At 36.9% G+C, this 57,671-nt stretch carries 46 protein-coding genes and 1 pseudogene (2 of these 47 cut by a window edge); 13 read left to right on the top strand and 34 right to left on the bottom strand.

Annotated elements, in window-relative coordinates:
• From H4J75_RS06735 to H4J75_RS06710, 6 genes are all read right to left on the bottom strand, one after another.
• A protein-coding gene (locus tag H4J75_RS06735) for a diguanylate cyclase domain-containing protein (protein ID WP_182221698.1) crosses the window boundary here: on the bottom strand, positions 1-94 show its 5' end (the start). 1,508 nt of this gene lie to the left of the window's left edge; only the first 94 of its 1,602 coding nucleotides appear in the window; its start codon is at positions 92-94; the stop codon falls past the left edge of the window.
• Positions 84-515 carry a hypothetical protein gene (locus H4J75_RS06730; protein WP_259364614.1) on the bottom strand — a complete coding sequence of 144 codons (432 nt, stop codon included), beginning with the start codon at positions 513-515 and terminating at the stop codon, positions 84-86. The genes H4J75_RS06735 and H4J75_RS06730 overlap by 11 nt, the downstream gene beginning before the upstream one ends.
• Positions 515-1,774, bottom strand: coding sequence for a hypothetical protein (locus H4J75_RS06725; protein ID WP_220465255.1), 1,260 nt, complete (start codon positions 1,772-1,774; stop codon positions 515-517). Before H4J75_RS06725 ends, H4J75_RS06730 begins: the two co-directional genes overlap by 1 nt.
• Before the next feature lie 356 nt (positions 1,775-2,130).
• Complete coding sequence (gene fghA, locus H4J75_RS06720; protein ID WP_220465254.1) at positions 2,131-2,982, bottom strand: S-formylglutathione hydrolase; 852 nt, start codon at positions 2,980-2,982, stop codon at positions 2,131-2,133.
• A gap of 110 nt (positions 2,983-3,092) precedes the next feature.
• Complete coding sequence (locus H4J75_RS06715; protein WP_220465253.1) at positions 3,093-4,223, bottom strand: S-(hydroxymethyl)glutathione dehydrogenase/class III alcohol dehydrogenase; 1,131 nt, start codon at positions 4,221-4,223, stop codon at positions 3,093-3,095.
• Positions 4,224-4,431: 208 nt separating this feature from the next.
• The gene (locus H4J75_RS06710; RefSeq protein ID WP_146797193.1) at positions 4,432-4,758 is read right to left on the bottom strand and encodes a multidrug efflux SMR transporter; all 327 of its coding nucleotides are present in this window, start codon (positions 4,756-4,758) and stop codon (positions 4,432-4,434) included.
• A 171-nt stretch (positions 4,759-4,929) separates the two neighbouring features.
• Between H4J75_RS06710 and H4J75_RS06705 the strand changes: the two genes are divergently transcribed.
• Complete coding sequence (locus H4J75_RS06705) at positions 4,930-5,796, top strand: LysR family transcriptional regulator (RefSeq protein ID WP_182214163.1); 867 nt, start codon at positions 4,930-4,932, stop codon at positions 5,794-5,796.
• A gap of 183 nt (positions 5,797-5,979) precedes the next feature.
• Here the strand turns inward: H4J75_RS06705 and H4J75_RS06700 are convergent, their stop codons facing one another.
• Together H4J75_RS06700 and H4J75_RS06695 are read right to left on the bottom strand one after the other, a co-directional pair.
• Positions 5,980-7,032 (bottom strand): NAD(P)/FAD-dependent oxidoreductase, encoded by a 1,053-nt coding sequence (locus tag H4J75_RS06700; RefSeq protein ID WP_182221697.1) that lies wholly within the window; start codon positions 7,030-7,032, stop codon positions 5,980-5,982.
• Positions 7,033-7,253: 221 nt separating this feature from the next.
• The gene (locus H4J75_RS06695; RefSeq protein WP_182221696.1) at positions 7,254-9,209 is read right to left on the bottom strand and encodes an FTR1 family protein; all 1,956 of its coding nucleotides are present in this window, start codon (positions 9,207-9,209) and stop codon (positions 7,254-7,256) included.
• A gap of 391 nt (positions 9,210-9,600) precedes the next feature.
• Here H4J75_RS06695 and H4J75_RS06690 point away from each other — a divergent pair, with 391 nt between their 5' ends.
• Positions 9,601-10,110, top strand: a complete 510-nt coding sequence (locus H4J75_RS06690) for a regulatory protein RecX (RefSeq protein WP_182214158.1) — start codon at positions 9,601-9,603, stop codon at positions 10,108-10,110.
• 121 nt (positions 10,111-10,231) lie between these two features.
• On the opposite strand, the gene H4J75_RS06685 is transcribed toward H4J75_RS06690, so the two are convergent.
• The 3 genes from H4J75_RS06685 to H4J75_RS06675 all read right to left on the bottom strand — a co-directional run bounded on the left by H4J75_RS06685 (position 10,232) and on the right by H4J75_RS06675 (position 13,204).
• The gene (locus tag H4J75_RS06685; RefSeq protein ID WP_182221695.1) at positions 10,232-10,972 is read right to left on the bottom strand and encodes an ABC transporter substrate-binding protein; all 741 of its coding nucleotides are present in this window, start codon (positions 10,970-10,972) and stop codon (positions 10,232-10,234) included.
• A gap of 354 nt (positions 10,973-11,326) precedes the next feature.
• A complete protein-coding gene (locus tag H4J75_RS06680) occupies positions 11,327-12,088 on the bottom strand; it encodes a transporter substrate-binding domain-containing protein (RefSeq protein ID WP_182221694.1) in 762 nt (253 codons plus the stop codon).
• A 222-nt stretch (positions 12,089-12,310) separates the two neighbouring features.
• Entirely contained in the window at positions 12,311-13,204 is an 894-nt protein-coding gene (locus H4J75_RS06675; protein WP_310733759.1) for a LysR substrate-binding domain-containing protein, read from the bottom strand.
• Between the two features lie 236 nt (positions 13,205-13,440).
• Between H4J75_RS06675 and H4J75_RS06670 the strand changes: the two genes are divergently transcribed.
• Together H4J75_RS06670 and H4J75_RS06665 are read left to right on the top strand one after the other, a co-directional pair.
• Complete coding sequence (locus tag H4J75_RS06670; RefSeq protein WP_182214154.1) at positions 13,441-14,136, top strand: SDR family oxidoreductase; 696 nt, start codon at positions 13,441-13,443, stop codon at positions 14,134-14,136.
• 160 nt (positions 14,137-14,296) lie between these two features.
• A complete protein-coding gene (locus H4J75_RS06665) occupies positions 14,297-15,280 on the top strand; it encodes a Gfo/Idh/MocA family protein (protein WP_182221693.1) in 984 nt (327 codons plus the stop codon).
• 170 nt (positions 15,281-15,450) lie between these two features.
• On the opposite strand, the gene H4J75_RS06660 is transcribed toward H4J75_RS06665, so the two are convergent.
• Positions 15,451-16,119, bottom strand: coding sequence for an OmpA family protein (locus H4J75_RS06660; protein ID WP_070376549.1), 669 nt, complete (start codon positions 16,117-16,119; stop codon positions 15,451-15,453).
• 297 nt (positions 16,120-16,416) lie between these two features.
• On the opposite strand from H4J75_RS06660, the gene H4J75_RS06655 reads away from it, so the two are divergent.
• Complete coding sequence (locus H4J75_RS06655; RefSeq protein ID WP_259366384.1) at positions 16,417-16,746, top strand: hypothetical protein; 330 nt, start codon at positions 16,417-16,419, stop codon at positions 16,744-16,746.
• Between the two features lie 127 nt (positions 16,747-16,873).
• Here the strand turns inward: H4J75_RS06655 and H4J75_RS06650 are convergent, their stop codons facing one another.
• The 3 genes from H4J75_RS06650 to H4J75_RS06640 all read right to left on the bottom strand — a co-directional run bounded on the left by H4J75_RS06650 (position 16,874) and on the right by H4J75_RS06640 (position 19,126).
• The gene (locus H4J75_RS06650) at positions 16,874-17,581 is read right to left on the bottom strand and encodes a pirin-like bicupin family protein (protein WP_182221691.1); all 708 of its coding nucleotides are present in this window, start codon (positions 17,579-17,581) and stop codon (positions 16,874-16,876) included.
• A gap of 64 nt (positions 17,582-17,645) precedes the next feature.
• On the bottom strand, positions 17,646-18,596 hold the full coding sequence (locus tag H4J75_RS06645; RefSeq protein ID WP_182221690.1) for a glutathione S-transferase family protein: 951 nt from the start codon (positions 18,594-18,596) through the stop codon (positions 17,646-17,648).
• A 71-nt stretch (positions 18,597-18,667) separates the two neighbouring features.
• Positions 18,668-19,126 carry a DoxX family protein gene (locus H4J75_RS06640; RefSeq protein ID WP_182221689.1) on the bottom strand — a complete coding sequence of 153 codons (459 nt, stop codon included), beginning with the start codon at positions 19,124-19,126 and terminating at the stop codon, positions 18,668-18,670.
• 129 nt (positions 19,127-19,255) lie between these two features.
• On the opposite strand from H4J75_RS06640, the gene H4J75_RS06635 reads away from it, so the two are divergent.
• Positions 19,256-20,143: a LysR substrate-binding domain-containing protein gene (locus H4J75_RS06635; protein WP_182221688.1), complete on the top strand. Its 888-nt coding sequence runs from the start codon at positions 19,256-19,258 to the stop codon at positions 20,141-20,143.
• 158 nt (positions 20,144-20,301) lie between these two features.
• Complete coding sequence (locus H4J75_RS06630; RefSeq protein ID WP_220465252.1) at positions 20,302-20,523, top strand: hypothetical protein; 222 nt, start codon at positions 20,302-20,304, stop codon at positions 20,521-20,523.
• 177 nt (positions 20,524-20,700) lie between these two features.
• Here the strand turns inward: H4J75_RS06630 and H4J75_RS06625 are convergent, their stop codons facing one another.
• The 4 genes from H4J75_RS06625 to H4J75_RS06610 form a co-directional block, all read right to left on the bottom strand.
• Positions 20,701-23,988, bottom strand: a complete 3,288-nt coding sequence (locus tag H4J75_RS06625; protein ID WP_182221687.1) for a DUF4062 domain-containing protein — start codon at positions 23,986-23,988, stop codon at positions 20,701-20,703.
• 164 nt (positions 23,989-24,152) lie between these two features.
• The gene (locus tag H4J75_RS06620; protein WP_182221686.1) at positions 24,153-25,022 is read right to left on the bottom strand and encodes a toll/interleukin-1 receptor domain-containing protein; all 870 of its coding nucleotides are present in this window, start codon (positions 25,020-25,022) and stop codon (positions 24,153-24,155) included.
• 66 nt (positions 25,023-25,088) lie between these two features.
• Complete coding sequence (locus H4J75_RS06615) at positions 25,089-27,461, bottom strand: hypothetical protein (protein WP_182221685.1); 2,373 nt, start codon at positions 27,459-27,461, stop codon at positions 25,089-25,091.
• Between the two features lie 39 nt (positions 27,462-27,500).
• Positions 27,501-29,414: a hypothetical protein gene (locus H4J75_RS06610; RefSeq protein WP_182221684.1), complete on the bottom strand. Its 1,914-nt coding sequence runs from the start codon at positions 29,412-29,414 to the stop codon at positions 27,501-27,503.
• Positions 29,415-29,916: 502 nt separating this feature from the next.
• On the opposite strand from H4J75_RS06610, the gene radA reads away from it, so the two are divergent.
• Positions 29,917-31,293 carry a DNA repair protein RadA gene (radA, locus tag H4J75_RS06605; RefSeq protein WP_070376542.1) on the top strand — a complete coding sequence of 459 codons (1,377 nt, stop codon included), beginning with the start codon at positions 29,917-29,919 and terminating at the stop codon, positions 31,291-31,293.
• 346 nt (positions 31,294-31,639) lie between these two features.
• Here radA and H4J75_RS06600 read toward each other — a convergent pair whose 3' ends face one another.
• Positions 31,640-34,555, bottom strand: a complete 2,916-nt coding sequence (locus H4J75_RS06600; protein WP_182221683.1) for a UvrD-helicase domain-containing protein — start codon at positions 34,553-34,555, stop codon at positions 31,640-31,642.
• Positions 34,556-35,354: 799 nt separating this feature from the next.
• Here H4J75_RS06600 and H4J75_RS06595 point away from each other — a divergent pair.
• From H4J75_RS06595 to H4J75_RS06580, 4 genes are all read left to right on the top strand, one after another.
• Positions 35,355-35,915 (top strand): RNA polymerase sigma factor, encoded by a 561-nt coding sequence (locus tag H4J75_RS06595; protein WP_182216409.1) that lies wholly within the window; start codon positions 35,355-35,357, stop codon positions 35,913-35,915.
• Between the two features lie 25 nt (positions 35,916-35,940).
• Entirely contained in the window at positions 35,941-37,002 is a 1,062-nt protein-coding gene (locus H4J75_RS06590; RefSeq protein WP_182216407.1) for a FecR family protein, read from the top strand.
• 453 nt (positions 37,003-37,455) lie between these two features.
• On the top strand, positions 37,456-40,014 hold the full coding sequence (locus tag H4J75_RS06585; protein ID WP_259366385.1) for a TonB-dependent siderophore receptor: 2,559 nt from the start codon (positions 37,456-37,458) through the stop codon (positions 40,012-40,014).
• A gap of 263 nt (positions 40,015-40,277) precedes the next feature.
• Positions 40,278-41,252, top strand: coding sequence for a transposase (locus tag H4J75_RS06580; RefSeq protein WP_182221682.1), 975 nt, complete (start codon positions 40,278-40,280; stop codon positions 41,250-41,252).
• A 663-nt stretch (positions 41,253-41,915) separates the two neighbouring features.
• Here H4J75_RS06580 and H4J75_RS06575 read toward each other — a convergent pair.
• The 12 genes from H4J75_RS06575 to H4J75_RS06520 form a co-directional block, all read right to left on the bottom strand.
• Positions 41,916-43,229 carry an OprO/OprP family phosphate-selective porin gene (locus tag H4J75_RS06575; RefSeq protein WP_182221681.1) on the bottom strand — a complete coding sequence of 438 codons (1,314 nt, stop codon included), beginning with the start codon at positions 43,227-43,229 and terminating at the stop codon, positions 41,916-41,918.
• A 62-nt stretch (positions 43,230-43,291) separates the two neighbouring features.
• On the bottom strand, positions 43,292-45,895 hold the full coding sequence (locus H4J75_RS06570) for a response regulator (protein ID WP_182221680.1): 2,604 nt from the start codon (positions 45,893-45,895) through the stop codon (positions 43,292-43,294).
• Positions 45,896-45,925: 30 nt separating this feature from the next.
• A complete protein-coding gene (locus tag H4J75_RS06565) occupies positions 45,926-46,768 on the bottom strand; it encodes a phosphate/phosphite/phosphonate ABC transporter substrate-binding protein (RefSeq protein ID WP_182221679.1) in 843 nt (280 codons plus the stop codon).
• Positions 46,769-47,224: 456 nt separating this feature from the next.
• Positions 47,225-48,631, bottom strand: a complete 1,407-nt coding sequence (locus H4J75_RS06560) for a sigma-54 dependent transcriptional regulator (RefSeq protein WP_182221678.1) — start codon at positions 48,629-48,631, stop codon at positions 47,225-47,227.
• A 12-nt stretch (positions 48,632-48,643) separates the two neighbouring features.
• Positions 48,644-48,979: an Hpt domain-containing protein gene (locus H4J75_RS06555; RefSeq protein ID WP_182221677.1), complete on the bottom strand. Its 336-nt coding sequence runs from the start codon at positions 48,977-48,979 to the stop codon at positions 48,644-48,646.
• Between the two features lie 129 nt (positions 48,980-49,108).
• Complete coding sequence (locus H4J75_RS06550; protein ID WP_259364963.1) at positions 49,109-49,930, bottom strand: EAL domain-containing protein; 822 nt, start codon at positions 49,928-49,930, stop codon at positions 49,109-49,111.
• Positions 49,931-50,195: 265 nt separating this feature from the next.
• Entirely contained in the window at positions 50,196-51,263 is a 1,068-nt protein-coding gene (locus H4J75_RS06545) for a hypothetical protein (RefSeq protein ID WP_182221676.1), read from the bottom strand.
• Positions 51,264-51,311: 48 nt separating this feature from the next.
• The gene (locus H4J75_RS06540) at positions 51,312-52,127 is read right to left on the bottom strand and encodes a type II secretion system F family protein (protein ID WP_182221675.1); all 816 of its coding nucleotides are present in this window, start codon (positions 52,125-52,127) and stop codon (positions 51,312-51,314) included.
• Positions 52,124-52,993, bottom strand: coding sequence for a type II secretion system F family protein (locus H4J75_RS06535; RefSeq protein ID WP_259366415.1), 870 nt, complete (start codon positions 52,991-52,993; stop codon positions 52,124-52,126). The genes H4J75_RS06540 and H4J75_RS06535 overlap by 4 nt, the downstream gene beginning before the upstream one ends.
• A gap of 2 nt (positions 52,994-52,995) precedes the next feature.
• A complete protein-coding gene (locus H4J75_RS06530) occupies positions 52,996-54,318 on the bottom strand; it encodes a CpaF family protein (RefSeq protein ID WP_182216391.1) in 1,323 nt (440 codons plus the stop codon).
• Between the two features lie 37 nt (positions 54,319-54,355).
• Complete coding sequence (locus tag H4J75_RS06525; RefSeq protein WP_182221673.1) at positions 54,356-55,117, bottom strand: SAF domain-containing protein; 762 nt, start codon at positions 55,115-55,117, stop codon at positions 54,356-54,358.
• 73 nt (positions 55,118-55,190) lie between these two features.
• Positions 55,191-55,577, bottom strand: a complete 387-nt coding sequence (locus H4J75_RS06520) for a hypothetical protein (protein ID WP_182221672.1) — start codon at positions 55,575-55,577, stop codon at positions 55,191-55,193.
• Between the two features lie 687 nt (positions 55,578-56,264).
• Between H4J75_RS06520 and H4J75_RS06515 the strand changes: the two are divergent.
• Positions 56,265-57,200 (top strand): annotated as a pseudogene (locus tag H4J75_RS06515) (transposase).
• Here the strand turns inward: H4J75_RS06515 and H4J75_RS06510 are convergent.
• Together H4J75_RS06510 and H4J75_RS06505 are read right to left on the bottom strand one after the other, a co-directional pair.
• Entirely contained in the window at positions 57,193-57,522 is a 330-nt protein-coding gene (locus H4J75_RS06510) for an SAF domain-containing protein (RefSeq protein WP_182216386.1), read from the bottom strand. The pseudogene H4J75_RS06515 and the gene H4J75_RS06510 sit on opposite strands and share 8 nt — an antisense overlap.
• A 69-nt stretch (positions 57,523-57,591) precedes the next feature.
• A protein-coding gene (locus H4J75_RS06505; protein ID WP_182216384.1) for a hypothetical protein crosses the window boundary here: on the bottom strand, positions 57,592-57,671 show its end. It continues 310 nt past the right edge of the window; 80 of the gene's 390 nt are visible here — the last part of the coding sequence; its start codon lies beyond the right edge, outside the window; the stop codon is at positions 57,592-57,594.

Raw genomic sequence — 57,671 nt, 5'->3', positions numbered from 1 at the left:
AATAGGACAACGTTGAAGAAACCAACGCAACTAGCACGGCAACAATAGCGATCGCCAATGGAACTCTGACATAAAGATTTTGACTAATTTTCATTAAATCGATAAACCACTTTTACAGCATCAGTGAGCTGGTCTTTAGGTATATAACCAATTGAATATGGTGAACTGTATAACTTGTTCAAAGCATCTTCAATTGAAATAGCCGCGATCGGCGGTTTAGCTCGCCCAGAGAACAGTAACCTTGCCCAGTAAGCGTTTATTTTTTGCTCATTTTTATTAACTAATTGCAGATAAAAGTCATTCTTCAATAGTGATTCAGAGGGCAAATCTAGTGGCTGTGCCATTTCACCGTCAGGAAAAGTTAAATAACGCCCCATATAAATGTCAATCACTTCGCGCTTAGATAATGAGTTAATCGCATTGTCTTTATTGACCACAACAACAAACTCGGTACTCACAGCATCAAAGTTGAAAATAGCCAATCCAATCATTAATAACAGGGGGTTTTTCATCATTAAAACACCATGTTCGCACTAACAGTAAACACATTAATTCTATGCTCTTTTTCAACATTTTCCGGATCACTTATCCCCCATAACCCACCACCAAAAGGTTGAACATCAAAGTGATCAATTTGCGCTTTAACGATCAAATTTTCTGACGCCTGCCATTTTACGCCAACATTAATTGAATGTTGGTGCACCACTAATCGGTCTACAGCCTCTTTTGAAGCAAGTGCTAACTGTTGTAATGGAAAGGTTACTTGTATTGGCGTACCAGGAAGAAATTGGGGCGCAGTAACTGTGGTTATCTTATGGCGGTTCTCTGAAATAGAAACACTGGAAAAAAGCGTCACTTTATCTAAACGATAACCGACACTCACATAGCCATTAATATTTGATGAAGCGACCAACCAAGGAGACTCTGAAATACCTATTTCAGATTGAATTAACCAATTATCACTATCGTAGGTTAATCCTAAAGCAGCATATTCAATACTATGGTTTTTTGTGTCAAAACTTGCTGATAGCGACGCTGCTTGTGGCCACACAGGAGCTGGCACAGAGTTTAATAAATCAATAAACTCATTTAATGCCTCGAACTTATAGTCTCCGACATCAGCTTGTGATACAGAAAATCGCATGGTCCAAGCATCAAGTACGTAGGTTGCGCTAAAAGTCATTAAATGGTCAAAATCAATAAGAAAGTCTTGGCCACTCGCTTTTAATTTTGCAGTCGTGTTACCCGCAGCTAATTTTAACCGTAAAAAACCATCATTAATTGATTGGCTGTATTCAATATCTACACCATCAAATTTCCCCGCTGTACTTGCAAAAGAGTAATACTCATGTGGCGGACGTACCCACAAATAAGCGTATCCCACGTGCGGGTATTCTGAAAGTAAATAAAGGTCACTGTTTAATCTGCCCGCACGAATAGCCCAATTACGAGAAGGACGGTAGCGCAAAAAAGCTAATTCGAGGTAGTTTTCAAAGTCTGTATTCGCGTGATCTTCTAGGACAAATTGCACAACAGAATCCCAGTTATTAGCCAAGGATATATTGGCTTGCCCCCCTAAAATTGAGTCACGGGTAGCTGACCAGCCTGTATCGTCAATATTCAAATAATTGGGACTAAAAGCAATATCAGGATCGTCACTATAACTAAGGGCTAAAGAGGCAAAACCACTAAATTCAACTTTTATGTCATCGGCATAGGCATTATAAGTAACGCCTGTGAAAATTAAAGCTGTGGCGAAAATAAATCGATACAAGGTAGCAGCCTTTTTTCGTTTGATAATATTGAAGATATTAATGATAACAGATAGCTCATTTATTTGCCTATTGTTCGACCATAAAATACCACGACTTCTTTAACGAGTGCTAGACTAACGTCTGTGTTTTGAATTAATAGACTTTTGAGGTTCGTCTCAGGAGGATAACGCATAAACCTATGCTTAATCAGCAAAATAAATGGCGAATCTTGGACTGCGAAATAATGGCTTGGATATTGGCTTGGCTAATGTTGGATAATATATTTAACAAACACTTGTCCTAGCAAGAACAACATTATTTTGGTCTGGTTAAGTGTAATCAACCGCTTGCCCCTTAGGGCATTTTCCCTTAATACTTATCTTTCTAAGTGCTCGGCATGAAAACGCAAATGCGCTTCAATAAATGAAGAGATGAAATAGTAACTGTGATCATAGCCTTCATGAATGGTTAACTCTAATGGGTAACCACTCATTTTTGCTGCAGCCTCTAGCGTTTCTGGTTTTAATTGCTCTTTCAAAAAGTCATCTGCACCACCTTGATCAACTTTGGCAGGAATAAACTGTTTTGCTATACGCATTAATTCACTGGCATCATGCTGGTACCAACTTGCTTGGTCTTTCCCCAAGTAAGCGCTGAAAGCTTTTTTGCCCCAAGGCACCTTAATCGGGTTACAGATCGGACTAAAGGCTGACATTGAACGATAACGTTCAGCGTTTAACAAACCAATAGTCAGTGCCCCGTGTCCGCCCATGGAATGTCCACTAATAGCGCGCTTATCTGACACTGGAAATGTGGCTTCAATAATTGCTGGCAGTTCTTTAACCACGTAATCATACATCTGATAGTGACGGCTCCAAGGTGCTTGGCTAGCATTAAGATAAAATCCTGCGCCCTGACCCAAATCATAACTATCGTCATCAGCTACCTCTTCACCTCTTGGACTAGTATCAGGAGAAACAATAGCAATGCCTAACTCAGCAGCTACTCGCAGTGCGCCGGCTTTTTGCATAAAGTTTTCATCGGTACAGGTTAGACCTGAAAGCCAGTAAAGCACAGGCACTTTTTTGCCATTATTAGCCTGTGGAGGCAAGAAAATGGCAAAGCGCATGTTAGCGTTTACGGTTTTAGAATGGTGGCTATATTGCTTGTGCCAGCCACCAAAAATTTTATTTACACTGATACTTTCAATTAAAGGATCAATTGTCATAGGGTAACCTCAAGACGCTCCCCTGCTAATTACTGCAATAAAAGGGCAACGCCATACTATTAATGTGAGTGACTATCTTTCTAAAGACAGATGCGGGTTATTTATATCGCCTATTTATCAAAATGAATAACACTGCGAATACTTTCTCCTTTGTGCATTAACTCAAACGCTTCATTAATGTCTTCAAGACTCATGGTATGAGTAATAAAATCGCTCAAGTTGAATTCTCCGGCTAAATAACGTTCAACATAATCTGGCAACTCAGTACGACCTTTAACACCGCCAAATGCAGAACCACGCCATACACGACCCGTTACCAGTTGAAATGGACGGGTTGATATTTCTTGTCCGGCACCGGCAACACCAATGATCACTGATTCTCCCCATCCTTTATGACAACATTCTAAGGCAGAGCGCATTAGGTTAACGTTACCAATACATTCAAAAGAGTAGTCAACACCGCCATCGGTCATTTCGACAATCACATCTTGAATAGGCTTGTCGTAGTCTTTGGGGTTAATAAAATCGGTAGCACCCAATTTTTTCGCAAGTTCGAATTTACTTTCGTTAATATCGATAGCAATAATTCGACTAGCTTTCGCCATGGTCGCGCCAATCACTGCAGACAATCCAATACCGCCAAGGCCAAAGATAGCAACAGTTGCGCCCTCTTCAACTTTTGCTGTATTCATGACTGCGCCCATGCCGGTGGTAACACCACACCCTAGTAGACAAACCTCTTCTAATGGTGCTTCTTTATTAACTTTCGCTAATGAAATTTCTGGCAAGACGGTGTATTCAGAAAAAGTTGAACAGCCCATATAGTGAAAAATAGGCTGACCATCTTTGTAAAAGCGGGTCGTGCCATCTGGCATCAAACCTTTGCCTTGTGTCTCACGAATTTTTTGGCAAAGGTTGGTTTTACCCGATAAACAGAATTTACATTCACCACACTCTGGTGTGTATAATGGAATAACGTGATCGCCTACCTTAACACTGGTTACACCTTCACCTATTTGTTCAACAATACCACCGCCTTCGTGACCTAAAATAACGGGGAAAATTCCTTCTGGATCCTCTCCAGATAAGGTAAAGGCATCGGTATGACAAACACCAGAGGCAATAACCTTAACTAACACCTCTCCTTTTCGAGGTAGCATGACATCGACTTCTTCGATAGATAGGGGCTGATTAGGGCCCCAAGCAATAGCCGCTTTCGATTTTATAAATTTATCTGACATCGTTATTCTCACTTTTCAATTAATAGATATTTTGATGGGATTAGCATCTAGTCGAATTTGTTACAGTAACATTAGTTTACTCAACTTATTTAAAGATGATAATACGCCTAATACGTAATTAACTTTTACCCCTTGGTAACAATCTAAAGGACATAGTTACCAAAAAGTGAAAGCATTTTGTTAAAAATTTTGATCTACATTGTTCATCTTAATGACTGTGTCCTTGGGCAAGATTTATCATAGCAATACCAACAGCAACTAACCCCATGCCTAGCCATGTTGTTAAATCAAGATGCTGACGGTAAATCAAAGCAGACAATAAAGTCACGGTTATAATGGCAAGCCCGGCCCATAGCGCATGGACGATACCAACTGGCATGCCTTTCATTGCTTGACCTAAAAAAATGAATGCTGCTAAATGTCCAAGTAAAACTAAAGCACTTGGCAGTGGTTTACTAAAACCATCAGTCTCTTTTAATGCTACATGAGACATCGCCTCAGCAGCGACACCTAAAAAAAGGAATAACCAACTCATCTTTATTTCCTATAATGTTATACGAACGGTCACTGTTAAAGGTCTAAAGTAATTTTAAATAAGCTACTTTTGTGGCCACTAACAATGTCTTGTTGGTGGCTAGTATAGTTATTTCTATATAAATGATAATATGCTAATTTGTAAATTCACTTGTACATATAGGTAATAATCATGCAGTGGGATGGCATCAGCGAATTTGTTTACGTTGCGGAAAATGAAAGTTTTACCCTCGCCTCAAAGAAAATGGCGATATCTACCGCACAGGTGAGTCGACAGATAAGTGCATTAGAAAAACGCCTTAATATTAAGTTATTTTATCGAACAACTCGCAAAGTATCATTAACAGAAGAAGGCCGTGTTTTTTATCAGCATTGTCGCAGTGTTCTCGATGGTCTCGATGCTGCTGAGCGGGCTATCACAAATTTGCAGTCAAAACCCCAAGGCAAAATTAAATTAACAGCGCCTGTTGCCTATGGTGAAAAACAAATATTACCGCTAGTGAATAATTTCATAAAACAATATAGCGATGTTGAAGTATCGGCTTATTTAAGCAACCGCCAAATAGACATTGTTGAAGAAGGCTATGACCTAGCAATTCGCCTTGGTAAGTTAAGTGACTCGACCATGATGGCAAAAAAACTTGGCAAAAGAACAAACTACCTTTGTGCATCACCACAATACTTAGAAAAACAGGGAGTACCCCATTCTATATCAGAGCTTAATAAACATAGTTGTTTGTTGGGTACATTAGACTACTGGCATTTTAGAGAGTCTGACCGAGAAAAAAGTATCCGCGTAACCGGTAGATTAAGATACAACAATGGCTACAGTCTGATGGACGCCGCACTAAAGGGCTTAGGGATAGTTCAGTTACCCGATTATTATGTTCAACAACGCATAGAAAGTGGTGAACTGGTGACCCTATTAGATAATTACCGTGCGCCTGATGAAGGAATATGGGCAATTTACCCTCAGAATCGCCATTTATCGCCTAAAATAAGACTGCTGGTTGATTACTTAGCTGAACAGTTACTTTAATCTTCAGCTTTATTAAATTACCGAACAAGGCTGTAAAGCTTAAGTCATAACATAAAATAGTAGCGGTTAGGTTTGCCGCTATTATCTTACATACAGTCCACCTAAGCCTCCAAAGTCATGCCGCGCAGATAAAGAGACAGCAATAAAAGGAAAGTAGTAATGATCAATCGCCTGTTTTATCCGTTAATCATCCAACAGGCTTTCGAGTGAATGTGTAACGCCCATTCGTTGATGTACTACTGGACTTGTTGTGGTGTATAACGTTGGAATACGGTCTTTTTCTAAAACAGTTTCCGCAATCGAAAAGGCCGCTAAGGCAGTTTCGTGGAAGCCACTTAAAATCAACTTTCGTTTACCCGGGTAATAATTAATATCACCAACGGCATAGATACCCGGCACTGAGGTTTGAAAAGATTGTGTATCTACTTTTATCTGGTGTTGGTGCATGGCAAGTTGCCAATTTGCTATCGGACCAATCTTGGGTGACATACCAAAGAATATAACAAGTTCATCAAGTTCCACTCTACGTTTGATGCCATCTTTTGAATTTACTGTTAGGCCAGTTAGCTTATTATCTTTTTGCTGAAAGTCGCTCACTTGACCACATAAAAATTGCATTTTTAGTTCTTCACACAAGGCGAACATTTCATTCACGCTACTTGTAGCGGCTTTAAATTTTGTACTACGATGAATAAGCAAAACACTATTAGCCGTTTTCTGTAGGCTCAAACTCCAATCAAGTGCGGCATCTCCGCCACCTAGCACAACGACGTTTTTATCTTTAAAGTGTTCTATATTATTGATTCGGTAGAACAGTTGTTTATCTTCAAACTGATCAATTAAGGGTATTTTTAATTTAACGGGTGAGAAGGCACCATTACCAGCAGCAATAATCACCGCGCGACAGTGAATAAGCGTATTCTTGTGCGTGGTAACTGAAAAAGAAACATCCGACAATTTATTAATGTCTTCGACCCGCTCGCCCAATAAAAAAGTTGGCTTAAAGGGAGCCGCTTGCTCATAGAGATTTTCTATAACTTGGCTTGCCTTAGCATTAGGCAAAGCAGGAATATCATAAATAGGCTTATCTGGATAGAGTTCAGTGCATTGGCCACCAACTTCTGGCAAGCTGTCAATAACAACCGATTTTAATCCTTGTAAACCAAGCTCAAATACTTGAAACAAACCAACAGGGCCTGCACCAATAATTACAACGTCTGTCGTTAAGGTTTTCATAAGTACCTCCTCAGTACCATTAGCTTATATTTATGGCAGATCTAGCGCCTTGAAATATCAGTCTATTGTCATTTTTATAATCAATATAAATCACTACGGTGCTTTATTGATTTACCCTTAGCAGGGTTAGCATTTAACGAGTTAAAAAATCACCTATCATCCATACTCAAAATGGTTCGCTACTGCTATTCTATAAATTTTTTTTCAAGTCGATGCTCAATTTATTCATCTACCCTGCTCGTCTTTTTTAACCAAGGTTTAAAGAATAACGCACTGGAAAAAAACAAGATAAAAGCTTGCGTCGTGATGCCTTGCCACGTTGAATTAATACCTAGCCACGCGAAATGAAAGTCAATAGGAAAGCGCGTAATACTAATAATAGCGGCTTCTTGCAGCGCTGTTATCGCTTTACCCGCGAGAATAAATGACAAGGCTAATAGTAAATACGTTGTTATTGAAAAGAATCGCGCTATTGGTAATTTAATAGAATATTTAATCATTAACCAGGCCACGACAACTAGCATAGCCGCTGCTGCCCCAAAGCCACTAAAAAGAACAAATTGCTGTGAGGGGTTTGTCTGGGTTAACAATGATTGATAAAACAGTACTGTCTCAAAAACCTCACGATAAACCGCAATAAACGCTAAGCCAGATATTCCCCATAAAGCACCTGATTTTAAACTTTTATTAATATTTTGTTGAACATAACGTTGCCATTGATCGGCTTGCGTTTTGCTGTGCATCCAAAAACCAACATAAAAGAGCACAATTGCAGCTAACAGCGCGGCAACCCCCTCCATAGTTTCACGGCTAGCACCGCTAATCGTCACTAATTTTTGTGCCACTAACCAAGTTAACCCACCCGCAATTAAGGCTGCTATCCATCCAAAATGAAGATATTTAATGGCTTCTTTTTTATTGGACCGTACCAGTATGGTAAAAAGCACCAGCACAACCAATAGCGCCTCTAAGCCCTCTCGTAACAAAATAATAAAACTGGCACTAAATAAAGCTGTGTCTGATATAACTGAGTCATTGAGTAAAAATTCAGCTTGTTCTATTTGCAGCAAAATTGCAGAAACAGATACAGCAAAGTCACCCGAGCCTTCCTCGTTGTTAATTTCATTGCGCAAGCCTAACAAGTTAAATTCAATCATTTTACGTAACGAACTATCATAAGCGTCGAGGTTATTTTCAACAAGCTCGAACCCATCTAAGTAGGCACTCACCGCAAATTGTTGGGCAAGTATAACGTCATTATTTTTGTAAGCGGCAAGTGCTTTTTTAAGTTGATCACGCGCGATTGTTAATGGCGCCTTAGTTGCAGAAAACAGTTCCTCAGGGTTAGATCTAAGCTGCTCAACAAAACCTTTTTCCAAGTCAGTTTTCGCCCTATACAATTCGTTAGGGCTATACTGAACAAGTTCGGCGAGTGAGAGTTCAAGTGCATTATTTTCTTGTCGTTTTTCATCAAAAACAAAAGCTAAACTACCCGTATAAAATGCTAACGACCAACGTTGTTTTGCCGTTAAGCTCTTAAATGAAGGCATAGCAGTGCCGTCAAGACCGCCGGTTACCACATCATATAATCCTAGAATAGAACGGTCTAAAGCACGTGTTCTTTCGTTAAAATTAGTAGGCTGTGGACTTAGTTGCCTTGCAAGCTTCCCGTCTCCTTTACCCGTTACACCATGACAACTGGCACAATTATTTTGAAATAATTGCTTTACCCTAGATGCTGAAAGTAAAGATGTTGGTAACGATAACTGCGGAGAGTTATTTATCAACAGGTTTTTTAATTCACTGGTCAGCATTTGTATTTCGACAAGTGTTTTTTTCGCTTGTACCGCAGAGAGAAGTGATTTCGATAACTTAATCATGGCTTGTTCACCCGGCTCTCTCACCGATCTTTCAGCAATAATGTTAGAAAAATCAAGCATTTCTTGATACTCACCTTGATCAATAACTTTGCCATTACTGATGGCAGAAGCATAATCAACACTAATATATTCAGTGAGTTGTAAAAGTTGACGTAATCCTTCTGTATCGCTGCTCGCCGATGTTTGCGTTGAGATAAGATAACCAATAACAAAAAAAACATGAATAAATTTGCGCTTTAATGAGCGCATTGAAAAAGTCATTAATTTTTGAAAATAACGAGAAAGATAATAAGTCATAAATAACCCTGTAACGCAATTGAGAATGATTCTCATTATACTACATAGAATAAGGATAATGTTAAATATTTATAAAAATAAAGTACTATAGTATCGGTTTAAGTTCTAACGGTTAACGTATGTCCCCTTAAATTAAATGTTCGCTTTTAATAAAGCACAATAATAGTTTATCGACTAATGAACCTCCCCCTTTATAGCCAATAATCTCCTCAAAGAGATAACAGTAAAGTTTGACCCTAAAGCAGGTCAGGCGTTACTATGATGAAGTTCTAGTAGGCTTTAGCTAAAATAGCTTTGCCAATTTACTCACCTAGTCGTAACATAAACATCCATATTTGAAATATTTACACCAACGCTGAACGGTTATACGTTCCTTAACAAAAGTGGCCGTATGTACAAAACTAAAAAAAGCACCAAACCCCAAGAAATTTCTTACAAACGTGTTCAATCATACATGATGTGGATGATCGAGAGATACGGTGATTACTCAGCAAAATCTTTATTGCAAAAAGCCAATTTATTATTCAAAGATGATACTCAATATAATCAAACTGCCTTAGATTATTTAATTGAACACGAAATTATAGATGATGCTCGTTATGCTAAAAGACTAACGCTTAGTCTGGCCGAAAGTAAAATAGGCCCAAATAAAATAAAAGAGAAACTTTATGCTAAGGGTTTTCAATCAACAACCATTAATGAGTGTGTCAATGAACTTGAAACGTCAGAAGATGACTATTTTGATAAAGCGTTGGCGTTAAAAATAAGAAAATTTGGTGAAGAGCCTATTACCGATATAAAGTTGAAGCAAAAAGCTTTACGCCATTTAACGGCAACCAAAGGATTTTCATATGCCATTGCCAATAAAGCGATTACTTATAACCCTGAACAAGAAGAATAGGTAGTTTGTCATTAAGGCTTTATTTTATAACAAACAATAAAATTAAGACCCTGTGCTTTATACAGCTTCACCACAAGAATAGTGCGCTAATATAAGATCAATATCTTCGCCAGCTTTATTGTTAGTAATCATCAAATACTTTTTTAAACTGACCATTTTTTTTCAATACAGAGATGGCTTGGTTGATTCGAGGAAGTAAATTTTCGTGTTCTTTTCTTAATCTAATAACGATATCACCTTTAGTATGTAAAGAAGCGAGTGCTATTGACGTTTGATGTTTTTCAGCCCAATATTGAGCCGCTCTTTCTTCTATAATGGCAACCTTAAAGCGCCCTTTTACCAGCCCTTTGACTAATTCACTTTCTGATAAAAAATCAGCGCGAGTAAACTTGTCATCATCAAAATAAGCATAGCCTGCTACGGTGCCGACTAACTGCCCATAAGCCATTTCTGCTTGATTGAACTCTACTGCAACATTGGGCAATGTAACAAAGTATTCTGTTACTTCAAATAAAGGAACACTGCTAACATAATCAACACCAATAATTTTATCTTTAAACCAATTTGGGCTAACAACATCGAAGTCAATTTGTCCTAATTCCAATGCGGTCACCGCTCTTTTTACCGGGAGATAGCTGGTTTCAGTAGGAATGGCTGCTTGCATCATAATAAGCTCAATTAACGCGATAATAATACCGGGTTTTTGTTGATTGCCACTATAACCAAACGGCACCCAAGCCTTGGTGCTGCCAAGATCATATTTTAAAGTACTAGTAACAGTTTCAGTCGCACTACAGACAAAAGATCCGAGCGTCATTGAAGTAGCGATTAAAAATATCACTACATTAACTATACGTTTCATCTTTGGTATTATCACTTGAAAAGTCACTATGTATACCCCCGAGAATACTTATTTTTTACTAAACAGAGTGTAAAAAAACTCAGCTACATTTTTAAAATTAACAGTTAAATAATCCATTAGGCTAGTCACTATAATCTTAGTTGCTTTGACAGGAATAATGGAGTTACCTATAACATAGCGCGATTCACAGTCTAATTCGACTGCCTATTTACCTAATTAAGCTATAACGATTATTCACAGAAACGCTTATCCTAAACGCGTAAATAAATGTTAATAATAAAGAGTTGAAATAGGGTTAATAAGATGAGCTTATTAACATTAGTTTTAATAATTTTATCTCTTTATTAAATAGTGCTAATTATCTAAATAAGTTAATAATATTTCAGACCATACTTTATTATTATCAATATTTTTAATAATGGGTTCAATATCTTCAAAAATAGCCTTATCTTTAAGTAAAACCATCACTTTTCTGGCGTACCTATCATGGGGAATAAGAGATACATGAAATAAATCTCGATTTTTACTTCGCCTAGTAATATAGCCAAAAGTAGACTGGCTAATTATCGTACTGTCTATTCTTTTACTGATCAGCATATTAAGCAATGCCTGTTCACTAATTGTATCAATACGATTTATTCTTTTTTTAGTCACTAGCTCATTAATACCATAGTAATAAAAGCCTCGCACGCCACCAAAAACATATTTTTCTAAAGAGGATGGTTCACTATATTCAATCGGTTTATCTTTTAAAGAGATAACTTCATCTTGGTCGGTGAAAACCGTTGAAGTCCACAAATATTTAGTCTCTGCTTTGTCTTTAAACCAGATAGGATTAACGCCTAATAATACCCCGTTTAACTTTTTTTGCTTGATCATATGATCAATACGTTTGCGAGGAATAAAGACTGTTTTAAAGCTATATTTATGACTTTCACTGTTTAATAAAGTAGAAAAATCATAATAAAGCCCTTTTTCGTTTTTCAAGTCAGTGATAAACGGTGGCTTAAGATGATAAACATAGACATTAACAGCAATTTTTTCGACAGCTTGAGAACTAAAAGAAAAGCAAAAATAAAAAAATATAACAAGAATAAGTTCTTTGGTTACCATCATATAGTGAAAGCCTTTTGCTTTTGATAACGTTTGGTTTTATTAATAGTAGCACTTGATTTAAGTTAGCTAATAAATATTAAAAATCACAGTCAAAAGTGACCATAACTTTAGTTATTTTTAAACCTTAATATAATGCTAGGATATAAAAATAAGGCGCAAAGGTAAACTCTTGTATAATTTAGATTATTCCCCATATAAATAAATGTTCTTAAAGCTAATAATTTAGTTTATTAAAGCTATTTTATTAAAATACTCTTTAGTAAATTCAATAAAAGCGTTCAATTTATTCGACTGGTGAATTAATTGAGGATAAATCATAAAAATGGTCTTCCCTGCTGGCATTTCACTTTCAAGTATAGCCACTAACGTTCCCTCCTTAATCTCTTGGTCGACTAAATAGTCAGGTACCCTAATAATACCTTCGCCCTTTAATGCTAATGTTTTCAGCATATGGTTATCGTTTATTTTTAACCAACCATCTACGGGCACCTCAGCGTTTAAGAATGACCAGGTTAATTGCTCTTGTCCCCTTAAACATTGGTGCGTTTTTAAATCGCTAGGCTCCTTTGGTTTACTGTATTTATCTAAATACTCAGCAGAAGCACAACAGCAATGTTTATAGGGCAAGATAGCTTTTGCAACCATATTTAAAGGCGGGGAGTTAGTGGCACGAAAAGCCAAGTCAAAATCACTGCGATTTAGATCAAAACGGGTGTAACTGGTATCGATAGAAAACTCAATAGCAGGATGTAAGGCGCTAAACTTAGAAAAAATGTCGAGTAAAAACCTTTTGGTAAAGAGGCTTGGTGCTGTAATTTTTATAACACCTTCAATAGCATTGCCTTTATGACCAGCATTTCGTTCTAATTCTAAAACAGAATGACGAATTTTATTTACACCTGTTAAAACACTCTCACCTTCTGCGGTTAAGCGAACACTCCGTGTCGAGCGGATCAACAAAGCAAAACCCATCTCCTTTTCTAATCGACGAATTTGAGCAGATAAATGCCCTCTTGATATTTGTAAATGTTGTGCCGCGACCGTAAAGCTTAAATGGCGGGCAACTTCACTAAATAACATTAATCGCTCAAGTTTTTTATGCTCTTTATTCATCATCTTTTGCGCTTATTGTGTGTTATATAAAACAATGAATTTTATTTTGTTATATATTCATTTGCAAATTTTTAGTGAAAAATACCTAGTCTTGTTATTACCTGCTTTATGCACGGCTGTAATTAATTTCACCAGCAGACGCTAATGCAGTCACTAAAGTATTACGGCATAAAATAGTAAAACAAAAAACGACAAATCAATAACTTGATTAACAAATTTGAATAAAAATAGGCATAAGAATGTTAAATATAGAAAATAAATGGGCGCTAGTAACGGGAGCTAGTCGAGGGGTCGGTCTTCGTGTTGCGAAAGAGCTTGCTAAACAAGGCTGTAAACTCATCATTCATTCTCGACAATTAGCTGGTACTAGAGATTTGCTTAATGAATTAACCACAGCGGGTCATGAAGTTTATGCTGTAGCGGCTGAACTTAATTCAATCTCTCAAGTAGAGCATTTAATTACCGAGGTGAAAGCCTTGAGTAATAATCACCTAGACATACTGTATAATAATGCAGCAATCATGACCAAGTATCAGCCGCTCTTTGCCCCGACGGCAGAGGAATACCTACACAGTTTTATGGTTAATAGTATTACTCCGGCTAAATTATGTGATGCTTTTCTTCCAGGCATGCTAACGCGTAATTGGGGACGTATTGTTAATGTTTCTTCAGGCATTAGTAATCAACCTGAATTGATGGCATATAGTTGTTCAAAAGCCGCTCTTGAAAGGTATGTGCGCGACATGATGCCAACGCTATTAGGCACTAACGTCTTAATGAACTTACTCGACCCTGGTTGGTTAAAAACAGACCTTGGCGGCACATTTGCCCCTAACGATGTCGATTCAGTAATGCCCGGCGCACTTATTCCCATACTATTGGAAAAAGAGCAAGGGAGTGGTATTTTATTTTGCGCCCAAGATTATGTTGGTTAACATTATACTTAGTATCAGGCTTAAGTATCGAGCTTAACTATCGAGCTTAAGCATCGATGGGCTAATGACGCTTTATTAAAGATAGCTAGTCTGTGGAACAAAGAGCATTAGATCGATGAAAAAATAATTTTATTTGTACTTTTATCTTGAGTAATAGTTAATGAAATCACTAAAAAATAGAAACATACGTTGGGGAATTATCGGTTTAGGTAACATAGCCAATAAATTTGCAACCGACTTATTAACGCTGAAAGATGCTGAGCTATATGCCGTTGCTTCAAGAACACAGCAAAAAGCCAATGATTTTGCCGATAAATATCACGCTACTAAAGCTTACAGCAGTTATAAGGCGCTCGTAAATGATGAAAATGTTGACGCTATTTACATAGCAACACCACATTCAATGCATAAAGAAAATGCGCTGCTGTGCTTAGAGCAGGGTATCGCGGTGCTATGTGAAAAACCTTTTGCCATGAATACAGATGAAGTGCAATGCATGATTGATGCTGCAACGGCAAATAATACTCTGCTAATGGAGGGGCTCTGGACCTATTTTCTTCCCCATTATAATTTTGTTTTAAATAAACTGACTGATAAAACTTACGGCAATCTACGTAAAGTTGAAGCAGATTTCGGTTTCGCAAGAGAATTTAACCAAGAAGCTAGGCTGTTTAATAAATCATTAGGCGGAGGCAGTCTTTTAGATATTGGCATTTATCCTATTTTTGCAGCACTAACTACCCTTGGCGTGCCCGAGACCATGACCGCTGATGCAACATTTTTTGCTAATGGCGCAGATTCTTCCTGTTCCATGGTCTTTAACTATAAAAATAACGTGGTAGCCTTATTAAAATCGACACTCTTGGAGTCGGCGCCGAGTGAAGCTGTGTTTTATTGTGAACAAGGCAATATTAAAATTAACAGTGGCTTTAACAGTCCTTCAACCGTCACTTTAATAACTGATACAAAAGAAGAAGTTATCTCTTTTAATAGCAAAACATTTGGCTATGATCATCAAATCAACCATTTCAATGAACTGTTACGTCAAGGGAGAAAGGAAAGCCATATCATGACCTTTAATTTTAGTCGCCAGCTTATCGAGACTTTAGATAGCGTTAGAAAACTTATTGATTTGAAATATTAATTGTAGATATTAATTGTAGATATTGATTGTAGATATTGATTTGAAATCTTGATGGTTAGCACGATTAAAGTCATGTTAATGGTATCGCCCTTTTAACGCCAAGCGTCTTAAGCAATAAGCCATTATCAATGCATATAACGCGATAATAATGGCTTTATTTTAATGACGATTTATGACTGTTCTATCGGTAACAAGGTTATTTCAACACGGCGGTTAAGCTCGCGACCTGCAGCTGTTTTGTTCGTTACTGCCGGTTGTGTTTCACCAAAGCCAACAGTTTCTAAACGGTCACTAAGGATTTTTTGTCCACGAAGATAATTAGCGACTGAGCCAGCTCGGTCTTCAGACAATTTTTGGTTATGCTGGGCAGAGCCACTAGAGTCAGTGTGACCAGAAACAACAATAATGGTTTGGTTATATTCTTCAAGCACTAAAGAAACAGAATCTAATACGCTAGTAAAATTGCTGTTAATGTTTGAGCTGTTCGAAGCAAAAGTAATGTTGCCTGGCATAACAAGGTTAATTTTGTCGCCGTCACGCACAATACTCACACCACTGTCGCGCAATTGCTTACGCAATTTAGCTTCTTGAGTGTCCATATAGTAGCCAATACCACCACCGATTGCGGCGCCACCTGATGCTGCTGCTAAAATACGTTTGTTGCGTGTTCTGCTGTCTTTGTCTTTATTGTCTATAAAGGCAATGACTGCTGCTAAGCTTGCGCCTGCAGTTGCGCCTATAGCTGTTTTACTGGTTTTACTTTCACCTGTGTAGGGATCAAATGTTGTACAGGCTTGTAGCAATAATATCGCAGATGCGGTGGTGATTATTTTTTTCATGGTGAATTTCCTTTATTGGCCTTATTGCTTATTGTACAAAGCTTGGGCTATTAATAAATTACTGCAGGGGCAGTCTTGCCATTATTGCTTTTCGTCTATGTATTTTAAGGCACAAAAAAACCCGATGGAGACTCGGGCCTGAATATATAACGAAAATACATATATCTAAAACAGCACTAATTTTATACTTAATATTTATAACATTCAAGCTACCTAAATTAATTACTGATGTTATATTTACTGAGAAGTGTTGTACCAAGAGCGTTAACTACTATATCTTAGCGGCATGAGTATTCTATGGAAAAACCAATGACGTTAGCAGCAGATTTTAGACATTTTATTGACGGCGAGGGCAACATTCTCGAACTTACTGACCAAGCAAAAGTAGTTTTTATTTTTCTGAGTAAAATTGTATTAGCCCTTTCTGAAAATATTGAGCAACCGCTCGTTCACGTTAACTTAAAATGTAATACTCGTGCTAAACAACTCTCGTGTACTGGAGAAATTGAAGCTAAATCAATAACCTTAGGGGTAATTGAATGGCATTGCGACACTTGCCAAGCTTGTGGAACGATTACTCATTGGCAAGGAAGTCGTTGGGACAAGCAGCAACGCGTTATACATTAGGTCTACTGTAGTAATAAAATATTGCTAGATAATAAAAGAGCGAATGCTAGACACGAACGCCAGCGCTTAAAATCTTCAGAACATACGATTTTAAGAGAACGTTCGTGGTTTACATTACGGGATTTAGCTAATTAATCGTGTCGATAATAATCACTTCACAGTCAATTAACGCCCTGAGTAAAATTGTCGTTGACTGAGTGACTTCAGCGCCATCTCCTGCGTTCATGGTGATAATTTTTGAGCTATCCTCTACTTTAAACATACCTGCTGAAGCTAATATATAAGCTTGATGGTCAATGTTATGCTCAATAACGGTTCCTTTCGCTAATTTCCCTCCATATATGCGCGTTTCTTGGTTAATAAACAGCGCCTTATTTTTATCTGCTGGGTAGCCTGATACTAACAATGTCAGTGCTGATAGCTGCTCAGTAGGAAATCTCTTACTTTCCCAGCGAGGTGCCACATCGATTTTATTAGTTTCAATCCAAATTTGATAAAAAGTTAATGGATTTTTAGTGCGATTATATTCTGAATGCACAAGACCTGTACCTGCACTCATCACTTGAACTTCACCTGCTTTCGTTGTGCCTTTATTGCCGGTACTGTCTTGATGAGTGAGCGCACCTGAACGAATAAAACTGATAATTTCCATATTACGGTGTGGGTGCGAAGGAAAGCCCATGCCCTGTTCAACCCAATCATCATTAACAACACGTAACTTTCCAAACCCCATCCGGCTTGGATTGTAATAATTAGCAAAGCTAAAATGATGTTTAGATTTAAGCCAGCCATGGTTAGCGCTACCTAAGCTTTTATAAAGATAATGTTTTATCATCAAATTTCCTCAGTATTTATTTATCTAGCTTTATTTACCAGTCAAACCTTAAACCTATTAACCCTTAGTATTGACGCTTACGGTCATGTGGCGCATCAAAGTGTTCCGCTGCGCCCAAAGGAACAATACCTGTTGGATTAATCGTTAAATGACTCGCGTAGTAATGAGTCTTAGTGTATTCCAAGTCAACCGTCTCTTTAATGCCAGGTACTTGATAAAGTTCATTAACATAGTTCTTAATATGATGAAATTCGCTGATTTTTTGGCGATTACACTTAAAGTGCCCATGATATACCGCATCAAAACGGATCAGTGTGGTGAACAAGCGCCAATCAGCTTCGGTTATTTTGTCAGCCACTAAATACCGCTGTTTTGATAAGAGTACGTCTAGCCAATCTAAGCTGTCAAATAAGCTGTGGTATGCGTCATTATACGCCGCTTGTGTCGTCGCAAAACCTGCTTTATAAACACCATTATTAATAGTGTCATAAATACGCGTATTTACCGTTTCTATGGCTTCTCGTTGCTCAACGGGATAGTAATCATCAACATTACCTGTTAACTCGTTGAATGCTGAATTAAACATTCTACTGATTTCAATGGATTCATTATTAACAATCGTCTGAGTTTTTTTATCCCATAAAATAGGGACTGTCACGCGTCCTTCATAGCTAGGATCTGCTTTTAAATATAATTGGTAGGCATAATCTAACTGATAAAGTGGATCTCCCTTATCACCAAACGTCCAACCATTTTCCATCATTTTAGCTTCAACAACACTCACCGAAATAATTGTTTCAAGTTGTTTTAACTTTCTAAAGATTAGTGTTCTGTGTGCCCAGGGGCACGCCAACGAAACATATAAATGGTAACGGCCCGCTTCTGGTTTAAATAGACTATTAACATCTGATGAAATTTGACTTCTAAAGCGGCTATCTTGACGAACAAACTGCCCTTTACTTTTATTGGTGTCATACCATTGGTCGACCCATTTACCGTTAACGATTAATCCCATAACAAACTCCTTAAATTTATTGATTTAGCCATTATTACTGTTACTGGCAGGTGATTTAGCTATTTTACATGTTAAGTATTTTTAATTAGCTTTCGGTATACGTGACGATCAATAGAGTATTTTCCGCCACCTTGCACAAATAGCGCAAGCGTTATCGCTAGTAACGATAAGGCAAACTCATAACCGTTATTACTCATAAATAGACCATTACTGATATGAACACTAAAGATGGCCACTATCATGGTAATAGCCAAGACAAAACTGACAGGTCTAGTGAGAAAACCAATCAATAATAATATCCCGCCAAAAAACTCAGCACTACCCGCCATTAATGCCATAAAGAAACCCGGCTCAAGCCCTATAGATTGCATCCACTGTCCGGTTCCCTCTAACCCATAACCGCCAAACCAAGCAAATAACTTTTGTGCACCATGAGCGGTAAAAATCAACCCGGCAATTAATCGTAGCGGTAAGCTTGATAAAGATTGTTCAGTTTTAGTGATACTATTGATGGTATTTATAAATGACATTTTAATACTCTTTAATGACTAATGATTTAATATGTAGCTATTGTAAAGGTTGAGTTGATATCGAATAACCCCTATTATTTGTTTGTTATGTTCAAATAATTTGAACAATTAAATATCTGGATAATAGCCATGAAAATGCCACCTATTAGTATTGAAGCATTACTTGTATTAGATGCTATTGAAACGCGTGGCACTTATGCGGCCGCAGCAGAACAATTGAATAAAGTTCCTTCAGCGCTTTCTTATATCGTTCAAAAGCTAGAAGAACAGTTAAACGTGACACTCTTTCAACGACAAGGCCGTCGCGCCGTGCTAACGCCAGCCGGCAAGCATTTATTATCAGAGGGCCGTAAAGTACTAACAGCCATTAATACCCTTTCAGAACAAACTCAAACAATTGCTAATGGCTGGGAACCCAAGATCCGTATTGCTTGCGATTCCATTATTGATATAAAAACTATTTTTAAAGGCATAGAAGCATTTTTAATCGCCCATCAAAATATTGAAATTGATGTGCGAGAAGAAGTAATGAACGGCACGTGGGAGGCATTAATTGAAGATAAGGTCGACTTAGTTATTGGCGCTCCTTCACCTGTGCCCAATCAAAAAGGTATTAGGGCAATAAAAATTGCAATGTCTGAAAATGTTTTAGTGGTTAACAAAGTACATCAATTAGCCTTTCTTAAAGGGCCGCTTGAATCAGCACACTTATCAAAATATAGGAATGTCGTCGTTCATGACTCAGCCCAACATGAGATCCCCTGGTCAGTTAATATTATCCAGGGCAGTCAACATTTCTTTGTCAGCTCGATTGCGATAAAAATTGAAGCGATTATTGCAGGGATTGGCATCGGATACTTACCCAAAAACCTCATCCAACATCATATTGAATCAGGCCAACTGGTAGTTATTAAATTAGCAGAAGAGCGCCCACTGCAAGACTTATTTATGGCATGGAAAATAACCAACAAAGGTAAAGGATTAAAAAAATTAATCGCTATCTTATCAGCACAATAAACTAGCAATAATAGTTAACCTTAAGCCTTTAATTATTAATATAAATATCATTAATACAAAAGTAGACGTTTTTATCTATTTCATTTAAAGTCGCCTCCACAATTTGTAGCTTAAAAGCTAATTTTTTCTGCCGATAACTTTATTTACGGCATAAGTGTGTGAGAGACCTTTCGATGAATAATAACCTTTGGGAACAACTATTTTCTATCAGCGATACCTTAAATGAATCTGCAGAATCAAAAGAAGAAAAACTCAAAATATTAATCAAGCATTTAGCCTCTATTAATATCACCCATGAACGTTCATTTGATCCAGCCGAAAATTTTGAAGCCTATGTCGCAGTAAATTTATGTGAAGCTATACATAAAGTTTTAAAGTAAAGTGTAATGCATTAATGTGAGCTTAGTTAACGTACGTTTTTTTCACTTTAGTAGTGAGATATTATAGGGAAAAAAACGACGACTATTTGGCCAGCTAGGTTGTAAATTAACATATTAAAAATAGATACAAGTGTGCTTTACATTAATAGTTCTCAGTCATTAATGAGTTTATAAACTTCAAGCAAGTGCTTTATCGATCGCTGCATGCCAGTAATGATTCCCTGGATCTGATGGAAACCCTAATGCATGCTGCCAAATATTTTTGGCCTTAGTTTCATCTCCAGCTTGTCGAAGTGCAATGCCAAAATCGTAGTAATCTCGTGCAGCAGCTTCACGATTAGACTCTATATCTATATCACGTTCAAAAAAGTAATCTTGCCAATATGCAACAGCTGCTTGTGAATTTTTTTTCAAACACGCTAATCTAGCCTGATAAGGTAATAGTTCTTTGGGACCTCTCTCAGATTTTAACCAACGATTTTGCTCAATATTTTTAAAAGCGGCTTCTGCATCTGACAAAATTTTGTAGCGGTAAGCTATTTCAAATTTATGAGCCCAAATATTCATGATCCAACGTTTAGCTGTTGGGCTTCTATCACTTTCATCCTGAAATATTTGTAAGGCTATATCTAGTTGTGTAACGTAATCATTTGTTGAAATGCTATCATCGAACCACCGAATACGAAATTCAACACATCGGCTTATAGAGCCACCTATTTTGTTCCCGTTATTATCTGCACGATTAGCACTTTTTTCTAACCAATTTGCAGCCTCACAGAATTCACCTCTCAGATAATTAATGTACCCAAGATCATACTCGATTCTCGAGCATTCAGCTTGATCTGGTTGAGCCGTAGCAATGAGCTGAGAAAGAACCTTTTGAATAACCTTGGTGGCACCTTTTAGATCATTATCTCTTCGTAGCATATTACCATGACGAGCCATGAAGGCTTGTTGATAACAAAGCTGAATATTTTTACTGTGCTCGGTCTGATTTAATTTTAACCACCTATTCTCTGAACCTGTTTTCAAAAATGCTTTATAAAAGCAAAGGTTCTCTCGGTAAATGAAATTTGCATGTACATCTTCGACACTAAGAATATCACTATCTACATTGCCTAATGATACTAAAGCATCAATTAAAGAAAATATAAGAGATTCAACCTTTAAGTTGAGAAGCTTCTGATTAATAATATGTTGATAAAGATTTGATATTTCATCAAGACATTCAAATCCCATACCTGAATTTATTTTTGCAGTAATAAATGATTGATCCATAACTTGAATTAATCGTTCTAAGTTACCTGCTTGAAATAACTGATAGGGTAATTCAACTAATTTACGTTGATTATAAATCTTTATTTGCCCACCTAAGGTAAGTGGTTGACTATCAAAATACTTAGCAAGATGAAAATGATGACTATTGTCTTTTAACTTTTTTTCAGCTACTTGCTGTATTTGTCGATGAAAAAAGCAAAGCACCTCAACATCTTGAAGATTTCGAATCATTAAGTAAGGTTTTAATTCCGCGCGAAGGCGCGCCCAAATAACAATCGGTAACTTATTCTGTAAATTTAACTGATGAAACTCATTTTTAATCGCCTTCATTACTTCAGGGTCATCCGAAAGCACATCCAAAAGTTCTTTTTCTGTCATCCCATATCTACCAGCACATAGGTATGCCAAACTTCTTTCTACAACAAGAACGTTATGGTGACTAATCTGATATAGGTTATCAATAAACTCACAGATGATGCCACTCACATCAGAGGCTAGCTTTGGAATACAGGTCGAACTCCAGCGACTTGCTTCGTCAAATGCCAAACGAAGGTATAAGGGTGTCCCTACATTTTGAAATAGCGCCATAACATAAGAACGCTGCAAAGTACTTAGTGTTCTTTGCTCATACTCCAACCATTTATTAAGAACAATTTCACCTTCGTGAGATGATAGAGCGGGCATATAATATGGTTTCTTTTTATAGATACTTTTCAGGTTATCAATATAATGCCCCTCTAATGAAGTAATCACTAATTTCAAGTGACTGGGTAAATATTCAGGAATCCATAACAAATTTTCATTATCGACGAGCTGATCTAATGCATCAATAAGCAAAATAAGTGTCTTACCCTTTTCAGCTAGCTCTGCTACCTTCTGGTTAAAAATCTTACTCAAACTTTGTAAATCCATACCTTCATAGGATTTTGGTGTCTGCATAGGTTCTGCTGTAAGAGATATACCTTCACAAATAGAACTGAGCAGTCCTCGCATACTAACACTTCTTGCACTTGCTCCTACGAAGCGAACAACACAAGAGTAGCCCTGGTCTTCCAGTTGAGTTGAAAGCTTGGCTATAAATGCAGATTTTCCAGCACCTGATAGACCAGAAATTATAAAAGGGGCATCGTTGGGGCTAACAATATAAGTGTTAATCGCTTTAAATAAATCATCCCGTCCAAAAAAAATTCGAGCTCTATTATCACGAAATGATAAATGTTCTTCATTTTCAATACTCACTGGGCTTGAGTACTTTTCTGCTAGAGTATCAATCTGTTTGGTTATAGCGTTTTTAAGCTTTGTAATTACCATAAACTTGAATTGTTTTTTGTATTCGCTATCAAATCCTCCATTATTAAACGTTGCTAACGATGCTGTTAATGGGATTAATTGTTCATTAGGCAAAAAAGTAAATAGTCGATTTCTAAACCTTTCTACCCTTTCAGCTGCTACCCCCCCTAATTCGAAAAAATCACTCGATTTTTTACCTTCACAAGGCTTTACGGAGCGTAAAACAGCATAAATATCTTCCATTAAGATTTGGTGATTTTCACTACACGGGGCATTAGAGTATATATTTTCTGCTGTTGTTCTAAAACCAGGAATACCTGCTATTACTTCTTGCTCTGTTGCTGATAAAAAATAGACCTCGCGTGAATCAAGTCGAATAGCTGTTACAACTTCCTGCAGAATTGCACGTAACTTACTCTCTTCTTCTAACCACTTTTCATAAGGTTGAAAACTTTGTCTACCAATGCCGTAGCGACCTTGTAAAACAAAGGCTGCAGGAACACAGTTTTCATCTAACTGATACCATTTACTAATAACATCTGAATTAACTATTTGTTCAGACTTATATAGGTGTGATTTTATTTTAACAAAATCCTTTTCTGTTATTATTCTAGGTAATGGCACCCAGCCGTATCGTTCACCAGAGAGAATAAGAAAGTTAGGCCGTGGATGTGCTCTTGATTCAGATACCTCTCGTATGCAAAGATCCAATGTTTTTTGATTAAGCTGAGCTTCTTCCGTTATTCCCCAACGTAAATCTATAGCCTGGAAACTAAAGCCCCTATTAGCACAATAAACTTCAAGCTCAGGAAAAACATCATTTTGTAGTATAGTTCGTTCCTCAGCCATATCAGAAAAAGTTGAAGATACAAACAATCGAAATGCACGAGGCAACATAAGTTCACTCTTTAAATAGTATGGGCTAATAAATAGGCAGCCAAACAATGCATAGTTAACAATATCAGAAACTTAGATGAAAAGTTAATGGTATTGTTAACCTAGCCTATTTGTTATTTAAGAACAATTAGGCTCATGTTGCTAATCTTTTGATATGAAAGTAACTATATTAACCATTCAACGGCAAACTGACTATCTGCTGGTAATAATTTATCTGCGACAAATCGATATTTAACATTTATTGGTTTACATGACTTCACTGAATTTTTTAAAGTAGCGAAGTCTTCAATATCATTTTTAAACCCCTTTGGCTGATAACAATATAGTTTCAATATCGCCAGCATATATGCTGCAGAAGATGCCATATGGGTATTACGTAATCGTTGGAATTCAGAAGTGAACTCGTCTGCTTCACTAATATTAAGGTTTTTTATACCTTTACGTAATAAGTTTGAAATTAACCTTATAAATTCTACTCGCGGAACATATTTATCTAAAAAGCTGTATTCACCCAGTGCTCGAACAGATTGCTCAAAGTCACCGATAATCAAATCGATTTCCGCTTTTTCTATGTACTGCATATCCAAACTTTTAGTTTCAATGTTATCCGCTGTTGCTATGATTTGCTCTACAATTGGAGCAAAGTCACCAGATTCTAATGAGACAACAACATCGATCCATTGCTTACGAATAAAGTGATAATTGTTTCCACCTGCAGCCCCTGAAACTATACTGTCATCTAACTTTAAAGGTATTTGTTTTAAGCCATGTTTTTTAGCGAGTTGTATTTCGTTACTAACTTCTTCTGAAGCTGCGACCTTTAATAATTTATTGCCAATAGAATGCTTTGAAGCTAATAGTACAAAAAGCTCACACTGCTCGATACCCTCTTCAATATTTTCAGCATAATTCTCGCCACCTAAAATTTTATTGGGTGCAAACCAAACTTTATGACCTGCTGCTTTTAAGCCTTCTACAATCTTGGTTGCTGCGTCTGAATCTTTGGTGCTGTAACTTAAAAATATGTTTCTCATCTTTAACTTTCCGTATTTAAATTTTTAAAATGTTCCGATGCGGTTAACTTCATGTGTTGTAATAAATTAACTTAAGACGGCTTCAGACCTTTTATGACTTTCTATTTGTGTACGGATATTCTTATAAGCTAAATCAACTAAACTATCTTTAGATTGAGACTTTGCTATTGAGTCACTTGGATCATAGTTCTTGGCAATATCACATTGTTCTTCGATATAACTCATTAATTTTTGCTGAGTGATATCTAACAATTTCACTAACTCGCTCTTGTTTGCTTCTTTAGCACGAGCGATTTCTGCTTGGTAGTATACGGTTAACTCTTCTGATTCAACTTCAAGTCGTTCTTTAACAGCAGCAATTCCACCTGCGGTGTCTTGCTCGATACTATGTGCGTCATTCTCAGCTAAGGTTTCAGAAAACTCTCTAATACTCTCATCATTCATCAGTGTTAGACTGATTTTTGCCCCACTAGTGACTGAAAGTGTAATTTCACTTCCCGTTAATTCTTGGCCAAAGCGATTACGATGAACGTCTTTACGTGTGACATTGCTGACATCTTTGTAGTAAAAAGAGTTTGACTCACGGCCAATGTATTTATCAGCAATAAAATCATAGTAGGTGGAGAAAACATCAACTTTTTCTTTTGTTAAGAAAATATATTGTATTGATCTTACCGCACAAACTAATTGCCCATTGCTATCAAAACGAACCGCTTGTTCATTTTGCTTATTAAGTCGAGGATGACTATTTTCTTGGATATACGACCAATCTTGCAGAACAATCGACTCACTTTTTTGACCATCACTTCGTTGATAAGTAATATCTGACTGATCGATATTACACTCTTGCATGGCCGCTTGCTGAATTTCATTTTCGATTTTTTGTTCAATAAGTTTATTTATTTTAACACCACTAAATAACTCATGATCTTGATGACTAGGTAAATTATTGAGTATCTCAGAGCGGTGTGTCTTAATTGTTTCAATCAAGTTACCGTAGGTTGTTAACATCACTTCAATAAGCGAAAGGTTACCCACGTTTTTAAACTGCTTACTTTTCTGACGTCGATTGCGAATAAACCAGAGCAAGGAAATGAACAGTAACGCCCCTGTACCTATAGCAAATATAATTTGTAAATCTAATAGCTTGATATGTTTAAGTGTGTTCTTGGACTCAAGCATTTTATCTACTATTGGACTGATTGATTTGACAAGCATGTCAAAGTTATCAGTTAAAAACAGTGCTACCACACCAATTCCGCCAAGGGTAATGGCGAGAAAAAAGAAAAATAAAGCTGTGAATTTAGCAAATTTTCGCTTACTACGATGTTTTTCTATGCTTTTTTCAGTTTTAGATTTTTGTAGTGTTAACTCTTCTTCAGCTTGACGCGCCAAATCAATATTTTCTTTTAATGCCGTTTTTATATTTCTTTCTATTGGCCGGTAAAAGAAATCCCAAATGATGCGATTACCGCTACTTTTTTTGAACAACAATTCTTGGTTTTCAATCTCTTTTTTACCACTTTTTAAGTGGAAGTCTCCAAATTCAAAACTATTACATGTTAGTGGATAATCATCAGTACTGGCATGTGATTCAATCCAATTCTCGCTTTCCTTACTTGCGGTCACTAACTTATCGAAGTAATCTGTAATACCAACATCTTTAACATGTTTCTCTAACAATTCCCCATCTTTAGACCACAACTGAAGTATATTATGAGTATCCTTAATTAACAGTTGAAGATTATCTAATTCAAGTACATCGGTACGAGGAGAAAAAGAGAATTTATACTGATGAATCAATTCACCCTTAGCAGACCATTGACTTGGATTTTCATTTTCAGGTTTGACAATCCAAGTGTCTGATTTAAACCACTTGATGTACTCTACAGTTTTAGTAAACCCCGTTAATTCAGCGAGTAATTCACCCGTTAATCGCCAGATTTTTGTGTCCAACTTATTCTTAATAATAAGTGTTTTCGCATTAGCAAAATCAACATCATCTAAGCAGCTAACATCAGCCTCAATGGTTGCAATACATTTATAACTTCTCATGTCCCAATGCTTAATCGTTCCATCTAAGCTGACAGACAGTAAGTTACCATTAGGAAGTTCAATTAAACCAATAATTTTACCCGTATGACCATTAAGCCTTTTAACTAATCGACCATCTTTGTTGCTCGAAATTTGAATCGCATGCTCTAAATCAACAGTCAAAAAATGATCTTTATACTCTATATTTATTAGTGCTATGGTACCTATGATACGTTCATTGTGGCGAGCAATGGTTTGCTTTTCATCTTGTTCTTTACAAACCCAATTAAAGCTATTGTCTAAGCCCCACTCTATCTCATAGATACCCAAGTCTAATCGTCTAACTTCTTCTGTTTCTAGCTCTTTATCCGTAAGGGTTTTATAGCGCTGGTAACTATTGGCCATTGAATTAATATCCTATTTTATTCTTTATTAGTTAGTTAGTTAGTTACGATTTTTAATATCGTTATTCGATTCTGAACTTGACCAGTTAACATGTTCAAACATAGCCTCTCTCGCTAGGGCTAATAGCATTAATTCTTTTGCTGATGTCATATCTCCTTTTAATAAAGATTGAGCTCGAGCGTAAAGTTCTTCCATACTGCTGTAGCCACTGGCAGTGCTTTCATAACCAAATAATTCACTCCACAATGCAACAACACCACCTACCATAAGGCTATACTGCACAATCATCATCAGTATGTTATTAGCATCATTTAAGGTAGAAAAATTGAATATCTGCTGAGCTAACATAGAGCATAAAAGAATCGCGCCAAGACCAATCGCTACAATAAAGCACTTCTTTGAGAACGATGAGCATAGCAATGCCGCATAAAGTGGTCGTTTATAAAGAAGCTCAACTAAATTTTTAGCTCCTAGTTGTAATCGGCTTTGAAGAAAGCTTCGCTGATCGCCTATCCAAGTATCTCGAATCTCATCGAGGTTTTTATCAGCGGATGAGCGCCACCAATCGATTTCGGTTATAGCAATAGCATGATTAAATAATGGTAAGTGGCTCCGATAACGTCTTGGAATAATAGGCTCTCCCGATGGCGGGATATTAGACAAGTTTAAAAACCCCCTAATACGCATGGCTTCTGCGACACCTCGACTAAGCTGATACTTCCATTTCAATTCATTTTTACCGGCGTAACGAATAACTCGCCAACAAGCGATAATAGACAATAAGGTCACTAGAATGACCCAACTTCCCTCTTCTGAATTAACTAAATTACCCGCTAATTCATAACAAGCAAATCCAACAATGGCAAACCAAAAAAACAATTTAATAAGTTTTCGATACTTTTGCTGTCCAATTAAGGCAAGATCATCGGCTAACGTAAAAATAGGGTTTGAAATTGAAAGGCCATTATCGACGTCTGGGGCAGTAAAGGTATTAGCAACGTCAATCGACTCTGATGCGCTATAACTATTATAAAATCGTAGCTCAGATAATAACTGAATAAACTCTGTAGAGATAAAGTCGGTCAATGCGTTTTCATTTCCAGCATAGCTATATGCATAGAGCTCGCCCACTTTGGGTGTTAAATGCGCTAATGCATCACTCTGGGGGTGATCCGTTAATAATAACGGAGATATATTATTAGTTACGCTAACTCTTTTGACAAAAAGGTGATGAACAAGGCCCGCAATTTGACCATCAAATTCAGAAACGGCTTTTAATGATAGATTTTCAGTATTATCAGGCCAATGAACTTCCATACCCAGTTTATATTTAACAATATCAGCGGTACCGCCACATCCATTTGCATCACATCCATCCCATAAAGCAACTAACACATTGGCATATTTTGCAATAAATAATCCTTGATTAAGGTACAGGCTATTCCTGAGATCGCCATAATCTAGATCATCAATCGCGATTTGATAGTCACTATCAACCAACGAGTGTTTAATTTCGAGTAATTCATTACCATTTTTCTGGAGGGCTGAAACCATTTTTTTAAGCTGGAGGTAACTATTACTATTGAGTTGAAAGTCTTGTTCAAAATTTATCAGCGGCATAGGTAAACAGCCAATAATTTTTATCGCCTCACAACCTAATTCAACTTGTAATTCTAATGCCACTTCAATAGATAATAAATCTGCTCCTTCTGCTAGACCAGACATAAGCCAAATTGGCGTGACTATTTGCCTTTCGTTAACAGAAGTTTTATTAGGTTTAGCTACTGAGTTTAGCTGGTGATGCCAGTGAAGTAGCGTTGCACGAATGGTAGATTTAAGTTCCGCGCTATTGTCATTTACTGTGTCTGCATTATTAGTCAGTATGTCTCTATGACCAGTAATACCAATAATAAAGGGGAGTTTTGATGTTAAATGACTAGCAAGTAATTCCATTTTTTGAACTCGTACTTCCATTGTTATATGATTGTGATAATACCTATAAAATTAATAAAATCAAACGCTTTATAGGTATAACATGATCTAAAGCAAGGCTAAAACACTCTTTATTAGTGTTTGTCTGTGCGTGATATATTAATTGCAAATAATAAAAAATAACTTTAATAATATTTTTCATTTGAAATCAACAAGCAGATTTTTCACCAATAAATGAAATAACTTATGTTAAATTAAAGTTGTTTCATCATCTATTAACGACAATACATATTCCATATAATAGCATTAATGAAATAGCTATAACTTAGCCTGAAAAGACTCCCAATGGGACATAGACTATATTTTTGCTTCTTCACCTGAGCTTATGGTTAAATGTGCGAGAGCGATATGAATATACTCAAAACTTGTCAGTCGATTAATTGTATTGATTCAAGTAACTGGCTAGTTAAACAGTATGACTAGCGCGATATAATAACCCCACAAATAAATTATTAAGAATATTATGGCAAAAGATAAAACAACTTATGTTTGCACTGAGTGTGGTGAAAATCATCCTCGATGGTTAGGTCAATGTTCAAGTTGTTCAGCTTGGAACAGCATCACAGAATTTAAAGAGTCCAAGGTAATAACCCAGCGCACACCAAGCAAAAACGCTCACCGAGGTTACTCTAAAGAAGATGCAAAGATAGATAAGTTGAGTGAAGTCTCTGATATGGACTTAACTCGATTTGACACCGGTAGCTCTGAATTCAATCGAGTGTTGGGCGGCGGTATTGTTGAAGGTTCTGTAATTCTTGTAGCGGGTGACCCTGGTGCGGGTAAAAGTACATTATTGTTAAAAACATGTGCTCATTTAAGTCAAATAGGTAAATCTTTATATACCTCAGGCGAAGAATCTAAAGGACAAGTAAGAGACCGCGGTTTAAGGCTACAAGCCGACATTTCTAAAATTGACATAATGAACTCCGGTGACGTAGAGCTTATCTGTAATGTTATGGTCACCGATGGTTATAAATTCCTTGTTGTTGATTCTATCCAGACGGCATTTATTAGTTCACTGCCCAATTCTCCTGGCGGTGTTACTCAAGTCAAAGAATCCGCTGCTATGCTAAACCGACTAGCGAAAGAGCATGGCGTTACCGTAATATTAGTTTGTCATGTTTCTAAATCCGGAGATATGGCTGGGCCTAGAGTACTTGAGCACATCGGCGATTGTATGTGTAAAATAGAGCCAGAAGCTGACAGTAAATACCGAACGCTTAGAACCTCTAAAAACCGCTTTGGTGACACCACAGAAATAGCCACTTTTGCCATGACAGCCAAAGGTATGCAAGATGTTGTAAATCCGTCGGCCATCTTTTTAGATAAAGATGGTGCTGAATCGAGTGGGAATATGGCCTACGCATCAAACGATACCGGAAGAACTTTATTAATTAATATTCAATCGCTGGTCACCGAATCTCAAGCTGAAAATCCTATTAGAGGTGGTGTTGGCTTTGATTATAAACGCATGCAAATGCTGTTAGCCATATTGAGAAGTCGCATGGGAGTCAATATTGGCGGTAATGATATTTACGTAAACGTGGTATCAGGTGTTAACTTAACCAAAGATGTTGGCTCAGATCTGCCTTTGATCCTCGCAATGATATCGTCATCAAGAGAGCATAAGTTTTCGGTCAATACTATTGCCTTTGGAGAAATAGGGTTAGACGGTAGTGTAAGACCTGTACCTTCAGGTGAAGAACGCGTCAAAGAAGCAATTCGTAACGACTTTAAAGTCATCATATTACCCAAACGTAATTACAATAAACGTTTAGAAACTAAAGGGGTTACCTTGATACCCGTATCTCATGTTAAAGACGTGCTAGAAATTTTCTGACACTAGTCTTTGTACGTGAAAATACAGGTCAGCAACCTAGTTAACTAATAATTAAGTTTGTTGACCTCTATTTTTGTGATGAATAGTAAATGCTACATATTATACAAACAAATATGATGACAATGGCTGAAGTATGAAAATTTTTCAGTATTTCATCACGCTATTTATAACGGCATATAACTTTTCAGATATCCTGGAACTAATAAAGTGTTAAATTAAAAAGGATTTTAATGAATCAAACTGGACTCTATGAACAGCTATTATCATTATTAAAAATATGATGGCTGACTAAATAGAGAATTCATTGGCTTTATCTGTATCCCATTTAATAACTATTTCGCGTTAGTTAACTTACCAATTTTGGCCATTTTATTTTGGCGGTATCAAGGCCATTTTTACAGCTCATTGGTTCATTACCTTTATAGTTTCTACATCCCCAAAACTCGCCACTTTTACTTGAGCGTAACACCATTTCAGCATGACATTTTTCACACGTCGGTATGACGCTTTTACAGGCGTCATTCAAACAAAACTTAAAACCTGGGTGACGTTTTCGTGTCATAGGACTTTGGCAGCTAGTACAGGATTTCTCTTTATGCTCGCAGCGAGGAAAGTGTGAACATGAATAAAAATCGCCAAAACGCCCTGTTCGTTTCTTTAAGGTGCCTGTTTCACAAACCAAGCAGTTGATCTCATCTATAAATAATTGACTGGCTGTGCTGTCAAATTCATCAAGTTCGATGTTATGATCGCTAGCAAGCTCTTTAACAAAACAGCTTGCTTCAGTCATATCGGCAATAACATAAACCCTATCTTTAGCCCTCGTTAGGGCAACATAAAATAATCGTCGTTCCTCGGCATAAGCAAAGGCTTCTTTTTTCGCGAGTAAGGCGTCGAGTAATGCTGGCGTTACTTTTTCTGAAGGGAAACCATGAGCACCTTTTTTGAGTCCAAGAATAATGACATAATCGGCTTCCTTTCCTTTAGAAGCATGAAAAGATTGAGATTCAATAGTTAATAGCGGATATTGATTATTTAACCGATTAAGATCGACTTTACCTGGTAATTGAAACCAAAAACGCGCTAATAAATAAACACTTACCGGCTTACACGCTTTAGCTGAAATAGCCGCTAAAACATCATCGATTGCACCATTGGCCATTTCATCAACAATACCTTTTTTTGAAGAGTTTAATGCGCCATTCTCTCGTTTAAGTAATGAAACTGCAGGTGCTTTAACTTGTTTTAACGATTTTATTTTTTTCTTAATTTGTGCTGGATTTTGGCAAATAAAATCTGTTGCCACCCTGCCTATTTGGTTATTAAATCGAAAGGTTTGGTCTAAAGCTGATTGAGTGGTAACGCCAAAGTAATGGGCAAACCCTGTGGTTAAGGTAATGTCAGCGCCACTAAAGCGATATATCGCCTGCCAATCATCACCAACAGCAAAAACTGAACAGGCTTTATTATTGTCACGTAAGGCTTTAACTAACCGTGCTCTTGGCTCTGATATATCTTGAAATTCATCGACCATGATGTAACGCCATGGCGAATTAAATTTCCCCTCTTGCACATACCCTAATGCTTTATTAATCATATCTTCAAAATCAATTTCAGCGCGAGATGTTAAGTGTTCATCATAAGCGATTAAAATCGGTTTAAGTAACGTTAATGCTTTCGTGGTCTGTTTTGGATCAGAAGAATTGATGATCACATTATTTTCTAAAGAATGGTCTAAACACGCGGCTTTATAAAGTCCTACTAGCTGACAAAACATTTGGGCAAGTGTTGTTATCCGCCCACTTTCTTTTAAATTTTCGAGTATCACTTCATCAGGGAGTAATTCAAATTTAACTTGATGAGCATTAAAAAATGACTCTAAAGCGCTAATTAACTGCCCTTTTTTATGCTGAGCATAGGTAAATTCAAGACAATGAGTGTTAAATTTCTTATGGGTGTCTCGTTTCCACTGAATAGATGTGTGATATTCACTTTTATTGATGTAAGATGCTGTATTCCCGTTCTCATCTACCCCGTAATATTCAATATAAACATTAAGTTCAGGTAGAAAAAAGTCTGGTTGGTATTGTCTGCGCTCGATTGTTTTTACATCATGAACGTAGCTAGCTTCATAATGGTATTCTATTCCGTGGTTAAATAACCAATTGGCAATATAAAGCTCACCAAAACTTTTAACCTTCTCTCCTTTTAAACTACGAATATCATTATCGTTTAAATATTGGTAATACTCACCTAGGCTTTCAAAGTCAGAATCATTACGTTCAACGTAATAGTATTTACTGAAATACTCTATGATAAGTTGACGATATTGGCCTTGCTCATTAATCAAGGTTTCAAAACACTTTTGGATCCACTTAGCTTTTGCTTTTTCATCTTCGGCGAATACCGATAAACTAGGCTTTTTTCCCTCAACTTGAGCAATAATATTAAGGCCTAAACGATGAAAGGTCGTTGCACTAATTTTATCAGTCGATAATTTTTCTTTTATTCTTGTATCCATTTCATCAGCCGCTTTTCGGCCATAAGCTAATAATAAAATGTCACTATGCTGCGCTTGTTCGCTGTTAAGTAAATAACCGGCTCGTCCCACCATCACACTGGTTTTACCTGTTCCTGCGCCAGCTAACAACAAGTTATTATCATTGTCGATAATACAGGCGCGCCGTTGACATAACGTTAAAGGATTAGACTCGACACGATCAAAAAAGGCTTGGTGGGCTTGAAGCTGTTGCTTGATATAACGTTCACGACAATCGTCTATAGTTTGCTCTTGCCAGTTATGGTAATTCGACAACTGCTGCAGCTGCTTAGCAACCATCGGCAGTGTTTTGCTGGTGTTAATCCAAGGAAACCAACGTTTGAGTTCTTGATTGACTAATGACTGAATAACATCAATATTTGACTGACGTAAATAGCGAGTGGTGGTAATTTTTTTGATGGTCGTTAATAAGGCATTAACTGGCTTAATGTTGGCTAACGCCCAAAGTTTCTGACACTGGCTCTTATGTTCGCGTTTAGCATTGAAGGCAAGCATACTATAAGCATAACTTTTATCTGCTGTTTGCAATGTCATTATGTGCCCAAAAAAGCTGATATGAAACATTGGCGGTTTTATAAGTTCTTGCCATTTAATTTGGCTTAAGGTGTTTTCAACATCAATAGATAAGCCGATTTCAGTAATATTAATTTTCGTAGTTTTACCAATAAAGCGCCCAAAAACACTTGAAGATATACATTTCATTTACAGCACAAACCTAGATATAGAAAAATTCGACTTACCCTAAGCTGCAATTCTACCACTAGTGTAAAGGTAATTCTGTGTTCAGCAGACCAAATTTCATATACGCTCAACAAATACTCGCGTTTAAATTTTATAAAATAATAATCTACCGCTGATCTGTTTATTATTTATCCTTCTCCATTAACCATATAATTATTTTATCTACTAGGACCTGCGTATAATAGATAAAACAATTAACAAGACACTCATTCTAAAATGAAGTAGTTTGAAGCTTCTTTTCATTATCAAAAACAAAAAAACGACTTGCTTAACTTTAATTTCAAACCTTAGTTGGCTTAACTTTCTAGGTAAGACAAAACAATTAACAGGACACTCATTCTAAAATGAAGTAGTTTGAAGCTTATTTTTATTATCAAAAGCTCAATTAACAATTAACAATTAACAAGACACTCATCCTAAACTGAAGTAATTAACAAGACACTCATCCTAAACTGAAGTAGTTTGAAGTTTTTTCATTATTAAAAACAAAAAACGACACACTTACCTTTAAGCTCAAACCTTAATTGGCATAACTTTCTAGGTAAGACATGTTTAATATCATAGTACTCAACCTCTGCCGTTCATGTAAGGTATTCAAATTTGCCCCAGTTTTTTCTGTAAATAGATCAAGGTATTCAACAAGAGTTACAAATTTGTCATCACTTAATCTACAAACTAAATCTTATTTAATGTCATTGTAATTCTTTGCTTCCCGCCCTACACTCGGTTTCACAATAAAATAAGAATAACAAGAACAACAATGGCTCAGAATAATAAATTCACTACGCTGTTTGTTAATTACACGGCTAATATTAAGCGCTATATCAATAAAATCGCCAGTCCTGATGACATTGATGATATTATACAAGAGACGTTTATTCGAACTTATGAAGCCGATCTCAAAGAAGAAATAAAATACGCTCGTAGTTTTATTCTTAAAACAGCTAAAAATCTTGCGCTAAATCACGTAAATAAGTGGGATAATAAATACAGTGATTCATTAGATGATTCTGCTGACGCTTTGACTGGATTAACCTCACTGAAATTTGAAGAACAATTTGAGAGTAAGGAACGTTTCTTATTATTTTGCCGAGCGACAGAGCAATTATCTATCGTAGTCCGCAAAACATTTATATTAAAAAAAGTTTACGGTTTCAGCCAAAAGGAAATAGCTAACTATTTAAACCTTAGTGAAAGTACGGTTGAGAAACATGTCGCTAAGGGCTTATTAAAGTGCGCTGAATATATGGAAAGGATTGAGCAAAATAGTACACCAAAAGCTTCAACCTTAAAAAATAACGCACGTTCAATTATAAAATAAAGTATAAATTAAAAAAGAATATTGTATGACAACAGTTAAACCATTCACCAGTAAAGCCGACATCAAAGCACAAGCAAGTCTTTGGGTAAGCAAAATTGATCGGGGTCTTTCCAACAAGGATAAACTCGATTTTCAACTATGGGTGAATCAAAGTGATTTTCATCGTAAAACCTTATTTTCTTTAGCTGCACTTTGGGATGATTTAAGTGTACTCAATGAGTTAAGTGCACTATTTACATTAGAAAAACCGATTCAAAAAAAGCATAATGTTATCGCTAAATATGCCGTTGCAGCAGGCATTGCCTTTATTCTGTTATTTGCGGGTAACTTCTTTGTTAACATCACACCTTTTATTGATGACAATATCGAAAAAAGATTTGTTGAAGTAAGAACGTTGCAAACAGAGATAGGACAGCAAACCCGGTTTTCACTGTCCGATGGCTCCAGAATTAAACTTAATACCAATAGTTTAGTTGAAGTCAGTTATTCAAAAAACAATCGCTTATTAACATTGATTAAAGGCGAAGCAAACTTTGATGTTGCCAAAGATAAAAGTAGACCCTTTACCGTAACAGTTGGCGAAAAATCATTTACCGCGTTAGGCACAATCTTTAATGTAAAAAGAAAATCTAATGAAAACATGGAGCTTGTTGTCACCGAAGGTCAAGTATTAATGACCAAGTCGAACCAACCATTAAATAAAATAGCAAAGATGTTATCTACTTTACCTAAAGAAAAATTACCTGGTTTATTGATAACATCTGGTGAAATTGCCACCATCGAAAATAATATTCAAACATCAAATAAAAAAACTTCATTTGAGCAAATTCAACGAGAACTTGCTTGGCAACAAGGTATGTTAGTTTTTAATGGCAAACCACTCGATGAAGCATTAGCCGAAATCAGTCGTTATACCACTACAACCTTTGAAATTAAGGATGTTGAACTCAATAAAATAAAAGTGGCCGGTTACTTTAAGGCGAATGATATTGATGGACTCCTTAAATCGTTAAGTAGTAACTTCAATATTCAATTTGAAAAAGTAAATGAAAACTCAATTCATTTGAGCTTAAATACTACGAAATAAATTTAAATACTCCCTATCTTTTAACTCAATATATTTTTTATAAAATATTATAGAGGAATTTTCCTTCTGAACTGTTTATTAACACTGCAAGGTTGGCAAAAGTTATTTTGTCGTTTTCAACTTTCTGTATTTCGGCCGTTAACAAGCGCTACATTTTTTATATGTACCTGTCTTATATTCACGTCTGGAGCATTTGCCGAAAGCTTGATCAACTTTACAGTGAAGGAACAGCGTGCTGATAAAGCGCTCATTTCATTTGCATTACAGGCAAATAAAACGATTTTATTTTCCTATGACTTAACAAAAGAACATTATGCAAATGAGTTAAAGGGCAAATATTCGGTTAAAGACGGTTTACAACAACTTTTAAAAAACACCAACTTAACCGCTGTTATAGATAACGCTGGTCAACTGAGCATAAAACTACATAAACATCTCAGGAGTAATATAACAATGAATAAAAGCACAATGCTCAAAGCAGCTTTAGTTCCACTAATGCTAAGCGCAGCAAGTCAAACAGCACTTGCCCAAGAGCCTGCTCAAGTCAGTGAGCAAGAAGTAGAAAAAATTTCAGTTATAGGAAGCCGTGTTGCTGGTCGTTCTGCAGAAGACTTACCTGTTCCCGTAGACATTTTGTCTGCTGAAGCTTTGCTTAACACTGGGCAAACAGAAGTCGGTAGAATGTTACAAGCCATAGCCCCATCATTTAACTTTTCAAGCTCATCGATTAGTGATGGAACTGATGCATTGCGCCCTGCTACCTTGCGTGGTTTAGGTCCTGATCAAACATTAGTGTTAATCAACGGCAAACGCCGCCATCAAGCGAGTTTAATTCACATTAACACCTCAGTTGGACGTGGTACTGCTGGTACAGATATGAATGCTATTCCTGCCGCATCTATTAAGCGTATTGAAGTATTACGTGATGGCGCCGCTGCGCAATATGGTTCAGATGCAATTGCCGGTGTCATTAATATTATTCTTAAAGATCAAAGTGAAGGTGGAAGCGTCGGTGTTTCTTATGGCGAGAACTCAGCTGGCGATGGTGAAACTACGAATATCGATATTTCTAAGGGTTTTGCACTTGGCGATAATGGTTTCCTTAATACCACGTTAAATATACGTGATAGAGGCTACTCTGACAGAGCAGGCTTACATGGTTCATGTCAATTTTCAGGTTGTACCCAGCTTGATAATGGCGATTTTTTATTAGGCGATCCGCGTGAAGCTACCGCCACTCGTGAAACATTTCGTATTGGCGACGCAGATTCCGAGCAAATAGGGCTAACGATAAATACTGGCTACGATTTAGCTGATGGTCATTTGTATGGTTTTGTGACTTATTCAAGCCGTGATAACGAATCAGCAGCTTTCTTTCGCCATAATGCGAACGGCGGAGGTAACGCACAGCTTCAAGATGGTGATGCAACTATTCCTGCTGGATTTTTACCTAAAATCAATACTGAAATAAAAGATGTTTCATACAACTTTGGTTATAAAACTGAATTTAGTAATGATTCATCATTAGATTTATCATATACCTATGGTGAAAATAATATTGATTACACGACTCGGGATACAATAAATTCATCTTATGCTAATTCACTCATCTACACCTCAGCACTATCCGCTAATGAGATTCGTAGCTCAATTCCTCGCGAAGCGTTTGCTTACGGCTTAGAACTCACCTTACAAACAATTAATATGGATTACACTCAAAATTTTGATTGGTTTTCTTTAGCTATGGGTACCGAGTTTCGCACGGATGAATTCAGAGTAAAAGCAGGTGATGAATATTCATACCGAGACTATGATACCGATGAACTCGGTAATAGCATATATGAGACAGACCGCAGTGCAGGAACACAAGGATTTGGTGGTACAGCCCCACTACAATCTGTTGATGAATCTCGAGATGTAATTTCTTTTTACATTGACACAGAAGCAGAAGTCACTGATAACCTAATTATTAGCACAGCGGTTCGCTATGATGATTACGACGGCTTTGGTGATAGCACTAATTTCAAACTTGCTGCTAATTGGTCAATTACTGATGATGTATCGTTGCGTGGCGCCACAAGTACTGGCTTTAGAGCTCCGTCAATGCAACAACTTTATACTGATAATATTAGTACTCAATTCCAGACAAATCCTAATGGTGGGGACCAAATTGCAGTACAAATTGGTACTTTCCGAAATGACAGTATTCTAGCGCAAGCTATTGGTATTCCTGAGCTAAAAGAAGAAGTATCAACCAACTTTAGTATTGGCTCTGTTGTAAGAGTTACCGATGATATTAATTTAACTGTTGACTTTTATTCTATCAAAATTGAAGACCGCATTGTGTTGAGTAATTCATTAGGTAACGGTTTATCGTCAGCGCTTGATGCGGCATTAGCTTCTTCTGGAGCAGGTGCAGGGCAATTCTTTTTAAATGGTGCTGACACTAAAACAACAGGTGTTGATATTATAGCAACATGGAATACAGAAGTAATGTCTGGCACATTAGACTTAACATTTGCCGCAAACTTTTCAGAAACAGAAGTTACCGATACTTATACTCCAGCAGGTAGTGCATTAGGTGGAATTTCACCTGAGGATGTTTTTTCAGAGCAGGCGATTTCTATTATTGAAGAATGGCAACCTCAAGACCGCATAAGTTTAAGTGGCTTATATAAAATTGGCGATTTCACAGTTAACTTAGCCTTTAATCGTTACGGTGAATACACGGTTCTTGATGGTGAAAGACAAACGTATGGCGCTGAAGTATTAACAGATTTACGCGTGAATTATCAATTTAACGATGAGCTTTCATTTAACTTTGGTGGAAATAACATTTTTGATGTGTACCCTGATAAAAATGAAATAGGAAATTCTCGCTCTGGCACTATTGTTGACGCCAATGGTAATGTTGTTGTCAGTAGTCCTGGTGTGTTTACTTATTCACGCCGTTCAGCACCTTTTGGTTTTAATGGTGCCTATTTCTACGCCGGTGCTGAATACCGTTTCTAGTTGTATACTTAAACCATATACATATACTGGTTTCAAATAATTTAGCTATAAGTAAATTATTACAATCAAAAAAGCAAAGTGATCACACTTTGCTTTTTTTAATTTATTTGAAACATAAGCGAAACAACTTAGAACAAATTTAAATCACCTCATCAATCGCTGTTTCTTTAAACAACAAATTAACAAGACACTCATCCTAAATTGAACAAATTTTACCTTTGTACTACGCTAAAGTAATCAAGCTACTTTATCTTAGGTGAGTTATGGCCACGCCAAGGAAGCAACAAATCAGTTTAGTAGACACACCTTATTACCATTGTGTGGCGCGTTGTGTTCGACGCGCTTTCTTATGTGGTGAAGATACCTTTTCAGGTCAAAGCTTTGAACACCGGCGAGGTTGGGTGGAAGACAAACTGCACTTTCTAACGCAAGTCTTTGCGATTGAGGTTTGTGCTTATGCGGTGATGAGTAATCACTATCATGTGGTGTTATTTATTGATGAAGAAAAAGCGAAGCAGTGGACAATGACTGACGTACTTGTGCGTTGGCACCGCATACACAAAGGCACGTTACTGACCAAACAATATTGCAACGGTGACCGCTTAGCTCAACCCTTACTTGATGAGGTTAATGCAACCGCTGAGGTCTATCGAAAGCGCCTGATGAAAATCAGTTGGTTTATGGGGTATATCAATGAAAGTATTGCAAGAGCGGCTAACCAAGAAGATAACTGCACCGGTAGATTTTGGGAAGGACGCTTTAAATCCCAAGCGTTATTAGATGAAGCAGCGTTAGCGTCTTGTATGGCCTATGTTGATTTAAACCCTATTCGAGCCAATATCGCAAAGACACCAGAGAGCTCAGCCCACACGAGCATAAAACGTCGTTGTAAAGAGGCAAAAAAGGGCCGGCAGCCCAAGACCCTGCTTCCCTTTATTGGTAACCCCAGGAAAAATATGCCAAAGGGCCTACCTTTTGAACTCGCCGACTATCTTCAATTAATTACGTTAACTGGCCGTTGTATTAGCGGAGATAAACGGGGTTTTATCGAACAAAAACAACCAGAGATACTCAAGCGATTGAATATCTCTGCGGACAACTGGTTAATCATCACCACCGAATTTAGAACACAATTTCATGGTGCTATCGGCCACGAAGGTGTGCTGAGTGATTACTGCGAGCATCAGCAATTAAAGCGAAGACATAACTTAAGCCATTGCAATAAACTCTTTGCTTGAAAACATTAAAACAGGTGTGAATTATGGATCCATGATTTTGGAGAAATAGCCTTGCCAAAAAATTGTTATTTTGGGAGCAAATTGACTACATCTTTCTTTAATACATGAATATATTGTCAAAATATCACTTATCGGTGAGGACTCCATAAATGTTAAAATATATTTGTCATATATTTAGCTATTTAACATGAGTGTCTTATTAATTCTTTTGTCATCTATTTAGTTTTTTAACATGAGTGTCTTATTAATTCACTTATCGGTGAGGACTCCATAAATGTTAAAATATATTTGTCATATATTTAGCTATTTAACATGAGTGTCTTATTAATTCTTTTGAAACCAAGTATCAAAACATTCAGGATGCTTTCTAAATGTTAGAAGAATGTGTGGACTATCCATCTATCAATGTTAACGATATTGGAGAGCAGGTCTCGGAGATCCCTAACACCATTATTGATGATGAAATTTATGATGCAGGAATAATGGATTAAACTTTTATAGAGAAATTTTGAATAGCATTACTTCTCAATAGTTATTATTAACCCACGGCGAGATATATTAGTTGAGATATATAAGCTGTTCGACCTCTTAAAGTCACACAAGTCCAGATTATTGGCCTCTTGGAGCGATCCAATCTACATTCAATTTTATTTTTCATCCGACTTAAAATACCCACTCCATTCTTACTTGGCCAATATCCACGCTTGCATGGTCTGTCGTTGGATTATTTTTACTAACTTCCAACACTTTTAAGTATTCTGCAGTAAAGCGTATTTCAGGTGTCGCATATAAATTTAATGCTAGCGTCATATTTCTTTCAACGCCACCAATAACACTACCGTAACTTAAGTCTATTTCACTGTAACGCATAGCAAGTTCCCATGCTCCGCTACCATCTTGGCCAAGAATACTTTGCGGTTTCACGATACCAAACTTACCTTTTTTGTACGCTCGTCGGTCATTGGTTAAAAATAAACTCGATTGAATATACCAACTACTAAAGTCTAAGCTTTCTGGACCTGTCTTTACTGAGCTTTGTATATATTCACTCTGAACATTAAATCGATTGTAGTTAAAAGCGAGTTCGAATCCTACTTGCGAGTAATCTTCAACCTCTTTAATGCCCCCCGTATCAACTAACTGAGTATTAGCAACATAACTTTCCGGATTAGATTTAAGTCTTAATGTGTCATTATCACCATTATTAGAGTACAAACCCGCGATACCTATATGAACAAAATAATCATCTTTCTTAATGGGTAACCAGACAAATCGTCCTGCAATGAGAGTCTCTTCATCTTGACCTTCACTACTTAGATGTATTTTGTTACCAAAAACGCCAGCTTGCACAGACCAATTATCCTTAAAAATATTTACGCCTGCCCCCAAGTGCCTACCTGGTGATAATGCAAAAGCCAGTGAACGTTCGATAAATGTATTTGCATGAGAACTGGCCTGGAACTCTAACGAGAATGGCACTTTATAGTTACCCGCAATTAATTGAACTGAATTATTAACTTTATATCCTAGGAAAGCATCTTTTATGCCTTTAGAGCCTCCAGCTACAAAATCATAATCCAATTTATATTGCCAGTCGTTATATAGGGTACCCTTTAAAAATAGTCGAGCTCGACGAATAGCCGAACCATCAGCTAAATCAAAATCATCACTACTATACCAAGCTGCGTGTGCTTCTACACGCCCACCAAAATGTGTAGAAAATTTCTTGTCAGCACTGCTCACTTTTAAACCATTTTCAACTAAAACTTCGGACTGATTTTTAATCCGTTTTTTAACCAGAGGTAGTGCTTGATTTTTTGGTTTTTCATCTTGTTGTTCAGCCATTAAGCGCTGATATTGTTCGGTACTTATGGTGCCGTTATTTTTTAAAACCTCAAGTAACATTGCCAGCTCTGATTGCGCACTAACCGGTGTTGCTAGCAGCATACTTAAACTTAACACTAATGCTTTTTTCATGATTTCTCCAAATACGGTTTGAATATTAAAATCTATTTATATCTAATGATAAAATAAAAGACCTATACATATTTTGCGCTAAAGTCGATATATGTTTTGAGCGTTAACTCACTAATAGACTTTAGTTCTTTGCATATAACTTCAGCTTCCATAAGTTTTTTTTCTAAACTGGCTTGTTCTAATCTTTTACAAAAATTATACATGGCCGTTGCCCCTAATGAACCCGCAGAGCTTTTTAAGGCATGGGCATGATCCCCAAGTGCTTCAATATCCGACTTCTCTAACGAGGTTTCTATCATCTGCACTCGTTCTTCAATATCAATAATAAATAGGTTGACCAAAGTTAAAACTGCGACTTCGGACAAATCCTCTGCCAAGGTTTTAAGTACGCTTTCTGACAACACTTCATCTTCATTTAAAGGGCTATTAGCTTTGCTTTTTTCTTGTGTTTCGGTGCTGTAGATACAATGATTAATACTTTCGATTAGCACTTGTGTATCGAAAGGTTTACCGACAAAGCCTTCCATTCCTGCAGCTTTACATCTCGCCATTTCAGATTTTTCTGCGTTTGCTGTCATCGCAATTACTGGGGTGTCTTTATTAATACCACCGCTTGCTTTTAAATGTTCTACTGTGACTATTCCATTCATTTTTGGCATACGAATATCCATTAGAATAACATCAAAAACTTGTGTTTCTAAAATATCGAGCGCATCAAAACCATTACATGCAAAAACAACTTGGTAGCCACGATTCTTTAATGTTTCACCCGCAATAAATCGATTAGCTTCCATATCATCAACTAATAAAATATTTTTTTTATCATTATGAGCACTATAAGTTAATTGAGATTTCGTCACTGAAAATGTATTATTTTTATCGTTCAAAGAACATATATTGTTAAAGAGTAGTGGTTTATTTATACGATTAAAGCCTAGGTATGAACTTGACAAAGTTTCACCTAAGCTAGAAATACAGTGAACATTAATACCAAGCGAGTCTAACCAAATCTTATTGCTGTTGTTAACAGTCGCTCCATCCTCTATTAGCCACACCGATTTTTTACTTAATAATTGCGGCGTTGCCTGCTCACGTAACATATCTACATTGCTAAAGCCGAAGAAAGTGCCCCCTATTTGTTTAATTTTATTAGCAAAAACTTCCTGTAAACTTTGATTATCCGAAACAAGTACCATTGGGCCTTCAAATTGATGTTTATCTATTGTTTTATCTTCAACAAACTCTACGGGCATCGTAAAACAAAAATCGCTGCCCTGATTTAATTTACTACTAACAGTAATTGATCCCCCCATTAAGGTAATAAGCCCTTTGGCTATATTTAAGCCTAATCCAGTGCCGCTGGAATTTGCCTCTAATGTCGAATCAACCTGTTCAAATTCTTCGAATATTTGATTTAAATATTTTTCTCTAATCCCTATACCAGAGTCTTTTACATTCAACTGCAGTGTATCTTTACCATCTGCTATTTGGATTCGTTGGATAGTCACCAAAACAATCCCACGGGGAGTAAAATTACAGGCATTATCGACTAAAATAGTCAGTATCTGACGTAAACGTGTTGCATCAGTAATAACTCGCTCAACAGTCCCTGGTGCAACATCACCCAATATCGTTAAGTCTCGATTAGCTATTTTAGCTTCGGCGCAATTCAATACATCTTCAAGTAAAGGTAAGAGTTCTACTTCACTATATTTTAGTGACATGTGACCTGCCTCAATTTTAGAAAAATCGAGTATGTCATTAACAACCTCTAATAGTGCTCTGCCACTACTTTGCGCTGTGTTTAGCAACCGAATATGCTCAGGGGGCTCTTTAATTTTTTCCGATATTAGATTAACTGCACCTAACACTGCATTCATTGGTGAGCGTATTTCATGGCTCATTTGTGATAAAAATCTAGATTTAGCTTGGGATGCATTCTCTGCTGTTTGTTTTGCTTTGGTGAGATTAATAGCGTTTTCATTAAGTTTCTTCTGATCATCATTAATCTTATCTAACATCACATTAAACGCTTTTGCAGTGACACCAAGTTCATCTTTTGATTCTGTATCCGCCCTGGACGACATATCACCTTTTGTTACAGCAAGTGCTACTTTTTGTAAAACAAGTAAACCTTTGGTTAAGTAACTACCAAGTATTAGCGAAATCAGGCCAACCATTACCAATTCAGCTAAAGCAATACCAAATAAACGATAGCGCGCTTCACTTATAAATAACAATAAGGGGTCAACGGGTAAACCTACTTGTACTTTGGCAAATTCAGTTCCTGACTCCATTACTAAAACCTGCGTATCAAATATACGGTCATCTACCTGGTAAATTAGAGTATCTTCGAAAAAGCCATCCTCTAAACTACTTGTATCTCCAGCTTGTGCAAGAATACCGTCACTGTCTAATACACGAATATATTGAACACCTCCGAGCACAGCTATTTGCTGTGTAATTTCGTCCAATGCAGCAATATCTGATGAGATCACTGCATTTTTAGCGAGTAAGCTAAATAAATGAGAGGTCTCACTGGCTCTTTTATATAAAGCCTCTTCACCTGATTGCTCAAGATATGCTAGAGATTGCCAAAGTAACAATAACAAAAATAGAGTTTCTGTAATGCCTATGAATAATATTGTTTTAACTCGAAATGACATAGAAATTCCCTGAGCCAAAAAGTAAGCTTTTTAATTTTTACCAAGTAGAAGATTAATATCTAAACTACGAACATCATTCCACTCTTGATCGTTTGCTTGTGTAAAACCTTTCATTCTTAGTGGCACTAGTAATTTCACACTAGCATCAGAATTTTTAATATCTAAAAAACCACGAAGTAGTTTTTGTCGAGTATCTTCAGTAACCCGCGGATGAGTAGCAATTGCGTGTGGTGTATAACCGTCTGATGTCCAGATGATTTTTAATTGTTTTCGAAAGCGCTCTGGTAATGCATTAAACGTGCGTATTATTCCGCCGCCTGCTACCAAACGGCCCATGGCAACATTGCGATATACAGCATCGTGTGAATTAACGTATTTACTTTGAACGTTAATGTTTTTCTGTGCTAAGTTTGCCTTGGGGATCAATGTGGCGGCAAAAGATGCTGGCGCTGGAAAAGCAATTGTTTGCATCGATAAGTCTTCGATCTTGTTAATTTCACTATTTTTATTAGTAACTAAAATGCCTTTAATTTTTTTCCCTAGTTCATGTACAAGTGCTTTAAAGCCTTCTTCCTTACTTAATACAGCGTAGTGGTATGGGTTCATATACGCAATATCATAGTCACCTGCAATTAATCGCTTTTCAAACGTTGGAATATCGGGAGCTGTCGCAAATTTGAGTTCAATACCTGTGTTCTTACTGATCAGTTTAAGTAACGGAACCCAGTTACGAGCTAACTTAGCTGCTGATTGCTGCGGAACTATCCCAAATACTAGAGGCTTAGCTTCAACAACCTCAGCTGTATCTGCACTAGCAAAGCCAATAAAACACGTAATATAAATTATTGCTAAAAATTGAATTAATATCTTCATCTATTCACCTATGCTTTTTAAATTTGTTCATGCACTTAACTAAAGCAAGAAATACTCCAGCATTTAACAACATCAAAAAAAACATAAACCATTGATAAATAATACTTTTACACTTACTTATTCAGTGTGATTTGATGGGAATTATTGAACATGCAATTTGATTAGCAATATGCAAGTCAAATTGCTTTGCATTTAAGAATATATAAATTAACTGATACATTTTATTTAAAGATTATATAAATATATTACAAGTATCTTGAACTAACTGAATATGACTTCACTAAAAATTATATTTTAGATTTAAGAGTTTCACTACTCAACGGCTATTTATTAAGTTATCTATGGCTCGATTAAACTCAAATATTACCCATAGTACAATCATATATAGGACTACAACTTATCAGTTTTTATTACTTAGTAAAGTCCCAAAATTAGCAGGTTAACAAAGCTGGGCAACTAGTCCCAATTTTTCATTTTTCTATAAATTGTTGACGCACTTACGCCTAGGTGTGCGGCAGCCAGCGGGATGTTACCATCACAAACTTCGATTGCCTTTTCTATAGTGTTTTTTTCAACTATCCACATGGGAACAATCTCTTGAATACTGGTAGGGCTAACAGAAGTACTTGCCTTGGTATCTGTTTTAATTACACTTGGTGTAGTTGTAACTTGAAGGTTAGTTTGTCCGAAACTCTCTGGTAACATGTCAATTGTAATCTCAGTACCAGTATTGATTACGACCATATTCTCAATCACATTTTGCAATTCTCGAATATTACCCGGCCAGTCATACTTCATAAATAATGTCTGAACATCTGATGAAAACTGTTGAAATCCTTTATCATTAGCTTCATTTTTATCCAATAAAATAGCGTTAGCCAACAATAAAATATCTGGACCTCTATCCCTTAAAGCAGGTAACTGAACTGGAATAACATTTAATCTATAATATAAATCTTCTCTAAAGCGACCTTCGCCAACTTCGGCTGCTGGATTACGATTAGTTGCACAAACAACCCTAACATCACTTTGTATTACGTCACTACTACCAACACGACTAAATGTACCTGTTTGCAAAAATCGAAGTAACTTAGATTGTAAATTTAAATCCATTTCACAAATTTCGTCTAGAAATAGCGTTCCACCATTAGCGACCTCTACAGCTCCTTTTCTATCGGCCAAAGCGCCACTAAAAGAGCCTTTCATATGACCAAAAAACTCTGATTCAAATAAATCTTTTGGTATCGCCGCACAGTTAATTGCAATCACGGGACCATTTTTCCGAGCACTGGTGTTATGTAAGTACTGAGCACAAACCTCTTTACCTGTTCCACTTTCACCGGTGACAAATACGCTTGCCTTGCTACGAGCAGCACTATCTAGCAAGCGAAAAACAGTTTTCATCGCTAATGATTCACCAAGAAAACTCGTATCTGGTTGATCTGAAACTTCATCTTCAACTGCAGGGGGTTCTGTTTCCAGATTAATCTGCTTTATTGCATCATAAACCGAAGTCACCATTCTTTCTCTAGTAAACGGCTTCTCTATAAAGTCAAAACCGCCCAAGCGCATAGCATCAACAGCTACTTCAATAGAACTATTAGAAGTGATAATAATAACCCGTGCAGGTGACTTCTGACGCTTGACAAATTGCAGTACATCTAAACCGCTAATATCTGGTAAGCAAACATCTTGAATAATAACACTGGGCATTTTTTCTTTAATCGCGGCTAAGGCAGAATAACCATCTACAAAATGCCTAGTTTCATAACCTATACTTTCAAGTTGAGAACTGTAAAGGGCTCCACTTGATACACTGTCTTCTACAATATAAACCAAGGTTTTTTGTGAATTTTTAGACATATTATTCCCTTACTAAAATTCTTTGCCATATTTGTTATTATACAGTTTCAGAGTTTGTTTGATCAAATCTAATAGCTGGTTATCTGTATCCCTCAAGAGCCTTGAGGTTGAGCATAACCTATCATTTATTTCACTGGCCATTGTTGCTACAGTCATAGCCCCATAAAGTGCTGCCGAGTTTTTAAGTTTATGTGTCACTTCTTCAATTTTCTTCAAATCCATCGAGATAAATGCATTTTCTAAATCGACTAAAGACATGGTCATCTCGTCTATAAACAAACCAATCAATTTATGACAAGTTAGTTCATCTAAATCTTCGATCATTTGTTGAATGACCTTTTCATCCATTAAACAGCTCATACTCTACTCACTGATTAAAAACTTGCTCACTATTTAAACACTATTACAAAATGCGTTGCAAATTGCAAATTAGACAAATCTTAATATTCATCATCTAAACTACCTATGAATATTGTTTTAACTCCAACGGCGTAAATTATCTTCAAATGATGCTGGACGTCCTAGTAAGTAGCCTTGCGCAGTATCACAACCTAATTGGTTAAGTATTTGCAGTTGCACTTCATCTTCAATACCTTCAGCCACAATATGCATGCCTAGTCGTTGTGCCATTGCTACGATTGCACTACATAGAGTAAAATCTTCGTTACATGTCGCGATACCATCAACGAAGCTTTTATCGATTTTCAAACCATTAACTTTGAATTCTCTTAGTAAACTTAAAGAAGCAAAACCAGTTCCAAAGTCATCTACCCATATTTCGATCCCTTCTTTTTGAAAGGCGTCAAAAACCTTAGCGATAACTTTGGGATTTTGGATCAGTGCAGTTTCAGTCAACTCCAATTTAATACAACGTGTAGGTATTTCTAGTTTATCCACTAAGGTCATAATTTGCTCAAAAATATCAGTATTTGCTATCTGAACAGCAGATACATTAATTGAAACGGTAATATCTTTTAAACCATATTGAAGATAACGTTTAAGATCCAACAGTACTTGTTTAAATATCCAACTTCCCAGTTCAATAATCTGACCATTTTTCTCGGCATGTGGAATAAACTTATCAGGAGAAATAAACCCGAACTGAGGAGAGTGACATCTAACCAAAGCTTCAAAACCTGTTAATTTACTATTTTGCATACAAAAAAGTGGTTGATAAACCATAGAGAAGTGCTGATTTTGTAATGCGTCTTCAATAATGCAAGTCAAGTCATCTAACTTTGATGGCGTGTGAACAATTGTTGTTTCAAGTGTATCTATTGGTGAAAGTGACATATTCATATTATTTCATTCCTAATTTACTTTGAGTCGATAGTACTAACAAAGCAATTCGTAGACCAACGTAAACCCCAAACCAAAAAAAAACACATAAGCCACTGAAAAATAAAACCTAATAAAACATAACCACTAGTATTTACATTTATTAAATACTGATAGTTGCAAAATGCAAATCAAATTACTAAGACTGATTACCAAATTGCCATTTGTAAAAAAAAGGGAAGAATGTAGTTATACATCCTTCCCTGCTTTTTCTTAACAACCTTTATCAGTTATTGCCTTCACCCTTTGGCGCAGTGTTGTACCATTGGTCGCCATCAACTCTACCGCCTAAGACTGGTAAGTTAACCTGGAAAGGGGGTGTAAATTGCTCTAACGCATTTTGAGTAGGATGATTTATATTAATGACAGATTCTGCTTTTTTCAGGCTCAAGCCGCTACAAAATGAAGGGTCGTCATAATTTGTACCCGTCGGGCAGCACTGGCCATCGACAGAGCCATCAGCAACAGAATAATATCCAGATGGACAACTACATTGCAATTGTGTATTAGTGCCACAGCCTGCATCACAAATACCCAATTTGATTTTTTTTTCAAGAAGATTATCTGTTACGTTATTAATTGAAATATCAACCTCAGATGCTTGGCAAGTTAATGCCGGTTGCCCCAGCGAAGTAGGTAAGATGAATGGTGATTCGCATGGCTCACCGGTTAACACTTTTTGTGAAATATAACGTGATCCAATAGGAGAACCAATTCCCCCAATAATTTCTAGCATCGGGCAAGCTTCAAAGGTTTCTTTATATAAAAATCCTGGCAGCCCATTAGGTGAGCGACCAATGGCGTAATTAGGAGCGCCCTGCAATGCTTGAAAGTAGCTCACTGAACCCGTATTAGGTAAACGGCTAATGCCTGTATTATCTAAAGTCTCAGCACTGGTTGGCTTGATGCAAGGAGGGCCTTGGCAGTTTAGTTCAGTGTAATAAATTGGCTCTCTACTGGTGAAACGGTCATCACGAACGCCTATCAGGGCTCGGTAATTTGTTGAGCTGCCTGTAGAGGTACGGTCAATAAAAAACAATTGTGGTGCATCATGTTCGTCAAAATTTATCACTTCGCCTAACACCTGACTATTGCTATCTAGCACCAACACGGTTCGGTCTTGTTGCTTAACCTTTTGCTCAAATAATGCATTGCGAACAGCAGCTATGCCAACAAAGCTTCCTATAACTAAAATAGTAATAATCAGGATCAGCTCAATGGTTAAAACAAAACCTGCTTGTTTTTTTAATCGAGAATTTTCCTTCATTATTTTTGGCAATCTAACTTCAATCATTTTACTTCCTTTTATTATTTAGCACCGCTAAAACAGCATATCTTATAATTATAGGATATCACCCAACAATTTCATTATTTCGCTGATCTGCTGTCCAGCAGGAAAAAATACTAGTACAAAAAACATCGGGAAGCAGACCATTGCCATCGGTAAAGTAGATTCGAGGGCTTTTCGGTTAATTCTACTTGTTAGTTGTTGGTCCTGTTGTAACCTCAGAAAATCAGCTAATGATTGTAATCCGTCACCAACTGGGCTACCTACTTCAATCCCAGCCTTAATTATTACCGATAATTTATTTAACGCCTCTACACCAGTCCTGACAGACAAATTATCAAAGGCTGCAGTGCGATCACGGCCAGCATCTAGCTCGTAAGCAATTAACTCAAGCTCTGCTGCCAAAGGGTTGTCTTTTTGTAAGCCAAATTGAGCAGCTTTTCGAAATGCCTGGCTTAACGATAAACCTGACTTCAAAAAAACAATCAGTAAATTGATAAAAAAAACTAATGACAGATTAATTCTACGTCGACGATTACTCCGGTTTATGAGTAGATACATGTCCATCAATAAAAAGGACACAATACCCGCACTGATAATAATCCATAAATCAAATGACAACTCAATAGCAATTATTACTAGTACTAGAGCACTGCACCACTTTACTGACCAGTACCATAGCCAGAAACCAGCCACTGAAATACCACATTGGCGGATCAATTTATTTGGATAAATTAAATAAGCTTTTTTGGACTTATTAAAGGGATCATCAATCAATTTATTCTCTTTGGTAAGACTTTGTTTTAAAAAGTAGAGAAAAATAATTAACATTAGTAAAAAAAGTAAATCCAGCCAGTTGAATATATTCATTGCTCTATCCTCGATATACGACGTAACCATAAATAACCAGTAAATTGTAAAAATAGCGCCCCGCCCAAGTATGTTGGTCCAGATGGATGCTTTAATAAGGTGTCGAACCAGTCAGGTTGTTGCCATAGTAAAATTGGAATCAATATATAGGGTAAACCACCACATAATATTGCAGCATAACGAGTACCGGATAAGTGAGTGTCAATTTGTAACTGGTGACGTTGTCGATCTCGAACAATGCGGTTAACAGAATCAAGCATAAAAGTGAGATCACTTCCTGATTGATAGCGTGCAATAATAACTTGTGCAAATAGTCGAGTTGCAATACAGTTGTATTTGGTTGTTAGATGATTAATAGCCTGTTCTGGCGAACAGCCCATATCCAAGCGTCCTAACATTTCTGTTAGTTGATGCTTAACAGTTCCTTGACCTGACTGTGCAGCTAAAGCAATAGCCTGGTGAGGCGACTGGCCACTCGTTAAAGCCGCTTTCATCATATCCATAGCTTCAGCTAAACCTTTCTCTACTCGTTTTATTTTCATTTTCGCCATATCACTGATGCTATTAAAGCAAAACACCGTTACCACCATTCCCGCGATAGCCGCCAAAGGAATATGCTTGGGGAATATCTCAAGCAGTAACATAAAAATAGCGAAGGCAACGATTGCTATACCCGCAATAACAAGTGCTGGAGGTAGATTCAAATTAAGCGTTTGCAAATGATTATACAATGACGAATCAGGTTTGCTCTTAACAGCATATGAAAAATTGGCGTTGCCCCTTTTAGATTCACGAAACCAATGCAATACAATAATTAGCATTACCAATAAACTTAGGGATAAACCGATAAACTCTATATTTATCATCACTAGTCCACCTTTAATAATCGATTGAATTGTTCACTTTTATAGCCTTTTACTGCTACCTTAGCCGCTAGTTCAGTACTATTACCTGTTGCAACATGCTTACCATGTATATGGTCTGGTTCACTGTTTGCTGCGTGCTTAAAACTAAACAACTCTCGAATTTCATCTTTATCTTCACCATGAACTAACTCGCAAATGCTTACGACTCTGCGGCTGCCATCTTGGAAGCGCATAACTTGAATAATTAATTGTAGAGAAGAACGAATCATCTGCTGAATAGCTTCTTTTGAAAAGCCTCCACCCATTAACGCAAGTGTTTCCATGCGGCTGATTACATCATGTGGGCTATTAGCATGTAAGGTAGTTAAGCTACCGTCATGACCAACATTCATCGCTTGCAACATATCCAAAACTTCAACCCCCCTGACTTCACCAACCACTATACGGTCAGCCCTCATGCGAAGTGCATTTCTAACTAAATCACTAAGATTAATTGCACCACTGCCTTCGCTATTAACATGTCTAGACTCGAGTGAGATAACGTGGGGATGCTTTAGCTGAAGCTCAGCCGTTTCTTCAACGGTTACGATACGCTCTGTTGTAGGGATAAAACCTGATATAGCGTTCAATAAAGTGGTTTTTCCTGCTCCTGCGCTACCCGCTATTACTATATTGATACCTGTTGATACGGCAAGTTCTAAGAAGTCCATCATGGCTTTACTTAGAAAACCCCTATTAATTAGTTGCTGAGTAGTCAAATCCTCGGTATGAAAACGTCTAATTGAAACGATTGGTCCCGACTCACAAAGCGGTGGGATCACTGCATGTAATCGACTACCATCAGGCAAGCGAGAATCTACCATAGGTTGACGTGCATCTAGCTGCCTACCTTGAGTACTTAACACTCTGTCCAAAAAGCGACGTAAATGACTTTCGTTATCAAAACGTAACTTAGTTTTTGTTAATCGTCCGTTTCTATCAACCCAAATTTCATCTGGACCGTTTATTAAAATATCGGTAACACCAGGTTCTTTCATTAAGTCAGAAATTGGACCCAAGCCCGTTAACTCTTGCATAATTTGCAGGGTTAATGCTTGTCTCTCATATACGCTTAAACCTGGATTTAATCTTGGACGTATTTCTTCAATCAATCGTTCAAGGCGACGTTCAACCTGCGAAGTATCTTTTAACAGATGTATGTTCTGCTCTTCCATACCGTCAATTAGGCGATTATGTAAAAAACGACGTAACTCACGAAAGCGCTCTGATTCTATATTCTCTTTGTCTAGCGCAGTAAATCCTAAAATTTTATTTGAGTTATTCATGATGTGTTACCTTTACTTAATACCTTGTTAAGGCATTTTAATTGTGCACTCGCACACTTGAACGACGAATACCTGCTACCATTTCAATATTGCGATAACGTTGTTTGGGGTCAATACTATATTGAGTACCTTTTGCCCTATCGTGTGCACTGTGAAAGATCATCGCTATCGAATCGCTGGCTTTGATACTCGCTAATGGGTATACATCAGACGGTCTTATCGCCACAACTAGAGACACCCCAGAGGTAATTCCTGCCTGCTTATTTTTTGGCATTAGCATATTTTTTAAACCACTGTCTGCAGTCTTTTTAGCAGCTGGGTGGTTAATACCAATTAACTGCACATCACGGGCAACGGTTCTTACACCATTCCTGCCTCTGACAACCACATCAAAGCGGTCACCGTCACTCAACTGCTCGTAAGGCATACCTTTTTGGATGTGCTCTAGGGTAAACAAAACACGACCAGCTGGAATAGCTTCAGATAAAGATTTCTTTTCTTTAGTTTTCAAGTCGCTTGGGTAAATCGAACTCCCTGCTCGCTTGCTAACCTTTAATGTTTTACCCATCAAATGACGGGGGTTTTGTATAGTGCCTGCAAGATTGTCTTCATCAATACGCACTTGTTTAAGGAGTGATGAAGTCAGTACTTGACCCGGTTGTAGATTACTACTGACTATCCATGCCGGCTCCGTTGTCATATTTTCAAACTGGCGAAGTCCTAGCACTGAAGCTAACATACTTGATGCTGCAAAGAGGATCATGGCACCCGTGGCACTACCGGTTAATTTACTTTTCATATGTCACCTCATTTATCAAGTTAGGAATATTTTGGACAGGTGCAATGGCTGAACCTGCCCGTGAAACGCCTGATTAGTTCAAACTGCCGGTATTGCTAGCAGAAGCAGCAGCTGTACTCGCTGTACCACTAATAGAGGCGGCAGATTCAGAAAAGTCAGTATTAATAAATTCAAACTTCTGACCATCACCTGCATTTGTATCAACCGCATCAATAAAACCAGAGCCACTTATCTCTGACGTTCCTTCACCATTTTTCATACCATCAAAAGCGTAGCTCTGGTCTAGTGAGCCAATTGCTTCAGCAACATCTTCCATTTCAGCCGTTACAGCGTCACGCATCGTACTTAGACCTACGACTAGGCCAATGACTATCGTAGTCGATAACAATAACAACTCTGAAGTCATCACAAATCCGCCTTGTTTTTTCTTACCTAGTTTGTTGTTTATAAGAGTTTTCATAATGTTTACCTTTAATGTTGTGTAAGTTAGTAATTAATAAACCCAAATTATTTGAGCTTACATAGACTATTGCGATTGCTGTGCCAGCTTTTAAACAAACCAAAATAAAACCAAATAAATCCTTATAAAACAATAAAATAAATTTTAATTAAAATTAAATCATCACTGTATTGGTTATTAGCTAAAAAGCTTAGTTCACAATCTGATTTGCAATTTGCAAATCAGATTGTATTATTTATTTACGTACCCTCATTTGAGCTATTCAAAAAAGAAAATCTTTTTTTGCGAAAAATATAGCCTATTAAAAATGAATGCCCATACGCTTAAAGAGCCAGACTCATATAATTTTAAAATTTATGATTATTGATTCTAAACCGACAGCTTTGTTTAAAATGGAGATGTATCGCTTGTTTCGTAATAGAAACGAGAAGAAAACTAACTTTTTATTGTGGAAGTAACTTAGAAAACGGAGTTGCAGGGTCTATATGTGGCGCATTGTATAGCTAAAATTTAGTAGTTATCAAAAAATAAATTAACAGTTAAGCAATAATTATCATTTTGTTAGCAATATTTTATGGCAATAAAAAGTTAATAAATACTAGTGTTTGAACCAACCAACGACCCTGTAGCAAAATCTGTGTAACTGCCTATCATTAGTACCCCAAAAGGGGTTAGGATTGGCAGACTATGAATAAGAAAGAACTAGGGCATTTGCTAAGCAAGCAGCCAAGATAACCGTTGAAGCCTTTTTAAACGCAGAGATTGAAGAGCATCTTGGTTATGCACTTCATGAGAAAATCAACACAAAAATAGCCGCAACGGCTACTATTCGAAGCCCATTCGCACTGAAGACGGCCAAGTAGAACTTGAAACACCACGTGATAAAGAAGGTAGTTTCGAGCCTTTATTGGTTAAAAAGAATCAAACGCGATTTACGTCGATGAACGATAAAATCTTGTATCTTTATGCCAAAGGTATGACGACGAGAGAAATCGTTAAAATGTTCAAAGAAATGTATGGCGCAGATATTTCACCCACGTTATATCTCTTGTCACTAATGCCGTAATAGAACAAGTCACTGAGTGGCAAGATCAACCTCTAAATTCAGTCTACCCTATTGTTTATCTTGACTGTTTAGTGGTTAAAATCAGACAAGATAAACAGGTTATCAATAAAGAGGTTTACCTGGCCTTAGGTGTTAACATTAAAGGTAAAAAGAGTTATTAGGTATCTATTGATGGTCTTAAAGGCTTTGCTGAAGCGATTAATACCGTATTTCCTCCGGCACAAGTTCAGCTCTGTATTGTTCATATGGTAAGAAATTCGATGAAGTATCCACCCTGGGGGAATTACAAAGCAATAACGGGTGATGTAAAGCGAATATTTCAATCAGTGACAGAAGAAGAGGTATTACTTGAACTCGATAACTTCTGCGTACGCTGGGATGATAAATACCCTCAAGACATTCGCAAACGATTTCCCTCTGATGACTCAGCGAAAAAAGTAGTTAATCTTGCAATAGATGCGGCATCCAAGAAATGGACAATGTCAATAAGAAACGGGAAATCGGCCTTGAATCGATTTATGATTGAATTCGAAGACCGTTTAAAGGACTTTATTTAAAACTGGAAGTTACACAAAATCTGTTACAGGATACAGCCAACTCATGCCAATAAATTGTACTGCTTGCCTCTTTATTCACCACTAACATTTTACCAACGAGTGCATCAGGGTTCTGAACTGAACCATAGATATTATTAGTAGAAACTCTAGTTTTAACTAGCAAATCTGACGTAATCAATTGACCTGCTGAGATATTTACTTTAGTTACCCAAGCTGAAACTGTGAACAAATGATTTAATGGTAGTAAAAAATATGCTATGGATATTAAAGTAACGAATGCGAATACGCTCCAGGCAAAAGGTGTATTTAATTTGTATTTCATACATCACCTCATTCATTAATTTAAAGATAAAAGAGCCAGTCAGGTGACTGACCCTACTATTTAAGTATTTTAGTTTATCAAACTACCAACATTGGCAGCAGAATTAGCACCACTACTAGCGCTACTACTAATAGAACTGGCTGTTTCAG

It is taken from the genome of Colwellia sp. BRX10-1 (assembly GCF_014077545.1).
Taxonomy (GTDB): domain Bacteria; phylum Pseudomonadota; class Gammaproteobacteria; order Enterobacterales; family Alteromonadaceae; genus Colwellia_A.
The sequence above is the reverse complement of the archived record's forward strand: the minus strand, read 5'-3'. Positions and strand labels throughout refer to the sequence as shown.

Bases quoted from the DNA above. Each gene is read 5' to 3' on its own strand.
- H4J75_RS06545 (WP_182221676.1), bottom strand. From the start codon at position 51,263: ATGATTGAAGTTAGATTGCCAAAAATAATGAAGGAAAATTCTCGATTA.
- H4J75_RS06620 (WP_182221686.1), bottom strand. From the start codon at position 25,022: ATGAGAAACATATTTTTAAGTTACAGCACCAAAGATTCAGACGCAGCA.
- H4J75_RS06535 (WP_259366415.1), bottom strand. From the start codon at position 52,993: ATGATAAATATAGAGTTTATCGGTTTATCCCTAAGTTTATTGGTAATG.
- H4J75_RS06575 (WP_182221681.1), bottom strand. From the start codon at position 43,229: ATGAAAAAAGCATTAGTGTTAAGTTTAAGTATGCTGCTAGCAACACCG.
- H4J75_RS06625 (WP_182221687.1), bottom strand. From the start codon at position 23,988: ATGTTGCCTCGTGCATTTCGATTGTTTGTATCTTCAACTTTTTCTGAT.
- H4J75_RS06550 (WP_259364963.1), bottom strand. From the start codon at position 49,930: ATGAATATGTCACTTTCACCAATAGATACACTTGAAACAACAATTGTT.
- H4J75_RS06675 (WP_310733759.1), bottom strand. From the start codon at position 13,204: ATGATGAATAAAGAGCATAAAAAACTTGAGCGATTAATGTTATTTAGT.
- H4J75_RS06520 (WP_182221672.1), bottom strand. From the start codon at position 55,577: ATGAAAACTCTTATAAACAACAAACTAGGTAAGAAAAAACAAGGCGGA.
- H4J75_RS06690 (WP_182214158.1), top strand. From the start codon at position 9,601: ATGTACAAAACTAAAAAAAGCACCAAACCCCAAGAAATTTCTTACAAA.
- H4J75_RS06730 (WP_259364614.1), bottom strand. From the start codon at position 515: ATGATGAAAAACCCCCTGTTATTAATGATTGGATTGGCTATTTTCAAC.
- fghA (WP_220465254.1), bottom strand. From the start codon at position 2,982: ATGACAATTGATCCTTTAATTGAAAGTATCAGTGTAAATAAAATTTTT.
- H4J75_RS06570 (WP_182221680.1), bottom strand. From the start codon at position 45,895: ATGTCATTTCGAGTTAAAACAATATTATTCATAGGCATTACAGAAACT.
- H4J75_RS06635 (WP_182221688.1), top strand. From the start codon at position 19,256: ATGAAAATGCCACCTATTAGTATTGAAGCATTACTTGTATTAGATGCT.
- H4J75_RS06685 (WP_182221695.1), bottom strand. From the start codon at position 10,972: ATGAAACGTATAGTTAATGTAGTGATATTTTTAATCGCTACTTCAATG.
- H4J75_RS06665 (WP_182221693.1), top strand. From the start codon at position 14,297: ATGAAATCACTAAAAAATAGAAACATACGTTGGGGAATTATCGGTTTA.
- H4J75_RS06660 (WP_070376549.1), bottom strand. From the start codon at position 16,119: ATGAAAAAAATAATCACCACCGCATCTGCGATATTATTGCTACAAGCC.
- H4J75_RS06650 (WP_182221691.1), bottom strand. From the start codon at position 17,581: ATGATAAAACATTATCTTTATAAAAGCTTAGGTAGCGCTAACCATGGC.
- H4J75_RS06560 (WP_182221678.1), bottom strand. From the start codon at position 48,631: ATGTCTAAAAATTCACAAAAAACCTTGGTTTATATTGTAGAAGACAGT.
- H4J75_RS06615 (WP_182221685.1), bottom strand. From the start codon at position 27,461: ATGGCCAATAGTTACCAGCGCTATAAAACCCTTACGGATAAAGAGCTA.
- H4J75_RS06670 (WP_182214154.1), top strand. From the start codon at position 13,441: ATGTTAAATATAGAAAATAAATGGGCGCTAGTAACGGGAGCTAGTCGA.
- H4J75_RS06640 (WP_182221689.1), bottom strand. From the start codon at position 19,126: ATGTCATTTATAAATACCATCAATAGTATCACTAAAACTGAACAATCT.
- H4J75_RS06715 (WP_220465253.1), bottom strand. From the start codon at position 4,223: ATGTCAGATAAATTTATAAAATCGAAAGCGGCTATTGCTTGGGGCCCT.
- H4J75_RS06700 (WP_182221697.1), bottom strand. From the start codon at position 7,032: ATGAAAACCTTAACGACAGACGTTGTAATTATTGGTGCAGGCCCTGTT.
- radA (WP_070376542.1), top strand. From the start codon at position 29,917: ATGGCAAAAGATAAAACAACTTATGTTTGCACTGAGTGTGGTGAAAAT.
- H4J75_RS06530 (WP_182216391.1), bottom strand. From the start codon at position 54,318: ATGAATAACTCAAATAAAATTTTAGGATTTACTGCGCTAGACAAAGAG.
- H4J75_RS06540 (WP_182221675.1), bottom strand. From the start codon at position 52,127: ATGAATATATTCAACTGGCTGGATTTACTTTTTTTACTAATGTTAATT.
- H4J75_RS06645 (WP_182221690.1), bottom strand. From the start codon at position 18,596: ATGGGATTAATCGTTAACGGTAAATGGGTCGACCAATGGTATGACACC.
- H4J75_RS06610 (WP_182221684.1), bottom strand. From the start codon at position 29,414: ATGGAATTACTTGCTAGTCATTTAACATCAAAACTCCCCTTTATTATT.
- H4J75_RS06580 (WP_182221682.1), top strand. From the start codon at position 40,278: ATGGCCACGCCAAGGAAGCAACAAATCAGTTTAGTAGACACACCTTAT.
- H4J75_RS06710 (WP_146797193.1), bottom strand. From the start codon at position 4,758: ATGAGTTGGTTATTCCTTTTTTTAGGTGTCGCTGCTGAGGCGATGTCT.
- H4J75_RS06705 (WP_182214163.1), top strand. From the start codon at position 4,930: ATGCAGTGGGATGGCATCAGCGAATTTGTTTACGTTGCGGAAAATGAA.
- H4J75_RS06590 (WP_182216407.1), top strand. From the start codon at position 35,941: ATGACAACAGTTAAACCATTCACCAGTAAAGCCGACATCAAAGCACAA.
- H4J75_RS06600 (WP_182221683.1), bottom strand. From the start codon at position 34,555: ATGAAATGTATATCTTCAAGTGTTTTTGGGCGCTTTATTGGTAAAACT.
- H4J75_RS06585 (WP_259366385.1), top strand. From the start codon at position 37,456: ATGAATAAAAGCACAATGCTCAAAGCAGCTTTAGTTCCACTAATGCTA.
- H4J75_RS06695 (WP_182221696.1), bottom strand. From the start codon at position 9,209: ATGACTTATTATCTTTCTCGTTATTTTCAAAAATTAATGACTTTTTCA.
- H4J75_RS06655 (WP_259366384.1), top strand. From the start codon at position 16,417: ATGGAAAAACCAATGACGTTAGCAGCAGATTTTAGACATTTTATTGAC.
- H4J75_RS06555 (WP_182221677.1), bottom strand. From the start codon at position 48,979: ATGGATGAAAAGGTCATTCAACAAATGATCGAAGATTTAGATGAACTA.
- H4J75_RS06525 (WP_182221673.1), bottom strand. From the start codon at position 55,117: ATGAAAAGTAAATTAACCGGTAGTGCCACGGGTGCCATGATCCTCTTT.
- H4J75_RS06680 (WP_182221694.1), bottom strand. From the start codon at position 12,088: ATGATGGTAACCAAAGAACTTATTCTTGTTATATTTTTTTATTTTTGC.
- H4J75_RS06510 (WP_182216386.1), bottom strand. From the start codon at position 57,522: ATGAAATACAAATTAAATACACCTTTTGCCTGGAGCGTATTCGCATTC.
- H4J75_RS06595 (WP_182216409.1), top strand. From the start codon at position 35,355: ATGGCTCAGAATAATAAATTCACTACGCTGTTTGTTAATTACACGGCT.
- H4J75_RS06565 (WP_182221679.1), bottom strand. From the start codon at position 46,768: ATGAAGATATTAATTCAATTTTTAGCAATAATTTATATTACGTGTTTT.